The sequence below is a fragment of the Rhodococcoides sp. S146-33 genome, assembly GCF_059489205.1.
Genome location: NZ_JCAJWY010000002.1, coordinates 514,034 through 571,424 on the forward strand (window position 1 = coordinate 514,034; position 57,391 = coordinate 571,424).

Sequence of the window (57,391 nt, forward strand, 5' to 3'; positions counted from 1 at the left end):
TGCACGATGGGGTTGCTCCCGACCCACAAGCCGCCGCGCTACCGACGAAGTAGCGCAACTCGTCTCGGCCGGCCGCGTCGTCGTAAGGGTATCGACAGCGCAAGACCGAGCGCCAGAATCACCGCGGCCACTACCGAACCTGTCACCGCTGCGTTGCGCGGGCGATGATCCGGTGCAGGCGGTGGCAGCGGAGCGCTCATCGCGACGCTGTCGGCGGGCACCACGCGAGGGACCGGCACCACGAGATCGGTCACTGCGGCGAGCGGGTCGACGACGCCGTGACCGACCGATGGGTTCCATCCCTCGGCCGGTTCGTGTGCTGTTCTCTGGATTCGGTCCACCACTTCCAGCGCCGTCAGCTCGGGCCGGTGGGCGCGTACCAGCGCCGCAACAGCAGCCACCAGCGGTGCCGCGAAACTCGTTCCGGTCATAGGATTCACGCCCTCGGTGCCCCACGTGCCGTTCGCCAATCCGTTGCCCGAAGGCGACAGTGAGGTCATATTCGAGCCCGGCGCAGCGACGTCGACCCATGGACCCGCGAGACTGAACGCGGACGGCGTGCCATCCGACTCGACCGAACCGACGGTCAACACGTCGTCGAACCAGGCCGGCGTCGCGATGGTCGCGAAGCCGTCCCACGGATCCGCGTCGGGTCGAAGCGGGTCAGCGTCCGGATTCTGCGCCTGGCAGGCCGAGCTGCCCAGATTTCCCGCAGCGGCAACGACGACGACATTTCTCTCGCGGACGGCGTACTGGACCGCGGCACCGAGGGGACCGTCCGGGACTCCGCCTCCCGCGGGTAGGCAGGCCACCTCGGAGATGTTGACGACCGACGCTCCCGAGTCGACCGCGGTCCTGATGGCCATGGCCATGGTGCGCACGTTTCCGTACCCCGCGGCGTTCTCCGGCTCGGCGGCCTTCTCCTCCTCGGAGCGATTGTCGACAACCTGAAAAGCATTGCTGGACTGACGAATCGAGAGTATTCGTGCGTCCGGCGCGCCGCCGGCGAATCCGCTGCCCGGCGAGGTCTGCGCGGCGATCAGACCGGCGACCATGGTGCCGTGCGCATCGCAGTCGAACAACCCGTCTCCCGTACCGACGTAGTCGCCCCCCGGGATCAGGCCAGGCAACCGCGGATGAGCAGTGACACCGGTGTCGATCACGGCAACCACCTGACCGGCCCCTCGAGTGATGGGCCAGACCGACGCGAAGTCCAGCGCCTTCAGTGCGGTCGGAACCTCCTGCGGGTCGGTCGTTTCGGACGGCAGGGCGCAGGCGTTCTTCTGCTCGGTGGGCTCGAGGGGAGCGGGAGGGCTCGGTGCGGGTAGCTGAGTGGGATCGATCAGCGGACGTTCGGCACGAGCGGGAGAAACCCCGAGAACGGCACTGGACAACACGCCGAGAGCAGTGAGTACCGCAACGACGATCGTGTGTCGCCTGCGCGGCATCACAGCCCGCGGACGACGCCGTACAACCCGCACACCCACACGGCGACCGGGATGACCAGGGCGATCACGGCGTACTCCAGGAGCTCGGCGGATCGTCGCATCACCGGCGAGTACGTGCGTGTCGGCACGAACGCGCCGAATGTCGAGGCCGTCACGGCCCCGGCCAGTGCCACGCCGAACAAAGCGAGGGCGTATTCGGGCAACGCGATCACGGCACCGACGAGGAGAGACAAGAAAATTGTCGTGCCGCCTGCGACAAGCGGAACAGCATGCACCACAACGGCATAGGTACGACCTCGCAGCAACAGAACGAGAGCGCACAGCGTGGCGAGTGCGACCGCAGGCCACTCGACGCCGCCTCCGGTAGCGTCGGCTGCTGCAACGAGAACGCCGGTCACCACGGCGACCGTGAACGCCAACAGCAGGCCGGTCAGGTAGCTCCGTGCTCGTGCTGCCGCTTCCTGCAGATCCGTGAAGGAGATCGCATCCAGTTCGGCTTCCTCGACCGTATCCAGCGGTGCGCCTGCGGTCGGAACCGGCGGAAGCGGCAACTTGGCCTGCATCATCGATACGCGCGCGGAGAGCGCAATACCCGTGAGACCGGCCAGGGCCGCAGCGGTGCCGATTGCCGGTTGCGACATCGTGGTGAACAGCAGGCACACGGCCGCGAGGAACGTCAGCAACGTCAGCACTATCGCGGCGGTGAACAAGGCGAAGCCGGTTCCCCCGATCCGCAAGGACAGCAGGGCTACGGCACCAGCCATGGCCGAGCCCAACATCAGCTGCGCCGCTCCGAATTGTCCTGGCACCAGCAGAGTTCCGCCGGTGAACATGAGCGCGACGGCACACCCGCCGAAAAGCACCGCGACTGCGTCCTGTCGATACAGCCGGCCCAGAATCATCCCAGCGATCGCGAAGAGGACCGAGGCGGTCACCGCAGCGAATCCCTCCGCAGGTTCGCCGACATTCTCGGCTCCGGCACGAATCGGTCCACGTAACACCACTGCGCACGCCAGCAACACCATCGATGCGGTCACGACCGAGCCCACGGTTCGCGCAGTGCGCGCGGTCCAGTGTGGGACGTCGTCGCTGCCCGCTCTCGCGACGGAATACATGAGGTCGTCGAAGAGTGGAACCGGTGCAGGCCGCTCGGCGACGCCCAGGACGAGCAATTCGCCGTCGCGAACCGACAGTTCGGCGAAAGTCGCCGTCGGCGAGAGCGGAGGCAAACCGATTCGAGCAAGCGTCCACGCCACTGGCACGCCCTCGGCATCAGGATCTATGTCGTACCCCGCCACCCCGCGTCGTTCCGGAGGCTCCACGGCAGCTCGCGTGGGTCGCTCAGCAATCATGTCGATGATCCCCGGAACGAGAAGCGAGACCGGAACATCCACCGGCAGCGCCATGTCCACCTGAGTGGACCCGGCCAACACCGTCACTCGGCAGACGTCTTGCGCGAACACGGAAGGAGTCCCCGACGGCCGACGGTTCGATTCTGTTGCAGTCGGCGGCGTTACTGGGCCCACCGTTGGACGGCTGTCGGCGCGTGTCATGAAGATCCCCCCGGATGCGTGCTGTCGACGTGCAGATGCCCGCCCCACTGGGCATCTGCGTGCACACCTTACGACACCGCTACGACACGCAATCGTCGTTCGTACCGACCGCGGTCAGGCTGCGACGAGGTCACTCACCTGTGCAAGCAACTCGAAGGAGCGAAGCCACGACGCTCGATCCGATACCCCGGAGGCGACGATCAGCTCGTCGGCACCCGTACGCTCGGCGAATCGATCGAGGTAATCCCTGACCATGTCCGGCGTACCGACGGCCGAATATTTGGTCATCTTCGTGATCTGTTGTCCTGCCGGTGCTTCGAGAACCATGTCGGCTTCTTCGTCGGTGAAGGTCCGACCGCGGCCGAGCAGCAAGCTGACGCGGCTGCGTTTGGTGCGGAGGAACTGCGCCTGTGCATCGGCGAGCGAGTCCGCTGCGATCACGTTGACGCCCACGATCAGGTGCGGTTCGGCCAACTGTGCCGACGGCCGGAACTCACGGCGATAGATCGCGACGGCCTGTTCGAGCGCGTCGGGCGCGAAGTGCGAGGCGAAGGCGTAGGGCAAGCCGAGTGCGGCGGCGAGTTGAGCACCGAACAGCGACGAGCCCAGGATGTACAGCGGCACCTCGGTACCGGCACCCGGTGTTGCGTTCACCCCGGGGATCAACGACTCCGTCGACAGGTACCCCTGCAATTCCTGGACGTCCTGGGGAAAACGATCCGAGGACTGGTGATCGCGGCGCATTGCGCGCATCGTCACCTGGTCACTACCGGGTGCGCGACCCAATCCCAGGTCGATACGACCTGGATACAGCGTTGCCAACGTGCCGAACTGCTCGGCGATGGTCAGTGGTGCGTGATTGGGGAGCATGATTCCACCGGACCCGAGCCTGATCCGCTCGGTGTGGGCAGCGACGTGGCCGATGAGGACCGACGTCGCGGACGACGCGATCGTCTTCATGTTGTGGTGCTCCGCGTACCAGATGCGTCGGTATCCCCAGTTCTCGGCGTGCTGAGCGAGCGTGACGCTGGCGTCGAAGCTGTCGCGGATCGATTCGCCCTCGCCCACATGTGCAAGATCGAGGATTGACAGGGGTACGGACACGGTGGAATCCAGCCTTTCGTTCGTCGAGCGCACGGCAAGGGAAGCCGCATTGATGTGTAACGGCGTCGGGCAGCGTTCTATTTCTTGCAGCTCCCCGGCCAGTGCCACCTCGGTGGTGAGCTGAATCGGACACGCGCTCGAAGTGTGCGTGGACCGCCCGGTCTGCGATGCGTTAGCCTGTCGTCCACGTGGCCTCGGGGGGAGGTCGCGGAGAAGTTGTGGGGGCGCGGCCGTGGGGGCTGATCGATGAGTACCGTGCGCTTCGTTCGCGGCGCACGTAGGGCTGTACCTCGGTCGCCGGGGGGTGAGGTCGATCTGCAGCCACCACCCGAGATTCCGCGGGCAGTTCCCGGCAATCTGCTGATGAAGTTGATGCCGTTGGTGATGGTCGCGGCGATGGTCGGGATGGTGGCACTGATGTTCACCTCCGGTGCGGCGGCCAACCCGATGATGTTGATGTTCCCGGCCATGATGTTGATGTCCATGGTGGGAATGCTCGCGGGCGGCGGCAAGTCCGGCGGAGCGCGGACGGCCGAGGCGAACGAGGACCGCAAGGACTACCTTCGCTATCTCGATCAGCTGCGACGCGACGTCGCCGAGACGGAGCGCGCGCAGCGCAAGGCCCTCGAATGGAGCCACCCGGCACCCGAGACTCTGTGGTCGGTTGCCGGAACTGAGCGGATGTGGGAGCGGCGACAGTCGGATCCCGATTTCGCTCATGTACGCGTCGGCCGCGGTGATCAACGGCTGGCCACCCGTCTGGTACCGCCCGAAACGGGACCGGTGGAGGAGCTCGAGCCAGTGTCTGCGGTGTCGCTGCGCCGTTTCGTGCGAGCGCATTCGGTGGTGTCCGCGCTGCCGACGGCAGTGTCGCTGAGGGGGTTTGCAGCGCTGTCGATAGCGGGCGATCGCGACGGCGCACGAGCGATGGTGCGCGCAATGTTGGCTTCGCTGTGCAGCTTTCACGGACCGGACCACGTTGCGGTCGCAGTCGTCTGTGGTCCGGACACCGTGGAGCAGTGGGAGTGGACCAAATGGCTTCCCCACACACAGCACGACGCTGTGCGTGACGTTGCAGGTTCGGCGCGGATGATCTTCGGGAGCTTTCTCGAACTCGAAAGTGCTCTGGGAGATGTGCTCGCCTCACGAAATCGGTTCGCACGCGGGGCAGTTCCGGTCGCCGGGGTCGTTCAGCTGGTGATCGTGGTGGACGGCGGACTTCTCGACAACAGGTCGACCGACCTCACCGACACCGGCCTCGATTCCGTCACCATTGTCGACCTGTCCGGTCTCTGCCCCAGACTGGCTGCATCGCGCGGACTTCAGTTGGTTGCCGAGAACGGATCGATCGGTGCCGTGAGCGGGACAGCGGTCGAGGTTTTCGCCGTCGCGGATTCGATGAGTACCACTCAGGCGCATGCCGTTGCCCGACGTCTGTCGCCGTTTCGAGTTCCATCGGCGTCTTCGGTGGTCGATGCCACCGGCGACGACGGGGTGCGAGTCTCGGGATGGAACAGTCTGGTCGGGATCGCCGATGTCGGTGCCCTCGATACCGACCGGGCCTGGACGATGCGTCGGGGTCGCGACCGACTGCGGGTGCCGATAGGCGTCGCCCCCGACGGTAGCGCGGTGGAGATCGACCTGAAGGAATCGGCCGAGAACGGTATGGGTCCGCACGGTTTGTGTATCGGGGCAACGGGATCCGGAAAGTCGGAGTTCCTTCGCACGCTGGTGCTCGGATTGGTCGCGACGCACTCGCCCGAGCAACTGAACTTGGTCCTCGTCGACTTCAAGGGCGGCGCGACCTTCGCAGGCCTCGAGTCCGCACCGCACGTCGCAGCGGTGATCACCAACCTCTCGGAGGATTTGGCGTTGGTGGATCGAATGCGCGACGCGTTGGCCGGCGAGATGAACCGTCGCCAAGAGTTGTTGCGCTCGGCCGGAAACTTCGCGAACGTGTCGGACTACGAGAAGGCGCGTGCCACGGGAGCGGATCTGGTGCCGATGCCTGCACTGTTCGTGGTGGTCGACGAATTCTCGGAGCTGCTCAGCCAGCAGCCGGAATTCGCCGAGTTGTTCGTGGCGATCGGCAGGCTCGGGCGTTCACTGCATATGCATTTGCTCCTGGCCAGTCAGCGCCTCGAAGAGGGAAAACTGCGCGGGTTGGACAGTCACCTGTCGTACCGAATCGGCTTGAAGACGTTCTCCGCGAACGAGTCTCGATCGGTGCTCGGCGTTCCCGACGCTTACCACCTTCCCGCGCAGCCCGGCGCGGGCTACCTCAAGTGCGATTCTGCCGAGATCGTGAGGTTTGCGGCAGCGTACGTGTCCGGACCCTACGAGCCGCCACGCTCGAGCGCCGGCGCACGAGCTGTATTGGGAGCCGACGTCCGACCGAGGCCCTTCACCGCCTATGCGGTACCACTCGACGCCATCGATGTCGGCCGTCTCGCGGCCGTGCAGGCTCCTGTGCACGAACCGGAGCCGGTCGAGTCCGAGAACACCGATGCAACCGTTCTCGATGTGGTCGTCGGTCGAATACGCGGGCGTGGGGTGCCGGCTCACGAAGTGTGGTTGCCACCGCTGGATACTTCTCCCACGTTGAAACAGTTGCTGCCGGAGTCGGTCCTGAGCGGCCGCATCGATCCACGTTCCGGCCTGCGTGCTCCGATCGGCATCATCGACCGGCCGTTCGATCAGCGCCGCGATCTGCTGACTGTCGATCTCTCCGGTGCAGCAGGTCACGTCGCTATTGTGGGAGCCCCACAATCGGGCAAGTCGACGGCTCTCAGATCGTTGATTCTGGCGTTGGCCATGACGCATTCACCCGCGCAGATCCAGTTCTACTGCTTGGATTTCGGCGGCGGAACATTGGCCGGCCTGGCCGATCTGCCGCACGTGGGATCGGTCGCCAACAGGCTGGACGTCGACCGAGTTCGGCGGACCGTGGCCGAGGTTGCGGGCGTCGTGCGGCAGCGGGAGAAGACCTTCCGTGATCGCGGAATCGACTCGATGGCGGAGTTCCGGCGTCGACGTGCGACGCAGCCGGTCGATCCCGATGATCGATTCGGGGACGTCTTTCTCGTCATCGACGGGTGGCCGTCCATACGTTCCGACTTCGAGAGCCTGGAACAGTCGATTGCCACCTTGGCCACCCAGGGCCTTGCCTTCGGTCTGCATCTGATCCTCACAGCCTCGCGATGGGCCGAAGTCCGTCCTGCGACAAAGGATCTGATCGGTACCCGATTGGAATTGCGCCTCGGCGATCCGTCGGATTCGGACATGGGCCGCGCGAAGGCGGCGAGTGTTCCGGAAGGTCGCCCGGGCCGGGGCATGACCAGAGAAGGATTGCACATGTCGATCGCGCTTCCTCGAGTGGACCAGAGAAGTTCCGTCGACGATCTGTCGCGCGCTGTCGGTGAGTCCGTCGCTGCGATCTGTGCGGCATCGACGGGAAGTTCCGCGCCACAGGTTCGGATGCTGCCGGAGTTGCTCGAGCGGTCCGCAGTCCTCGCCCAGCTGGGCGATGCCTGGCCGCGCACTCGCGGCGGCACTCCCGAACTCGGAGTTCCCATCGGCATCGACGAGGCCGAGTTGGCACCGGTGGTACTCGATTTCGCGGAGAATCCGCACTTCGTGGTGTTCGGCGACAGCGAGTGTGGAAAGACGTCCCTGCTGCGCGGGATCTGTCGATCGCTCACCCTGGCCAATTCTTCCGATCGGGTCAAGATCATCGTCGCGGACTACCGCCGAACTTTGCTCGGCACAGTCGATTCCGATCATCTCGCGGGCTACGCCGCTTCGCAGGCGGCTCTGACGAGCATGATCGTCGACCTCGCCGGTCGAATGAGCGACCGAATGCCGGGCTCCGACGTGACCCAACAACAGCTGCGCGACCGGTCGTGGTGGGATGGTCCCGAGGTGTTCGTCATCGTCGACGACTACGACCTGGTGGCCACCTCGTCGGGAAACCCCTTGGCACCGTTGGTGGAACACCTTCCGCATGCCCGAGACATCGGGTTGCACGTCATCGTCGCGCGCCGCTCGGGCGGCGCAGGTCGGGCATTGTTCGACCCGGTCATCGGACGTCTACGCGATCTGGTGACACCGGGTCTGGTGATGAGCGGAAGCCGCGACGAGGGGAACCTGCTCGGGACGGTACGGCCCAGTGCCATGCCGCCCGGACGCGGCGTTTTCGTCAATCGCGCTGGTCAGGCCCTCGTTCAGCTCGGATATTCCAGTTGACCGACTCGTGGCGCTATGCGGCAGTGCATCTGGGGTACGCCGAGATCTCGGTCGTCGCAACGAGTGGTCCGCTGGAGGGGCCGCGAGAGAGTGTCTGCTCGGCATTCGCCACGGTCGCGGATGGTCGTCTCGTCTACGGGCGTACCGACGCGACAGGGGAGATACCGCCCTTGTTGTGTATCGACGACCCGTACATCGCAGTGGGAGCCTCGGTGTGGGACCGAGGCGAAGTGCTGCACGGGATCGTGTGGTCTGCTCTGCAGAGCGCCGGGGTGCACAACCGACTCGATGTGCTCGAAATCGCGTATCCATCTATCTGGGGCGACGAACGGACAGGTGTGCTTCGCGCCACGTTCGCGGCGTCGGCAAACGAGGTGGTGCTCGTGGAGACGGCCGCGGCTGCGATCGAGTCGTCGGGTGAACGTGCGCCGTCCGCCGCGGTCGTCGTCGAAGTGGGGGCTCTCGATGCGTCCGTGCTCGTCCTGGACTCGACGGGGGCAAACGGTGGTGACACCGGTGCCGTCGTCCCCTTCGGCGTAGGCGATGACGATGCCTGGCGGCGAGCGGTCGGTGACTACGTTCGTTCGTCGGTCTCCCGCTGCCCGGACGATGTGTTCGTGGTGGCCTCGCCGAACGGTGGAGCCGACCCGGTCGTCGATCGCAACAACAAGTGGCTGACCGGACTCGATATCGCCAGGTCGCTGTATCGGCGGGCCGGTGCGGATCTCGATTCGGCACCGTCCGTCCGTGCCGCGACGACTCGGTCGGCGGCGTGGCTCGACGATGTCACCGTGCCGTCTCCTCGGCGGAATCCGGCCTTCTCTCGCATTGCAGTTGCGGTCGGCGCCGCGGTTGCCGTCGTATCGGTATGTGCGGCGGTATTTTTCGTCTCCAATTCACCCGACCGGGTCGAAACCGCAGCAGCGCAGCCGTTTTCGCCGATCGTGGCCCCGACCGACACCGTGTCGGTGTCTGCCGTCGATGCGCCACCGACGCCCACATCGACAGAAATGCTTCTCCCGGTCCGAACGGCGACATTCGTATCGGGACGGGCCTCGATACGACTGCCGGCCACCTGGACGCGGCTGGACGACCCGAACCGCATGGTGTTGATTCCGTCGACACCCCCCGAGCGGCGCATCGTCGTCACCGTGGCGGACCTGACACCGGGTTCGACGCAGGAGCAGGTGGCTACCGAGCTACGGACGGCCGTCGATGCCCGCGGCCCGGATTCCACTGTCGGCTCGCTCGAACCCGTCCGCAATTTCGGCAGTCGGGTCGGGATCGCTTACACGGAGACGCCCATCGACGATTCCACGGTGCTCTGGCGGGTGTTCGTGGAGTCCGACCTGCAGGTCAGTATCGGTTGCCAGTTCGAGGGCGACGACTCGGCGGCGATCGACGTCGAATGCGATCTGGCCACCCAGAGCCTGGAGATCGTCCCGGCGTCGTGAGAACCGACCACAGTTTTTCGGGTGCAGCCGGAACCGAACCGAGGGGTTGCTGCGTCCAAAGAGATGTAGGGGAGTGAGCAGGCCGGACAAGGCCTCTCGGTCGAAGGGCACGTGTGCCGCGGGTGCACGTGATTCGAGTAACGAGTACAAGGAGTCGAAGTGGGATATCCAGGGGGACCGGAATCTACGGGTTCGTCGAACGGCGTCACGGTCACACCGCAGGAGCTCGTCGCTGCCGGAGCCACGATCGAGGGGCTGAGCGTCTCGATCAACGCGTCCAATTCAGCGGTTCGGTCCATCGTCGAGCAGACCGCCGAGGCCTGGGTCGGCAAGGCGGGCAAGTCTTTTCAGGACGTCATGGCGCAGTGGGACACCAGCGCACAGAAGATGCGCAGCGCGCTGGAGCAGATCTCCGCGGACATCAAGACCAACGGCCACGGCTACGCCGACGCCGACGACGACAACGTGTCGGCCGTCAACCAGGTGGCCGGGTCCCTCAGCTCGGGCCTGTCCTCCTTCAAGTAACCCCTCGCATCCGGTGACCACGAGACAAACCACACGACCGAGCTCGACCAAGGAGACTGATTCGACATGAAATACGACTTCGCGCAGATTGCGGCGTTGACCGAGGCGATGAACAAGCAGGCGAACGTGACCAAGGACCTCCTCGGGGACGTGGACAGCACTGCGAAGCGACTGTACGAATCGTGGGAGGGCGACGCGATGACGTCCTACTACGAGCTTCAGCGCCAGTGGAACTCTGCATCCGACGAGCTCAATCTCATTCTGTCGAGCCTCGTCGCGGCTGCCCGCACCGGTGGCGAGACCATGCACGGCGTCGAGATGGCCAACAAGGCGCGAATGGCTCGCTGACTTTCTCGACGTGCAGGTGCGACGCACAGCACGAGGTGTCTGCCCCGACCTGGACATCAGGTCGGGGCAGACGCGTTCCTCGGCATCCGAGCCCACCCCGGGGTCTACTGGTGTGGTGACGGATTTCGGAGCAGCACTCGAGGCCGAGCGGTCTCGTTCCGGGCATCGACTCGAGTCCCTGCGCGAGGAACTGGCGTCCGTGATCGAAGGATCGCGGTGGACCACCGACGATGACGAACACGATCCGGAAGGGTCGACGATCGCGTTCGAGCGAGCGAAGATCGCGGCGTTGATAGGCGACGCCGAGTCCGAGATGCGCGAGATCGACGCGGCGTGTTCGCGGCTCGCCGCCGGGACGTACGGTATCTGCGACAGGTGTGGGACCGAGATCCCGCCGATCAGGCTAGAGGCACTTCCGGCGGCCCGCCGGTGCGTGCAGTGCGTGCGTCTGCGTTGAGACGTTTTTGACCTGGGGGACCACTGCCGGTATCGTCTCCCGTTGGCGTGTATGGGCTCGCCGCGCATTCTTGTGTGTATCGAGCTCTTGTCCTCGGGTCTCAACTGGCCGCCGAGGGCATCCACTCGTCTTGGCCAGCAGCGACATCATGAAGACAGGAATTTTCTGTGTCTACTTACGCCCCGAAGGCCGGGGACACCACCCGGACGTGGCATGTGATCGACGCCACGGACGTCGTGCTCGGACGGCTCGCCGTCCAGGCCGCGACTCTGCTCCGCGGTAAGCACAAGCCCACCTACGCACCCAACGTCGACGGTGGCGACTTCGTCGTCATCATCAACGCCGAGAAGGTTGCCATCAGCGGCAACAAGCTCGACGGCAAGTTCCACCACCACCACTCCGGCCACCCGGGCGGTCTGAAGTCGCGCTCCACCCGCCAGGTGCTCGAGAACAACCCCGATCGTCTCGTGGAGAAGGCCGTCGTCGGCATGATCCCCAAGAACAAGCTCGGTAATGCCATCGCGAGCAAGCTGAAGGTCTACGCGGGACCCAACCACCCGCATGCCGCACAGCAGCCCGTTCCGTTCGAGATCAAGCAGGTGTCCCAGTGACGGCGCCGGAGGGAAATGACGTGACGTCGCAGGAGAACATCGAAGAGATCGCCGCTGACGAGTTCGTGGCCGTCGAAGAGCCGGAGGTGACCGCGGACATCGAGGCCGCTGCTGCCGCTCCGGCCCCGATCGTGTTCGATCGTCCGATCCAGACCGTCGGTCGCCGTAAGGAAGCCGTCGCTCGTGTGCGGATGTCGTCCGGCACCGGTGGATTCAAGCTCAACGGCCGCACCCTGGAGGATTACTTCCCCAACAAGGTGCACCAGCAGCTGATCAAGGCTCCTCTCGTGCTCGTCGATCGCGCAGAGTCCTTCGACATCGTTGCCCTGCTGCACGGCGGCGGACCGTCGGGACAGGCAGGCGCCTTGCGTCTGGCCATTTCGCGTGCGCTGATCGAGCTCACCCCCGATGATCGCCCGCCGCTCAAGGCAGCCGGCTTCCTCACCCGTGACGCCCGTGCAGTCGAGCGTAAGAAGTACGGCCTGAAGAAGGCCCGTAAGGCGTCGCAGTACTCCAAGCGCTGACGCGTCTTACCCGTTCCATCCTCGAGGGCAGGCTCCATCAGTATCGGATGCCTGCCCTCGAGGCATTTCGCACGACACACCCTCCGCTCGAAGGAGTTCTTGGTTCATGGCGCGATTGTTCGGTACCGACGGGGTCCGCGGACTGGCAGGTGGGCTGCTGACCGCAGAGTTGGCGTTGCAGATCGCGAGAGCTGCAGCCACCGTGTTGGCACCGGACATCGACGGCAGCAGACGCGTGGCAATCGTGGGTCGTGATCCGCGCATCAGCGGAGCGATGCTGAGTGCCGCAGTGTCGGCCGGACTCACCGCCTCGGGGGTCGACGTGATCGACGTCGGTGTGCTTCCTACACCCGCGCTCGCCTACCTGACCGCCGAATACGGTGCGGCGCTCGGTGTGATGATCTCGGCATCCCACAATGCGATGCCCGACAACGGAATCAAGATCTTTGCGGCGGGCGGACACAAGCTCGACGACGACGTGGAAGACCGCATCGAAGCTGAGCTCGATCCCGAGGCGCGCGCCGAGAACGACGGACGTCCGTTCCACGCGACCGGTGCCGCGATCGGTCGAATCGATGTCGCTCAGGATGCGGCCACCCGGTACATCGAGCACCTGGCCTCATCGGTCACACATCGACTCGACGGGGTCCGTGTCGTTGTGGATTGCTCGCACGGTGCCGCCTCGGTCGTCGGGCCCGAGATCTACCGACGGGCCGGCGCAAGGGTGGTGGCGATCAACGCCGAACCCGACGGCATCAACATCAACGACGGATGCGGATCGACGCACCTCGAGGGGTTGCAGAAGGCCGTCGTGGAGCACGGTGCCGACCTCGGTATCGCCCACGACGGGGACGCCGATCGCTGCTTGGCCGTGGACGCATCGGGCTCTGTCGTGGACGGCGACGCCATCATGGCCGTTCTCGCCATCGCCATGCGTGACGCCGATCAGTTGACCGACAACACGCTGGTCGCCACGGTCATGAGTAATCTCGGACTGCACATTGCGATGCGCGAAGCCGGAATCACGTTGCGCACCACGGCAGTCGGCGATCGCTACGTACTCGAGGAATTGCGCCGTGGCGGATTCTCGCTGGGCGGCGAACAGAGCGGTCACGTGGTGCTTCCCGCGGTCGGCACAACGGGCGACGGCATTGCGACGGCGCTGCGATTGATGGAACGGATGGCCGAGACCGGCAGCAGTCTCGCGGACCTGGCGTCGGCGATGCGGACTCTGCCGCAGGTGCTGATCAACGTACGAGTAACGGACAAAGCGGCCGTGGCGTCGGCACCGTCGGTGTCCGACGCGGTGGCCGTGGCCGAGCGCGAACTCGGCGAATCGGGCCGAGTTCTGTTGCGCCCCAGCGGTACCGAGCAGCTGGTGCGAGTCATGGTCGAGGCATCGGAGCTCGACGTGGCGACCCGGCTCGCCGAGGGGTTGGCGGGCCGGGTCGCGTCGGTCTGACGTCTCAGGCGGTGAGTTCGCGCAGCGCTGTCAACTGCGCGACGCGTCCCGCAGTGTTCTCGGCCAGCGGTGCGACGTTGAGAGTGGTGACTCCCGCTTCGGCGAAGGCAGCGACCCGCTCCTTCACGTAGCTTTCCGGGCCGATGAGGTTCACTGCGCGAGCCAGCTCGTCGGGGACCGCAGCGGCCGCTTCTTCTTTCTTACCGGCGAGGTACAGGTCCTGGATCTTCTCGGCCTCGGCCTCGTAGCCGTAACGCTGGGCCAGTGAGTTGTAGAAGTTCTTGCCCTTGGCACCCATGCCGCCGATGTAGAGCGCGAGGTGCGGCTTTACCCAGGGGAGGTACTTCTCTGCGTCCTCACCGATGGCCAGGGTGGGACTTGCGAACACCTGAAGTTCGCCCAGCGACGGGTCACGCTTGGCCCTGCCCGCTGCAAGCGATTCTCCCCAGACGTCGGCTGCCTTCTCGGGGAAGTAGAAGATGGGTTGCCAGCCCTCGGCGATCTCGGCGGTGAGCTCGACGTTCTTGGGGCCGAGAGCGGCGATGACAACTGGAATGCGATCGCGCACAGGGTGATTGATGAGCTTGAGAGGTTTGCCCAGGCCGGTGCCCTGGTCGGCAGGCAGTGGAATCTGGTAGTGCTTGCCCTGATACTGCATTTTCTCACGACGCCAGACCTGGCGGCAGATCTCGATGACCTCGCGGGTTCGTGCGATCGGTGCGTCGTACTTGACGCCGTGGAAGCCTTCGACGACCTGTGGCCCGGAGGCGCCGAGTCCGAGAACGAAGCGGCCGTCCGAGACGTAGTCGAGACCGGCGGCGGTCATGGCAGTCAGTGACGGTGTCCTGGTATAGATCTGGAAGATGCCGGACGCGATCTTGATCGTGCTTGTTTTGGCAGCGAGGAACCCGAGTTGACTGACGGCGTCGAACGAGTAGGCCTCGGGCACGAAGATGATGTCGAGACCTGCCTTTTCGAGCTCGGCGACCTCGGCAACCGTCTCGTTGAAACCACCGCTGTAGTTCAGCATCGTTCCGATGTGCATGGGACTCCTCGTTCGGTGAGCAGCTCGGGCAGCCACTTCAAGTACCTGTTACTGACATTTCACATCGGGACGTTACCGCTCGCTGGGGAACCGATGTGCGTCGGCGCACGTCATAGTGAGAAAGGGGCACATCGAAGGCGAGACGGGGACGTATGAGTGACGGATTCTGGGTGGACGCGGTCCGCGTTCGCGGAGTCGCAGAAGCCTTGGCGGTATCGGCAGACGCACTCGGCAGTGCGGCGGATTCGGTGGCGGACGCAGGCTTCGGTACGGCCGGTGCGGGACGGAACTACGGCGACCTCGGTGCCGCGTACACCCAGGCTCATCTCGGCCTCGGCCGGGCAATCGAATCGTGGAAATCCTCCGTCGAGGACGTCTCCGACGCGATCGTCGCTGCCATGAACGATTACGAACGCCAGGACGACGCGACTGCGGACTCGATCGAGTCGCCTCGATGACGTCTCCTCCCGTGTCCTCTGGCCAGAACTCGTCGATAGACGAGATTCTCGATGCGAACTCGATCGGGCTGCTGCATTTCGAGCGCTTCCTGCCGCTCGCTGCCCGAGTGTCGAGCATCGGAGCATTCCCGAAGTACGAGCAGATATGTGCCAGGTACGACGAACAACGTGGCTTGAATCTCCGCGCGCTCGGTAGCGATGCCGACGCGGTCGAAGCTGCGTCTGCGGCACTGGGCGACCAACTCGAGGAGCACGTTCAATTACGCAGAGTCCTGGAGATGCGGTGGCGCGGCGACGCAGGCGACGCCGTGCAGATCCATCTTTCGGCCCAGCATCAGGCAGCAGGCGAGTTCCTGAGATCGATCGAGAACTCTCATCAGACGATGTCCGCCGCCGTCGATGTTCTTCGCGATGCGGTCACCGACAAGGCCGAACTGTTCGGAGGACTCGACATCGATGCGGTGGACGGTCGAACCGTCGACGAGATCGACGCGATCCTGCTTGCGTCGGGAATCGAATGCGTTCCGTTCGATCGAGAGTCGGTGTTTCCTCGGTTGGCGTCGGCGTTCGAGGAACTGGGCGAGCGGGCTCGAAGTGCGGACGTATCGGACGAGTTCGCAGCCGAGGTGGGCGAACGCTGTCGGGCGTGGATCCACGAGGAGTTCGTCCCGAGGATGAAGACCACCTGTGATGCTGTGTTCGACGCATGCACGGCGACGGACACCGCCGTTCGAGACAGTCTGGCGTTGCTGGTCAAAAACTTGAGCGATGTGCACGACCCGTCTTTCGGCGATCTCGACGAGCCGAGTTGGGAAATTGCGCCCGGCTCGACGTCTGCCGAACCGTGGCCGGCACCAGTCGGCTCGTCGACGATGCCCCCGGCCATTGCCACTGCTCCTGCGACACCGGCAGTCGGTGGAGCGCCCTCGGCAGCGAGTTCGCCGGCCGCGACACCCCCGGTCACGGCTTCGAGCGCGGGTGCATCCGTGGACGCGGGGGGTACTGACTCGTCCGGCCCACGTACCCCCGACGGCGGGTCCGCTGCCCGAGCCGGTGAGCTTGTGGACGGACTCGTGGATCGGGTGGTCGCCGAGATCGTGGATCGCGTCGACGAGGTGTTGAGCACCTCCGTCCCGGATGACCGCAGCGCCGATGATCGTGGTTCCGATGACCGCAGCGCCGATGGTCGTGGTTCCGCCGACGTCACGGCTCCGACCACTGCAGAATCGGCCGGCGGATCAGCGGTGCGGGACGATCCGGCCGGCCCGCGAACGGAGTCGCTGCCATCGGCATTGCCGGAGCAGCCGTTGCCCCCGGAGCAGTCGTTGCCTGTCGATCCGCCATCGCCCGAGCTGAACGGCGAGCGCGGCCATCTCGAGGCCGAGATCGATGGGCATCGCGCCCGCATCGCACTCGCACACGACGGTGCCGTGACGGTCCGACTCGAAACCCCGGGGCTGGGGGTTCGCTCGTTCGAGTTGAGAATCGGCCCGTTCGGCCTGCCCGAGATCGTCGAGAAACCCGGTGCTGCAGACACCGTGGACGCGAACCAGCCGTCGGTACCGGCAGCTGCGCCGCCGTCCGAACCTGCGCCGCCGTCCGAACCTGCGCCGCCGTCCGAACCTGCCACGCCCTCCGAATCTGCCCTGCCATACGCACCTACGCCGCCCTCTGAACCTGCCCTGCCGTCCGAATCTGCACCGACGACCGAGTCGGTGCCGAGTCAGGCGTCCGATCCGGTGTCGACGGATTCGCAGGCGCAGTGTCTGCCGGACCCCCGAACAGACGAGCCGATCGTCCGGGAGGGTGCAGACGAGGGCGAGGCCGAGCATCATCCGTCCAGCGGGCAGCAGCCGGTGTCGGCAGATCTCCCGCGTCCTCCGGCCGCATCACAGGATGCGAGCTCAGGTGCCGGCCTGAGTGAGGCGGGAACACTGTGAGCGCAGCCGACGGGTGGCGGCGTGAGCTGCATCGAATTCGCGAAGAACACCGCCATGCGATGGCGCGTGCGACCGACGCGCTCGAGCGGGCTCAGACCCCCACAGCAGTGTCGGGCCGATCGAACTCGCTCACCGTGTCGGCCGCGGATCCGGACGTCGAGCCGATGCGAGGCTCGGTCCTTCGACCGGCTCACCTGGACCGGAGAGAGCCGTTACCGCACGTCGAGACCGAGCCCGAAGAACAGCCGCGGTCCTGGCTGATCTGACGTGGCGAGCAGATTCAGCCTCGGCCGAGCAGAGCCTTGATCGACGCGGACGCCTTGGGCTTGGGTTGGGCATCGAGCGGCGCGTGGGGATCGACCGCTCTGGTTCCGTCGATCTCACCGGCCGATCCGGCCAGCTCCTCGTAGTCGGAGTCGCCCGTGAGGTGGAACAGCAGAAATGCGGTGAGCACGGCCCGGGTGCGCTGCTGGGTCTTGCGGTCGGAGCTGTTGATTCCCAGTGAGCGGAGCATTCGTCGGCCTTCGACGAATCCGTCTGCTGTGGAACCGTCGATTCGGCGGAGGATGGATGGTCCGTGCCAGGCCTGGGCCAGAGCGAGTGAATTGTCGTTGAGCGAATCGGCGTTCGAGTTGTCGCCGACGACGAGACCGGGTACGGCGAGGCCTGCGGCGGCGTCCTCGGACGACGGTGCCGTCGGTGCCGGGAACAGTGCAGCGACGGCCTTGATGTCCGATCGCTTGGAGGCTGCGAGAACAGCGGTTCCGGCACCCATGGCGTGGCCGGCTGTGGCGAGTTTCTCCGGATGCACGCTGATGTTGCCTGGACCCAGACGCACGCCGGTCATGATGTCGAGCACAGTGCCCAGATCGGTGGCGAGTCCGCGGTGCGAGGGCACGAGCCCGCGCTCGGTGTCCGGGGCCGCTGCGACGATGCCCCAGGACGCCAGGTGCTTCAGTGTGTCGGTGTAGTGGTCGGGTCGGAGCATCCAGCCGTGTGCGAAGGCCACGCCGGGCAGGCCGAAGCCCTCGGCCGGGGTGTAGACGACGCCGGGTTGTCCGGCGAGGGCAAGGTTGCCTCGCAGCACTGTGTGCGGGCCACGCTTGGAGAGAGCAGATGCCAGCTTCTTCGGTTTCGCCACGAGAGATGACGCTACCGAATGCGGACCGGCGAGGGGGACGGGGACACGTCGACCCGAGCGAATGGGTCGTGCGCGCCGTGCCGAGTACCCTGAACCACCATGTGCGGAATCGTGGGTTATGTCGGCCACCGCCCAGCTCTGGGTGTGGTGGTCGAAGCGCTTCGGCGTATGGAATATCGGGGCTACGACTCTGCGGGTATCGCAATTCTCGACGGAGCAGGGGCGACGGCAGTCGAACGAAAAGCAGGTCGGCTCGCGAATCTCGAAGCCGAGTTGGACGACATCGGCACCGACACGTTCGTCGGCACCACCGGCATGGGTCACACCCGGTGGGCGACACACGGCCGTCCGACCGACCGCAACGCTCACCCCCACCGGGATGCGTCGGGCACGGTTGCCGTGGTGCACAACGGCATCATCGAGAACTTCGGTCCGCTTCGGGCCGAATTGGAAGCTGCCGGGGTCGAGTTCCTGTCCGATACCGACACCGAGGTCGCAGTGCACCTCGTCTCGCGTGCCTACGCGGACGGTCCGACCGCGGGGAACTTCGTGGCCAGCGCCAAAGCTGTTCTGCGTCGGCTCGAGGGTGCGTTCACCCTGGTGTTCACTCATTCCGATCACGCCGACACGATCGTTGCGGCCCGCCGGTCCACGCCGCTGGTGTTGGGCGTCGGTGACGGTGAGATGTTCCTCGGTTCCGATGTCGCGGCGTTCATCGAGCACACTCGTGACGCCGTCGAACTCGGCCAGGATCAGGTTGTCGTCATCACTGCGGACGGATACGACATCAGTGATTTCGAGGGCAACGAGGCGCAGGGGCGCCCGTTCCGGATCGACTGGGATCTCGCAGCCGCCGAGAAGGGCGGCCACGACTACTTCATGCTCAAGGAGATCCAGGAGCAGCCGGCCGCCGTGGCGGATACGTTGCTCGGCCACTTCGACAACGGTCGGATCGTGCTGGACGAGCAGCGGTTGTCCGATCAGGAACTGCGCGACGTCGACAAGGTTTTCGTCGTGGCCTGCGGTAGCGCGTACCACTCGGGCCTGCTGGCCAAGTACGCGATCGAGCACTGGACCAGGCTGCCGGTCGAGGTGGAACTGGCCAGCGAGTTCCGCTACCGCGACCCGGTCCTGGATCGATCGACCCTGGTTGTGGCCATCTCGCAGTCGGGCGAGACCGCAGACACTCTCGAGGCCGTCCGACACGCCAAAGATCAGAAGGCGCGTGTCCTCGCGGTATGTAATACCAATGGGTCCCAGATTCCTCGCGAGGCCGACGCCGTCCTCTACACCCGGGCGGGCCCGGAGATCGGCGTCGCGTCGACCAAGGCGTTCCTCGCTCAGGTGACCGCGAACTACTTGGTGGGTCTGGCTCTGGCGCAGGCGCGCGGTACCAAGTATCCGGACGAGGTCGCCCGCGAATTCGCCGAACTCGAAGCCATGCCGGAGTTGGTGCAGCGAGTTCTCGAAACTGTCGAGCCGGTCCGGGCACTCGCCCGAGAGCTGTCGACGGCGACGACCATTCTCTTCCTCGGTCGACACGTCGGGTATCCGGTTGCTCTCGAAGGCGCGCTCAAACTCAAGGAGCTCGCGTACATGCACGCGGAAGGTTTCGCGGCGGGCGAGCTCAAGCATGGGCCGATCGCTCTGATCGAGGACGGTGTTCCGGTGATCATCGTGATGCCCTCGCCGAAGGGCCGCGCGGTGCTGCACTCGAAGATGTTGAGCAACATTCGAGAGATCCAGGCGCGTGGTGCCCGGACCGTCGTCATCGCCGAGGAAGGCGACGAGGCAGTGCGGCCGTTCGCCGACAACTTGATCGAGATACCGGCCGCCTCCACACTGTTGCAGCCGTTGCTGTCGACGATCCCGTTGCAGGTGTTTGCTGCCGAGGTCGCCCAGGCGCGGGGTTACGACGTGGACAAGCCGCGCAATCTGGCGAAGTCCGTCACCGTCGAGTAGCGCGTGATCATCTGACTACTACTGCACCCTTCATCTGCGGATGGAGGGTGCAGTAGTAGAGGTAGGTGCCGGGCTCGTCGAAAGTCTGCACGTAGTCGCCGTATCCGAGCATGGGGCTGTGCAGGAGGGTCGAGGCCGCTCCGAGACCGACCACGTTGTGTCCGACGCCGCGATCGGCGAAATGCCAGGCCACACTCTGGCCGACGTCGATCGTGACCGACGCAGGAGAGTAGGCCGTTCCGGCTACCTGCACGGTGGCGTCGGCGATCTGTTCGTTCACCGTCAGCGTCGACGGGTCCTCGGTGCAGCCGGTCGTGGCGAGAACGATCGGGAGCAGGACCGTGAGCGTGAACGCTGCCGGTCCACCGCCGCGAGGTGTCATTCTTCGAGGCTAACCGCCTACGTCGCGGGGCTCCGATCGGACGCACGTAGGCTCGAGGTTCACGCCAGCGGGTAACGAGAGGACCTCGGCATGCGCGCCTACTACACACCCGAGCAGATACGGAATGCGGAAGCGCCGCTATTGAATTCCCTGCCGAACGGCGTTCTCATGCGTCGCGCTGCCTACGGCTTGGCAACGGTGGTGGCAGCTGAGCTCACGGCGCGCACGGGCGGCGTCGCGGGACGGCGCGTGACGATTCTGGTGGGCACGGGCGACAACGGCGGCGACGGTCTGTGGGCGGGGGCGTATCTGCGTCGACGGGGCGTCTCGGTGTCTGCGCTGCTGCTCGACCCGGCGCGAGCGCATGCCGAAGGGCTGGAGGCCCTGCGCTCGTCGGGCGGCCGGGTCGTGACGCAGTGCGGACCGGCCGACATCGTGATCGACGCCATCGTGGGGATTTCCGGACGAGGTCCGCTGCGTCCCGACGCGGCTGCGGTCGTCGAGCAGATCACCGCCCCGATCGTGTCGGTGGACGTACCCAGCGGTGTGGACGCCGAGACCGGTGCCGCGCCGGGTCCGGCGGTGACGGCCGATGTGACGGTGACCTTCGGCGCGCGCAAGCCCGTCCATGTTCTCGCCGTACCTCGTTGTGGCCGAGTCGAACTGGTCGATATCGGGCTGACGCTTCCGGCTCCGGTGATGGCATCGTTCGAGCCGGCCGACGTCGGGCAGATCTGGCCGATCCCTACCGCCTCGGACGACAAATATTCGCAGGGCGTGGTGGGAATCCTGGCCGGCAGTGCGACATTCCCGGGTGCCGCACTGCTCTGTGTCGGTGCGGCCGTCGCGGCCACCTCCGGAATGGTCCGCTACGTGGGAAGCGCGGGTGCAGAGGTCGTTTCGCATTATCCGGAGGTGGTCGCCGCTTCAAATCTCGACGCAGCGGGGAGGGTGCAGGCATGGGTGGTGGGTCCAGGCTTCGGCACCGACGAGCCCTCGGCGGAGACAGTGCGCCGGGTGCTGGAATCGGATCTGCCGGTCGTCGTCGATGCCGATGCTCTGACCATTGTCGCGGGCAACGAACACTGGGTCGCCGGGCGCACCGCACCGACTCTGCTCACCCCGCACGCCGGAGAATTCGCACGCCTTACCGGGACGGACCCGAGCCCCGACCGCGTGGGGGCGGTGCGCGATCTTGCCGCGCGCTGGGGTGTGACCGTGCTGCTCAAAGGACGCGCAACGATCATCGCCGATGCCGACGGCACCACCTTGGTCAGCGACGCCGGGGGATCGGCCGCATCGACCGCCGGATCCGGCGACGTTCTCTCCGGAATCCTCGGGGCCCTGCTCGCGTCCGGGATGTCGCCCTCCACCGCGGCCGCCTGCGGGGCAAAGGTTCACGCGCTCGCCGCAGCCCGCGCGGCACATGGATCAGGCGGGGAGTTCGCGGCACCGGTGTCGGCGAGCCCGCTGTGCGCATCCATCTCGGACGCCATCCGCACCGTGCGCTCGCTCACAGACGGATCGAGATAGTTCCAGGTCCCACTCGGGGCACCGGGTGTGTCACGAGTTGTGCCACCCTGATCCGTCGTATTACCGGCTCGGATGGCACTATCGAATGTTGTGAGTATCGGCTGCGGTGACGAGAGGACCGGTTCGGGCGCGGTGGCGTCCGTCGACCTCGACGCAGTGGCCCACAACGTGCGCGTCTTGCAACAGTTCGCCGGCGACGCCGGCGTGATGGCCGTGCTCAAGGCCGACGGGTACAACCACGGTGCCGTCGAGGTCGCCCACGCGGCAGTCTCAGCAGGCGCGCAGGAGATCGGCGTCACGACGATCGGCGAGGCCCTCGAACTCCGTGCAGCGGGAATCGGCGTTCCGGTGCTGGCCTGGTTGCATCGAACGGATTCCGACTTCGACGCCGCTGTCGCTGCACAGGTGGGGATCGGGGTGTCCACGGCAGCCCAGCTCGACGCCGTGGTGGCAGCGGCGCGCAGAGTCGGTCGGGCTGCAGACCTCTCGCTCAAAATCGATACCGGACTCAATCGCAACGGGGTCGCGGAAGCAGATCTCAATGTCGTTCTCGACGCGACGGCGTCCGCCGTTGCGGAGGAAGCCGCGCACTTGGTCGGCATGTTCTCGCACTTGGCGTGCGCCGACGAACCGGAGCACCCGGCCAACGACGCCCAAGCTGAGCGGCTTCGTGACGCGGTGAGTCGCGCCACCCGGCGCGGAACGCCTCCTGCCGTCGTGCATCTGTCCAATTCGGCGGCCACGTTGACCAGACCCGATCTCTGTTTCGACATGGTCCGTCCGGGTATTGCTCTGTACGGTTTGTCGCCTGTGCCGCAGTTGGGAAAGTTCGGTTTGCAGCCGGTGATGACGTTGTCGGCGCGGGTAGCGAACATCAAGAAGGTGAGCAAGGGTGAATCGGTGTCGTACGGATACACCTGGACCGCTCAGGCCGACACCGTGGTCGCGCTCATCGCTCTCGGGTATGCCGACGGCGTCGTCCGCAGTCTCGGTGGGCGGTTCGAAGTGACGATCGCTGGGCGACGTTTCCCGTCGGTGGGGCGAGTGTGCATGGACCAGTTCGTCGTCGACCTCGGCGGCAGCGGCTCGGGTGTCGCTGTCGGCGACGAGGCGTTACTCTTCGGGCCAGGGGACAAGGGGGAGGCGCACGCCCAGGATTGGGCAGATGCGCTCGACACGATCAGCTACGAGGTCGTCACCGGCATTCGTGGACGTGTTCGACGCCAGTTCGTCGGCGCGCGCTCAGGGGAGGCGACTGAATAAACATGCTCGGATTGCTGGAGAGTATTGCAATTGTGGTGCGCGAGACGGCGTTCCGATCCAACAAGGACCCGCTCGCCACGGAGAACCTCGACCTCATGGACGCGGACCGCGGCAGCATCGTCACCGCGGACGACGGTGTGCCGTTGGCGGTGCGTGAGGTCGGTCCGACCGACGCAGAGCTGACCGTGGTTTTCGTGCACGGTTATTGTCTCCGCACATCGTCCTGGCATTTCCAGCGCCGTGCTCTCGAACAGCAGTGGGGTTCCACGGTTCGGATGGTCTTCTACGATCAGCGCGGGCACGGTCGCTCGGGGGTGCCGACCCCGGAGAGCTGCACGATCGGTCAGCTCGGCCTCGATCTCGATGCGGTCATCCGTTCGGTGGTGCCGAAGGGACGCATCGTCCTGGTCGGTCACTCGATGGGCGGAATGTCGATTCTGTCCATGGCACGGCAGCGGTCGGATGTGCTCCGTCAGCGAGTCATCGGCGCGGTGCTGATCTCGACGACCGCTGCCGGTCTCGCACAATCCGGAGTCGGTCGTAGTCTGCAGAATCCGGCCGTCGATGCGTTCCGCCTCGCGGTCCGAACTTCGCCGGGCGTCGTACAGTTCGGCCGTGGTGCGGTGCGCGCCCTGATTTCACCGGTACTGCGTGCGGCGTCCTACGGCACCCGAGTTTCCCCGCGCCTGGTGGCATTCTCTCAATCGATGATCGACGACACCTCGGTTGTCACGATCGTCAACTTTCTCGAGACACTCGAGCTGCACGACGAGTCCGAGGCGCTCGTGGAATTCGAGAACATTCCGGTGTCGGTGGTGTGTGGCGACGAGGACTGGATCATCCCGTTCGCCAGTTCCGAGGCGCTAGCGCAGGCCTTGCCGCGTTCGGAGACAGTGCGCGTCCGCCAAGGCGGACATCTCGTTCAGCTGGAGTTTCCCGAGCAGGTCAACGGCGCAATACTGCGGCTCGTGGCCCGAGCGTCGGAAGCCGCAGGCAAGAAGCGGCGGTGGGGTGTTGTCTGACGTGCAGTTCACGCTGCCGGTGGACGCCGAGTTGTTCACTGCCGCAGACACTGCCGAGTTCGGCGCACGGTTGGCAGATGTTCTGGTCGCGGGTGATCTGGTGATTCTCGATGGTCCGTTGGGCGCAGGGAAGACAGCGATGACCAAAGGTATTGCCGCGGGTCTCGGTGTGCAGGGGCGCGTGACGTCACCCACCTTCGTCATTGCCCGGGAGCATCGGCCCGGGCCGCGGCCGCATGGCCTACCGCCGGTTGCGCTCGTGCACGTCGATGCCTATCGGCTCGGGATGACCGGACAATCGGCGCTCGACGAACTCGATGCACTGGATTTGGACACCGACCTCACCGATGCGGTGGTCGTGGTCGAGTGGGGCGAGGGCTTGGTCGAAAAACTGACCGACGGACACGTCTCGGTTCGGTTGGCGCGCGATCCGGAATCGGATGTTCGACGCGTAACGGTGAGTCGCGTGACCACCACGCCGGCTCCGGGTGACGTGCGCTGATCGGGTACCGGGTGCGTAAGCGAATCTCCGTCGACGCGTAACCTGAGTCCTCGTGCTTGTACTTGCCGTCGACACCTCGACTCCCGCCGTCACCGCAGGTGTGGTGCGTCTGACGGAGGCCGCCGGTGCTCCGGTCGAAACCCTCGCCACGCGGGTTCGGGTGGATGCACGGTCGCACGCCGAGATCCTGACGCCCAATATTCTCGAGTGCCTCACGGACGCCCACATCACCGCGGCCGACCTCGGTGCGGTTGTCGTCGGCGTCGGACCCGGCCCCTACACCGGGTTGCGGGTGGGAATGGCGACGGCGGCGGCGTTCGGTGATGCACTCGGGGTACCGGTGTACGGGGTCTGCAGCCTCGACGCCATTGCTGCCGATGTCACAGAGCCCGGAACCCTGTTGGTGGTGACCGATGCGCGCCGTCGCGAAATTTATTGGGCACGTTATGAATCCGGAGTTCGCACTGCGGGCCCCGATGTGATCGCGCCGGCCGAGCTGGACCGTCTCGGAATCGATGCGGTTGCCGGCTCCGCTCCGCATGCTGCGCAGTTCGATCTCCCGATCCGCGACGTGCAGGCACCGTCGCCGGCCGGTTTGATTCGGGTCGCCATGACCGATATCGCGAGCGGAGTCGCCCCCGGTCCGCTCGTTCCGCTGTATCTGCGCCGCCCCGATGCCAAGACACTCGACGAGCGCGCCGCGGCGAAGGCTCGGCAATGACGGTGTCGATCGAGCCCATGACCGTGCAGGACGCTCCTCGATGTGCCTACCTCGAGACCGTGCTCTTCGAGGGCGACGACCCATGGTCCGAGGATGCATTCGTCGCGGAACTGGCTGCGCCCCAGAACCATTACGTCACGGCGCGCGACGGTAGCGAGGTGGTCGGCTACGCAGGCATCGCCCTGCTGGGGCAACCGAGCCGCGGTGCATTCGTGGTCGGTGAGTCCGAGGTGCACACCATCGGCGTCGATCCGGCTCATCATCGACGAGGGATCGGCGGACGCCTGCTCGGCGAGCTGCTTCGAGTGGCCGACGAGCACGGTGGACCGGTCTTTCTCGAGGTCCGCACCGACAACGAGCCGGCCATCGAGTTGTACCGACGCGAGGGGTTCGACATCGTGGGGACCAGAGCGAAATACTACCAGCCGAGCGGAGCCGACGCCTTCACCATGCGTCGGCCGGAACGAACCGAAGGATCAGCCCGATGATCGTCATGGGTATCGAAAGCTCTTGCGACGAAACAGGAGTCGGGATCGTCCGGTGGAACGGTGGACAGTGCGAGCTGCTTGCGGACGAGGTGGCATCGAGCGTCGACGAGCACGCCCGTTACGGCGGAGTGGTGCCGGAGGTCGCGTCACGGGCGCACCTCGAAGCCATCGTGCCGACCATGCGGCGAGCTCTGGCGACGGCTGACATCGATCGCCCCGACGCCGTCGCGGTGACGATCGGGCCGGGATTGGCCGGGGCGCTGCTGGTCGGGGTCGCGGCTGCCAAGGCCTACGCCGCAGCCTGGGGCGTGCCCTTCTATGCGGTGAACCATCTCGGTGGACACGTCGCGGTCGACACGCTAGAACACGGTCCGATGCCGTCGTGTGTTGCCCTGTTGGTCTCCGGTGGGCACACTCATCTGCTGCACGTCGACGATCTGTCTCGGCCGATCGCCGAGCTCGGAACGACGGTCGACGACGCCGCCGGCGAGGCCTTCGACAAGGTCGCGCGACTACTCGGATTGGGCTACCCGGGCGGCCCTGCTCTCGATGCTGCTGCGCGCGAAGGAGATCCGTCCGCGATAGCGTTTCCTCGGGGAATGACCGGCCCTCGTGATGCTCGGTACGACTTCTCGTTCTCCGGAGTCAAGACCGCGGTCGCTCGATTCGTCGAGGCCAGGCAACGCGCAGGCGATCCCGTTCCGGTAGCCGACATCGCCGCATCGTTTCAGGAGTCCGTTGCCGATGTGTTGACGATGAAGGCGGTTCGGGCGGCGACCGACGTCGCTGTCGACACGATCGTGCTCGGCGGGGGTGCCACGGCCAACTCTCGGATCCGATCGTTGGTCGAAAGTCGTTGTGCCGAACAGGGTTTGACCCTGCGAATACCGAAGCCGCGGCTGTGCACGGACAACGGTGTCATGATTGCAGCCCTGGGTGCACATCTCGTCGCCGGCGGCGCTACGCCGTCCGCGCTCACCGCAGTGACCGATCCCGGTCTGTCGGTTGCGACCAGTCAGGTCCCTGGCTGAACGTCCGGAACGGGCTCGGAGGTTCGCGGCGCGGCCGTGTCCTGCGATGTGCTGGGTTCGACGCTCTCATTGGACACCGCAGGCGGTGGTGACCAGACGGTCGGCGGAGGGGTCAGTTCCGGAGTGGGACCGGAGCCGCTGGCGACCGTCGTCGGAACCGTGATCGATTCGGTCGGTTCCACGCCGCTGGATTCCGCACCGCTCTGTGGCACCGCCTCGGCGGAGGGTTGCGGTGTCGGTCCGGGGCTCAGTTCGGTGGGGCCGGACGGTGTTGTCGGATCGGGGGTCTCGCCCGCATCCGGGTCGGTGGGCTCGATCGGCGGAGTGGTGGTCGGTGCGGGCGTCGTCGGCTCGGGAGTGAGCGGTGTCGGCGGCACGACGGTGACATCGGTGCCCGGTTCGGGTGACGACGACTCCGGCGGCGGACCGACCGGCCATTCGATGCGCGGGAGGTCGGGAGCAGGTCGCAGCGTCGGCGTGGTGGTCGGTGCGGTGGACGTGGTGAGTCCGGACGGCGAATCCGTCGATTCCACCGTGGTTGCCGCGGGGCCGACGGGATCTCCTGAGCTGCGGGTGGAGGTCGGCGTGTCATCGGGCGAGTAACCCTCGGCTACAGGTCGTCCCGAGTCGGCGGAGCCCGCGACGGGGTTCGTCGCGCTGCCGGCAGGGGACACGCTCGGGTCGTCTGCCGGCGTTATCGTCTGAAGTCCGTAGGCGAGCACCAGTCCGCCCGCGACCACGGCTGCAGCTATCGCACCCGAGTAGCGACTCATCCGGCCTGCGGTTCGGCGTGCACCCGAGATCAGTGGGTAGTCACTGTCGGTCGCCGATGCGGCGACCGCGGCCGCTCCCACGGCGAGCACGGCGTCGGGCTCGGGGAGGCGAATGACGCGGGCATGGAACATGTCGGTGATGGAAGAGGCCAGCAGCGGGATGTGGGCTCCGCCGCCGATGAGCACGATGGCCTCGGGTTCGTGGGTGCTCTCGTCGAACACTCTGCGGACGAACAGGGCAGCCTCCCGCATGAGTGGCGATGCGGCGGTCTCGAATGCACTGCGGTCGACGGTCAGCGGTACCCCGCTGTAACGCTCGATTCGGACTTCGTCTTCGTGGGAGAGCTGTTCCTTGATCGATCGATACCGTGCCGATCCGATTCCGCGGTCGTCGCGAAGATCGTCTCGGAGGTTGTCGCGGGTCATGTCCTGGACGAGATTCTTGACGAGAGCGTCGAGTGCATTGCCGCTGACGATGTCCGACCGATCGTGCGCCGATACCGTTCCCGCAGTTCGGTCGGTGACGGTGACCGACAGCCCCGACGCTCCGAGGTCAACCAGAGCGATCGTGTCGTAGCCGTCGATCAGGCCGGTGGTCGTCAGGTGCGCAACTGCCGCCGCGGATTCGGGCACCAGTCGAACGTCGCGAGTGGTGTGCGTCAAGGCACCGCGAATTCTCGCGGCGTGCTCTTCGGTGCGGTAGGTGACGGCGATGGCGTCGGGTGACCGACGTCCGGGAATCAGCGATGCCATCAGCTCGATGGCGGAGGTGACGAGCTCACCCATATCGGTATTCGCCTGGCGATCCGCCGACACGGTCCGGTATTCGACCGTGCGACTTCCGTCGACGTCGACAGTGACGAGGGCTGCGCAGACGACCTCGGATCCGGTGGACACTCCCACTCCTACCCGCATGCTGCACCTCCCGCCCCTGTTTGCCTGTCCGGTTCGACTGCCTCGAGCCTCATGTCGCGACCCAGCTGTCGATCGTTATCGTTCCGACAGCCCCGTTATCGTAACGTTACTTGCGGCCTTTATGCGAGCGTTATATTCCATGCGGTCGGTTATCGGGAGGACGTTCGTGGTGGTTCACCTGGCCTTTGGGTGGAGGTGTAATAGGTCGGAAAAACGTGGAAATCGTGAGCGGCATCGGCGTTTCGAGGCCTGATTTTCCGAGTTTTCCGATCGTGGGCGTCCGAGAAACTTCGCATCGTGGACGGCGGAAGACCGTCCGGGTACGCGTCGGCTCGAATCTGGCGAACCCAGCCCTTGAGTGCTGGCACTCTCGTGTATAGAGTGCTAGTTGGCATCGAGCGAAGTCCCGGCACCCGCGACGACGGGAACGAGTTCGAGCCGTTTGTCAGGACCGCACGAGAAGTACTTACACACAGCTGTCCGGGGATCCGACCCCGGACGCGTACCCCATAACTTTGGAGGGCTCAACGTGGCGAGCGTGAAAATCAAGCCGCTCGAGGACAAGATCCTCGTCCAGGCCAACGAGGCCGAGACGACGACCGCCTCCGGTCTGGTCATCCCCGACACAGCCAAGGAGAAGCCTCAGGAAGGCACCGTCGTCGCCGTTGGCGAAGGCCGTGTCACCGAAAAGGGCAACCGCATCCCGGTCGACGTCAAAGAAGGTGACACCGTCATCTACAGCAAGTACGGCGGCACCGAGATCAAGTACGCCGGCGAGGAGTACCTGATCCTGTCGGCACGCGACGTGCTGGCAGTCATCGCCAAGTAGGCCACAACGCACCCCGCCCCGGAAGCCGATCTCGTGTCGGTGCCGGGGCGGTGTGCGTTCGATCGAGTTTCTTTACTCGAAGGAGTAACACCGAAACATGGCAAAGCAAATCCAATTCAACGAGGAAGCGCGCCGATCACTCGAGCGCGGCGTCGACAAACTTGCCGACGCAGTCAAGGTCACTCTCGGACCACGTGGACGCCACGTAGTCCTGTCCAAGGCATTCGGCGGACCGACCGTCACCAACGACGGCGTGTCGATCGCTCGTGAGATCGACCTGGAAGACCCGTTCGAGAACTTGGGCGCACAGCTGGTCAAGAGCGTCGCGACCAAGACCAACGACGTCGCCGGCGACGGAACCACCACCGCGACGGTTCTCGCGCAGGCTCTCGTGCGCGGCGGACTGAAGAACATCGCCGCCGGTGCGAACCCGATCGCCCTCGGCGTCGGGATCTCCAAGGCTGCCGACAAGGTCGCCGAGGCACTGCTCGCCGCCGCTACTCCGGTCGAGGGCAAGCAAGCCATTGCTCAGGTGGCCACAGTGTCCTCACGTGACCCCGAGATCGGCGAACTGGTCGGTGAGGCGCTCACTCGCGTCGGTGCCGATGGCGTGGTCACCGTCGAAGAATCTTCGACCCTGCTCACGGAACTCTCGGTCACCGAGGGCGTTCAGTTCGACAAGGGCTACCTCTCGCCGTACTTCGTCACCGACGTCGACACGCAGGAAGCCGTACTCGAAGACGCGTACGTCCTGCTCTACCGCGAGAAGATCACCTCGCTTCCGGACTTCCTTCCGCTGCTGGAGAAGGTTGCCGAGAGCGGCAAGCCGTTGCTCATCCTGGCCGAGGACACCGAGGGCGAAGTTCTCTCGACGCTCGTCGTGAACTCGATTCGCAAGACGATCAAGGCCGTCGCCGTGAAGGCACCGTTCTTCGGAGATCGTCGCAAGGCGTTCCTGGACGACCTCGCCGTCGTGACTGCGGGACAGGTCATCACTGCCGACGTCGGTCTGAGCCTGAAGGAAGCCGGCCTCGAGCTTCTCGGGCGCGCTCGTCGCGTTGTGGTCACCAAGGACGACACGACCATCGTCGACGGTGCGGGTTCCCAGGAAGACATCGATGCTCGCGTCGGCCAGTTGCGCCGCGAAATCGAGAACACCGAGTCCGAGTGGGACCGCGAGAAGCTCGAAGAGCGTCTGGCGAAGCTCTCGGGCGGCATCGCCGTCATCAAGGTCGGCGCAGCTACCGAGACCGAGCTCAAGGAACGCAAGTTCCGCGTCGACGACGCAGTGGCAGCAGCCAAGGCGGCCGTCGAAGAGGGCATCGTTCCCGGCGGCGGCTCTGCTCTGACGCAGGCAGCGTTGTCGCTGGCCGACGATCTCGGCCTGACCGGCGACGAAGCGACCGGTGTGGCCGTGGTGCGTAACGCACTCAACGCGCCGCTGTTCTGGATCGCCACCAACGCCGGCATCGACGGTTCCGTCGTGGTCAGCAAAGTTGCCGAGCTGCCGAAGGGACACGGATTCAACGCCGCGACCCTGACGTACGGTGACCTGCTGGCCGACGGCGTCGTGGATCCGGTGAAGGTGACTCGATCGGCTGTGGTCAACGCTGCATCGGTTGCTCGGATGATCCTGACGACCGAGAGCTCGATCGTGGAGAAGCCGGAAGAGGCCGCCGAGCCTGCTGCCGGCCACGGTCACGCTCACTGACATTCGGTAGAACAACGACGAAGCCCCCAACCCGCACGGGTTGGGGGCTTCGTCGTGCTTGCGCTCGCGAGTGCTGCGTCGACTAGACCGCGATACGGCGACGGTTGTGCCGCGCGTGTAGTTCTCGTTCGGTCTCGGACATTCCGCCCCAGATGCCGTACGGCTCGCTGACGTTGAGAGCGTGTGTGCGGCACTGCGCGAGAACGGGGCAGCTGCGGCACATTTCCTTGGCGCGCATCTCGCGCTGCGCTCGTGCGCGGCCTCGCTCGCCGTCCGGGTGGAAGAACATGGACGAGTCGACCCCACGGCACAGGCCGTGCATCTGCCAATCCCAAATATCGGCGTTCGGCCCAGGGAGGTGATTCGGCTGCGGCATGGAAACTCCTAGGGTGGTGTGGCTTCTCGGATTCGTGATCCGAATGCCGACAACGTTATGTGGGTCGACGAAATCGAGTCAATAGTTCTCGGTCGTGGGCAAATGCATAGTTATGGGGCCAAGAATTAACACGGGCGATATTTACTTGAACCGCACCGCGTGCGTGCTGCTCCTGTTGAAGAATCCGCGAACACGGGAGACGATAGGGAGGAGCGCGGCTCGGCGTCCGTCCCGCGGACGCACTGATTCGGCGTCGGAAACTGTGACCGCGAGTGGTCGGTTGGCCGGACATTTTTCGCAGTTCTCCCTGTTCGGGGCCCCGTGGCGGCTCCAGAAGTTCATATGCTGCCGGCCGGTCGGTTCGGTGTTCTCGGCGGCAACGGGACTGCAAGCGGTTATCGATGCCGGAGTCTGGAATGGCATGTCTCGGGCCGAGGCGTCGGACAACGACCGCTGAGATTTGTCGGCACAGTTCACCGTTTCGGTGGAGCGTTTAACCTATTCGCCACACAGCGTTCAGATTGTTGTTTCCTGAACAGCCTTTTTTGCATTGTTAATTCCTTGAAAACTGCGTTTCGTTCACGAAATGCAGCCCTCGCGGAGCGTGCCGGGAGCGATCACGAATTCTCGCCACACGGATGGCGAGGCCTACCCTTGCGTCGTGCCACCAGAGCAGATCTCGCGGTTCACTGCGACGCCCTCCGACCTCTTCGACGTCGCATTCGGTGCCGAACCCGGCCGATTTCCGGTGCCCGCGGCGTCCGGACCACGCGAGAGCTGGTACCGCAGTGTGGCGCTGGCCGGCCAAGGTCGATACGGCGCGGCGGATGTCGAACTACGGCGGCACCGACCTCACAGCCTCGAACTCCAGTCGTTGCACGCGTCGACCAGAGCCTCATGGCTGCGTCAACTGGGTCGGCACGAGCGGGCGCGTCGCTTCGACGGAAAGGCGGTGTTTCTCGTCGGTCTCGTAGGACCTCCGCGATCGACAGCCGCGGTCGAAGCCCGCAGTGATGCGTTGATCGGCCTCGCTGCCGACGCGCTCGGCACGGGGCGGTTCGGCGTGGCGCAGACCCTGCTCGAGCGCAGCGAGGAGTATCGACTCGGGCCGAACGGCGATGACCTGTGGCGTCCGGCCCTGCGAGCTGCGTGGGTATCTGCCGAACTGGCGATGGTGCGCGGCGACGCCTCGACTGCCCTCCGACACGCCGAATCGGCGCGGGCTCTCGCCAACGATGCCGATTCGTTACGCCACAGCATCAAGACGGACCTGATAGTGGCGGCTGCGCTGAGTTGCGCAGGACAGGCCGCCCGTGCACACGATTCGGCGTTCCAGGTGGCCAGCGCTGCGGCGATGCACGGTCTGCTGCCCTTGCGCTGGGCCGCGACGATGCTCTGCGAAGGAACCGGAATTGCCGACGCAGGCATGGTGACCTCTGTCGCTCTCGCCGCGGCGATCGATCGCCGCGGTGGTTCGTCGATCGGCTGACCAGGACTGCGATCGGACACGGACCGAGCGGTTCGGTTGCGACGGGGTGGTGTCGCTATCCTTGGTCACGTTCCACCACCACGTGGAAGCGCTCCCAGGCGGGTGCGTACCTGTAACGCGGGGAAAATTGTCGACGATGAACACAGCGGGTGAGGAGTTGGACTCTTTCGTCGTTGCCGCAGCGCAAGGCGATCGACTGGCTCTGTCCCGGGTCTTGGAGTTCATTCGACCACTTGTCGTTCGGTATTGCCGGGCACGAGTCGGATCGGCGGAGCGCGGTCAGTTATCGGCCGACGATGTGGCGCAGGAGGTCTGTTTGGCAGTCATGACCGCCTTGCCGCGTTACCAGGACCAAGGTCGTCCGTTCATGGCATTCGTGTACGGCATCGCGGCTCACAAGGTCGCCGATGCCCATCGCAGCGCCTCGCGTAACAAATCGGACCCGGCCGCCGAAGTACCAGATGTCGTGTCGATGGAACACGGACCGGAGCAACGCGCTCTCGAATCCGAGTCGAGTCGTCAGATGACTGCACTGCTGGACACCTTGCCCGCCAAGCACCGAGAAATTCTGGTGCTCCGACTCATCGTCGGATTGTCGGCCGAGGAAACAGCAGCGGCAGTCGGCAGCACTGCAGGCGCTATCCGCGTGGCTCAGCACCGAGCTATCGCAAAACTGAAGAACGAAGTTGTGAGAGCAGGTGAAATGTATGGCTAGGGACATTGGTCACGGTGGCTCCGGCGAGACCCCGCGTCGCGGAATCTCGCGAATCGGTGAGCACGTGAACCCCACTGGACCGAAGCAGAACGATCCCTATGCCGACATCGGTGCAGACGGTGGTCCCGTGGACCTCGTTGCCGTACGTCGTGACGATGCGTTCATCGACGCGATCAGTGGTGACGGACCGATCGCTACCGATGACGCGGACGAGTATCAACTGGCCCTTCTTCTCGCCAACTGGCGAGCAGATGTGATTGCTCCGGCAATGCCCGCCGGCCCGTCCCTGGACGTGGTCGTGGCATCGGTGGAACGCGAGAAGCTCGCCGCCGACATGGCGCGAAGGAGCTCGGCGAACCGTGGCGGCCGCATGCGTTTGCTGCGTCCCATTGCCGGTGCCGCTGCGGCGATCGCTGTGGTGATGGGTGGCTTGGTTGTCATCTCCTACAACTCGACACCCGACGATCCGCTGTGGAGCGTCAAGTCCGTCGTGTTCTCCGAGCAGGCCGATTCGACTGTGGCGCAGATCGATACGACGTCCAAGCTGCAGGAGGCCGAAAACCTTCTGTCGTCGGGTGATGCCGACGCGGCTCGGGCTCTGCTCGATGGTGCATCGAACCGCACTTCGGCTGTACTCGACGATTCGCAGCGCGCCGAGCTCGACCAGTGGCTGGCGCGTCTGCTGCAGGAGTTGCAGGCGTTGACGGTTCCCGTGCCCGTACCGCCCCCTGCGGCGGTTCCGAGTGCGCCCGCAGCGGCACCCAGCTCCGAGGTTGTCGCCCCGCAGGCCCCGGTGGACGCGTTGGTGCCCGACACCAGCGCAGTTCCGGTCACTCCGATTCCGGAAACGACCACACCGGACAGCCCTCCGGTCACGACGAGTCCGAGTCCGACGACGACCGCTGTCACACCGACAGTCCCTGTCGACCCGAACGAGCCGACGGCTACGGCCGACGGAAGTTCGTCCGAGAATCGCGATCGGATGTCGGTCCCGTCCGGCGGTAGCTGAGCGGGTTCTCGATTCCTCCTGAACAACGAAGAAGCCCGACACGATCATCGTGTCGGGCTTCTTCGTATTGCGGAATTCGCGCCGAAGCTCAGCTGTCGAAACCGTCGCCGTGCAGGGCGTCGTTCATCGATGCATCCGCGAAGCCGCGGCAGTAATCCCAGGTCACGTACGCGTCGGGTACGGGGTCGTAGGCCGGCTCGTGCGGCCGTACGGTGCCGTCGACCAAGAGCTGCAACAAGTTCGCGCGGAGCATGTCCCAGTCGTGGTAGTGGTCCTGCTGGCAGTCCTCGCAACACACGACCAAGCCGCGGATGCCGCGGTGGCCGAGCAATGCTTCGTAGACAGCTAGGTCGGCCAGATCTTCCTCGACGGCCAGACGTTCCTGAGGATCCAGGGGCTGGCCGGGCTCGATTGCGTCGAGGGCGGCCGACGGGTCGGCTGGGTCTCCGGCGAAGGGGTCCGGGGGTAAACCGGGAGGCAGTTGATCGCGCACGCCTCCACGGTACGCAGGATTGGTGGGTCTGCGCCAGCTGTTCGAATGCGACATGCCGGACGTCGATGCCGTGTATCGCTGCCGATGGACGAGATTTCAGGGCCCCGGGCAGGCCGTAGTGGGAGGCATTCGCACTGGTTGTGCCCTAGCCGATACCATGGTTCACGGCGCTGAACAGATGAGTGCAAGTGCCGAAACTCCATCCGTTCTCCAATCCCGCATTCCGGTGCGCCTGCGAGCTCTCACCGGCCGCACGCCGCGCCGAAGTGCGACCAGGCTCTAGGGAGGGCCAGATTCGCATGAGTAGTCCCGGAGCCCACGTCCGCACAGGCGGCGACGATCCCACCAAGGTCGCGATGCTCGGCCTCACGTTCGACGACGTCCTGCTGCTGCCGGCCGCTTCGGATCTGATTCCCAGCTCGGTCGACACGTCCAGTCAGATCACCCGCGAGATCCGGTTGCGGGTGCCTCTGGTCAGCTCCGCCATGGACACCGTGACCGAGGCGCGGATGGCGATCGCCATGGCCCGCGCCGGCGGTATGGGCGTGCTGCACCGCAACCTGTCGCTGCAGGATCAGGCGTCGCAGGTGGAAACCGTCAAGCGCTCCGAGGCCGGCATGGTCACCGATCCGGTCACCTGCAAGCCCACCGATTCGTTGGCCGAGGTCGACGCCATGTGCGCGCGCTTCCGCATCTCGGGTTTGCCCGTCACCGACGAGACCGGCGCACTCGTCGGCATCATCACCAACCGCGACATGCGCTTCGAGGTGGATCAGAACCGCCGCGTCGCCGATGTCATGACCAAGGCTCCCCTCATCACCGCGCAGGAGGGCGTCACCGCGGAGGCCGCTCTCGGCCTGCTGCGTCGCCACAAGATCGAGAAGCTCCCGATCGTCGACGGCAAAGGCGCGCTGACCGGCCTCATCACGGTCAAGGACTTCGTCAAGACCGAACAGCATCCCAACGCCACCAAGGACCGTGACGGCCGACTGCTCGTCGGTGCTGCGGTGGGTGTCGGACAGGACGCGTGGGCTCGTTCGATGGCCCTGACCGATGCCGGTGTCGACGTCGTCATCGTGGACACGGCGCACGGCCACAATTCGCAGGTCCTGGAGATGGTCAGCAAGCTCAAGGCAGAGGTGGGCGATCGGGTTCAGGTCGTCGGCGGAAACGTTGCCACCCGTGCAGGCGCACTCGCTCTCGTCGAGGCCGGTGCGGACGCGGTCAAGGTCGGCGTCGGGCCGGGATCCATCTGCACCACCCGCGTGGTCGCAGGCGTCGGCGCTCCGCAGATCACCGCCATCCTCGAAGCCGTCGCCGCGTGCAAGCCGCACGGTGTGCCGGTCATCGCCGACGGCGGCATGCAGTTCTCCGGCGATATTGCGAAGGCCCTCGCTGCAGGTGCGTCGACCGCCATGCTCGGATCGTTGCTGGCGGGAACGGCCGAGTCCCCCGGAGAGCTGATTCTGGTGGGCGGCAAGCAGTTCAAGAGCTACCGCGGCATGGGTTCTCTCGGTGCGATGCAGGGACGCGGGGGAGCGAAGTCGTTCTCCAAGGACCGATACTTCCAGGACGACGTGTTGGCCGAGGACAAGTTGGTGCCCGAGGGCATCGAAGGCCGTGTCCCGTATCGCGGACCGCTCAATCAGGTCATTCACCAGCTCACCGGTGGCCTGCGCGCTGCGATGGGGTACACCGGGTCCAACTCGATCGAAGACCTGCAGAAGGCTCAGTTCGTGCAGATCACCGCGGCCGGGCTCAAGGAGAGCCATCCGCACGACATCACGATGACCGCAGAGGCTCCGAACTACACCACCCGATAGTCGCTTCGGCCTCAGTCGGCCGACTCGATTCGTTCCCGAAGTAGAAAGGTGCGCGCGTGCGCGACCTCGTTGAAATCGGCATGGGCAGAGAAGCCCGTCGCACCTACCAGTTGGACGACGTGGACATCGTGCCGTCCCGTCGTACTCGGTCGTCGAAGGAGGTGTCGACGGCGTGGCAACTCGATGCATACCGCTTCGACATCCCGGTGCTCGCCCATCCGACCGATGCCCTGGTCTCGCCCGCGTTCGCGATCGAGCTGGGTCGTCAGGGTGGGCTCGGAGTCGTCAACGGTGAGGGCCTCTGGGCCCGCCACGCGGACGTACAGGCCAAGTTGGATCAGCTGATCCACATCGCCGAGACCGATCTCGATCCCGATGCGCCCATCGCATTTCTGCAGGAGTTGCATGCCGCGCCGCTGCAGCCCGATCTGCTGTCGGCCGCAGTCGGCCAGGTACGCGATTCCGGCGTCACCGTGGCCGTGCGGGTCAGTCCGCAGAACGCACGTGCGCTGACACCCGCTCTGGTTGCCGCAGGCCTCGATCTGCTGGTCATTCAGGGCACCATCATCTCCGCCGAGCACGTGGCACACGGCGATGAGGAGCCGCTCAACCTCAAGACGTTCATCGCCGAACTCGACGTTCCCGTCATCGCGGGCGGCGTCAGCGATCACCGCACCGCGTTGCACCTGATGCGCACGGGTGCGGCGGGCGTCATCGTCGGCTACGGCTCTGTCGAAGGTGGCACGACCACCGGTGAGGTGCTCGGCATCGGTGTTCCGATGGCCACCGCGATCGCCGACGCGGCAGCGGCGCGTCGGGACTACCTGGACGAGACCGGTGGGCGGTACGTGCACGTCATCGCCGACGGCGACATCACCACGTCCGGTGCGCTGGCCAAGGCCATCGCCTGCGGTGCCGACGCTGCGGTTCTCGGAGCTCCGTTGGCCGTCGCCGCGGAGGCTCCCGGCGGCGGCTGGTACTGGCCGTCCGCGGCGGCGCATCCGTCGATGCCGCGTGGCGCGTTGCTGCCGATGTCGGCAGGGGATCGTCCGAGCCTCGATCAGGTGCTGCACGGACCGTCGCGGGAGTCGTACGGGTCGATCAACCTCGTCGGCGGACTGCGTCGATCCATGGCGAAGTCGGGCTACTCCGATCTCAAGGAATTCCAGAAGGTGGGCCTGAACGTCAGGGCTTGATCGACTGCAGTTCAACAGGGGCGCGCACTCCCGAAATCGGGGGTGCGCGCCCTTCGTCGTGTGCGGAACTTCGTAGCGGGCTACGAATTCCCGCACACGTAAACCCACCCTGGGTTGGTGATACCTCTCGTAACAGCTAGAATCGCTTGTGGCGGTAGTCACATGGGGGTGTGCATACTGTTCGACAGCATCGGATGTAGCGGAGGTCACCATGGGTTCAGCTGTTCGCGCCACGGATTACGACGTTTTGATCGTCGGCTCCGGCTTCGGCGGAAGTGTCACCGCGCTGAGGCTGGTGGAAAAGGGATACCGCGTCGGGATCCTGGAAGCCGGGCAACGCTTCGAGGACAAGGACTTCGCGAAGAACAGCTGGGATCTCAAGCGCTTCCTGTGGGCACCGAAGCTGGGCCTCTACGGAATCCAGCGCGTGCATCTGTTGCGCGATTGCCTCATCCTCGCCGGTGCCGGAGTGGGCGGCGGATCGCTCAACTACGCGAACACCCTCTACAAGCCCCAGGCCCCGTTCTTCGAGGACAAGCAGTGGGCGCACATCACCGACTGGAGCAGTGAGCTCTCGCCGTTCTACGACCAGGCCACCCGCATGCTCGGCGTCGTGCGCAATCCGCACATGACTCCCGCCGACGAGGTGATGAAGTCGGTCGCCGAGGACATGGGCGTTGCCGACACCTTCATTCAGACGCCGGTGGGCGTGTTCTTCGGAGACGAGCCCGGTAAGACCGTCCCGGACCCGTACTTCGGCGGTGCAGGCCCCGAGCGCACCGGATGTATCGAATGCGGCGAGTGCATGACCGGTTGCCGCCACGGAGCCAAGAACACCCTGCTGAAGAACTACCTCGGTCTGGCCGAGCGCGCAGGAGCCGAGATCGTGCCGATGACGACCGTCACCGGTCTCGTTCCGCGATCCGACGGCACCTGGGACGTCGACACCGAGCGCACCGGTGCTCGGCTCCGCAAGGGCAAGAAGACGTACAGCGCAGCCAATGTCGTGTTGGCCGCGGGCACCTGGGGCACCCAGAATCTGCTGCACAAGATGAAAGACACGGGCGCTCTGCCCAAGCTGTCGGACACACTCGGCGAACTGACTCGCACCAACTCCGAGTCGATCGTCGGAGCGGCCAAGCTTGCGGTCGATCCGAATATGGACCTCACGCGCGGCGTCGCCATCACGTCCTCGTTCCACCCCAGCCCCAACACGCACATCGAACCGTGCCGCTACGGCAAGGGCTCGAACGCGATGGGAATGCTGCAGACCCTGATGACCGACGGCGGCGGAAAGATCCCGCGTTGGCTCAAGTTCGTGTTCGCGTTGATCGCACACCCGGTTCAGTTCGTTCGAGTCGTCAATGTCCGGCACTGGAGCGAGCGCACCATCATCGCGCTGGTGATGCAGAACCTCGACAACTCGATCACCACGTTCACCAAGCGTGGGCCGTTCGGCCGCAAGATCTCCAGCAGGCAGGGCCACGGTGAGCCGAACCCGACGTGGATCCCCGAGGGCAACGACGCCACCCGGCGCATCGCCAAGAAGATCGGCGGCGTCGCAGGCGGCACCTGGGGTGAGTTGTTCAACATTCCGCTCACCGCGCACTTCCTCGGCGGCTGCGCCATTGCCTCGGATTCGGCGCACGGCGTCATCGATCCGTACCACCGCGTCCACGGATACCCGACGCTGAGCGTGGTGGACGGGGCGGCTGTGTCGGCGAACCTCGGGGTCAATCCGTCGCTGACCATCAGCGCGCAGGCCGAGCGGTCCGCCGCGCTGTGGCCCAACAAGGGCGAGCTCGATCTTCGTCCGGCACAGGGGCTTCCGTACCAACGTCTCGACCCCATCGCCCCCAACTCTCCCGTCGTCCCGGTGGACGCTCCGGGTGGGCTGAGGTTGCCGATCGTCGAGATCAGGTCCGGCTCTGCGGCGTTGCACGTCGAGCATTCGGGTGTTGCGTAACCTCTGCAGCAGTCCCACTAGACTGACCCGGTGACCGACTCCACTGCACACGATCCCGCACATGCACGCCCGGTTCTCGTCGTCGACTTCGGTGCTCAGTACGCGCAGTTGATCGCCCGCCGTGTGCGTGAGGCCAACGTGTACTCCGAGGTGATCTCGCATACGGCAACCGCCGAGGAGATCGCAGCAAAGGATCCGGTCGCGCTGGTGCTGTCCGGTGGACCCTCCAGCGTCTACGCCGAGGGCGCGCCCGAATTGGATTCCGCGCTGCTCGACCTCGGCATCCCCGTGTTCGGCATCTGCTACGGATTCCAGGCCATGGCTCAGGCCCTCGGCGGAACCGTCGAACACACCGGAACGCGGGAGTACGGCCGCACCCAACTCAGCGTGGACGGCGGTCGACTGCACGACGGCCTGCCTGCGACCCAACCGGTGTGGATGAGTCACGGTGACGCGGTCACTGCAGCTCCCGAGGGCTTCACCGTCACTGCCACCAGCGCCGGCGCACCGGTTGCCGCCTTCGAGAACGAGGCCAAGCAGATGGCTGGAGTGCAGTATCACCCCGAGGTTCTGCATTCGCCGCACGGGCAGCAGGTACTCAGTCGGTTCTTGCACGAGACGGCGGGCATCGCTCCGGACTGGACAGCGGCCAACATCGCCGACGCTCTGATCGAGGCAGTCCAGGAGCAGGTCGGTCCGACGGGCAAGGCCATCTGCGGTCTGTCCGGTGGCGTCGACTCCGCGGTGGCGGCAGCTCTCGTGCAGCGGGCAATCGGCGACCGGTTGACCTGTGTTTTCGTCGACCATGGATTGCTGCGTGCAGGCGAGCGCGAGCAGGTGCAGCAGGATTTTGTGGCTGCCACCGGCGCGAAGCTCGTCACCGTCGATGCGGTCGACACCTTCCTCGGTGCGCTCGAGGGCGTGTCCGATCCGGAGGAGAAGCGCAAGATCATCGGCCGCGAGTTCATCCGTAGCTTCGAGGGTGCCGTCACCGAGGTGCTGGGTGAGAACGCCGAGCACGGCGACTCCGTCGAGTTCCTGGTGCAGGGCACTCTGTATCCGGATGTCGTGGAGTCGGGCGGTGGTTCGGGAACCGCCAACATCAAGAGCCATCACAATGTGGGCGGCTTGCCGGACGATCTGCAGTTCGCCCTGGTCGAGCCGTTGCGGGCGTTGTTCAAGGACGAGGTTCGCGCTGTCGGGCGTGAATTGGGACTGCCGGAGGACATCGTCGGCAGGCAACCCTTCCCGGGACCGGGACTGGCAATTCGCATCGTCGGAGAGATCACTGCGGATCGGTTGGCCACGTTGCGTCATGCGGATTCGATCGTCCGAGAAGAACTTACGGTCGCCGGCCTCGATCAGCAGATCTGGCAGTGCCCGGTAGTGCTGTTGGCCGACGTGCGCAGTGTCGGAGTGCAGGGCGACGGTCGTACCTACGGTCATCCCATCGTGCTGCGCCCGGTGTCGAGCGAGGACGCCATGACTGCGGACTGGACCCGACTGCCGTACGACGTGCTGGAAACGATTTCGACTCGGGTGACCAACGAGGTTCCGGAGGTCAACCGAGTCGTTCTCGACGTGACGAGCAAGCCGCCGGGCACCATCGAGTGGGAGTGAGCGCGTCAGCTCTTTCGGCTGGGGCCCAGTAGAAGAGCGACTCCGACAGCGACCGCAGCGACTACGAACACCCAGCGAAACTGCACGTCGCCGAGGGCAGTGATCGCATCCTGGCCGATGATGGCTGCAACCGCGACGACCATGGCGGCCAGTCCGGCAAGCAAGAGCAGCGCTGACGGTCCCCGTCGGTTCGAGTTCTGCGCCTCGGTGTCGGAGTCGCTGTCGCCGTAGTCGTGGCCGATACGATCGGCGTTGTTCTTCTTCATCGCTGATCCACCTTCAGTTCACCGAGCGCCACATCTCCCACGATCGTCAAGACCGGAGCGTCGGCGCTCGTGGCCGGGCCGAACCGTGTTTCGAAGGGGCAAGTACCCATCAACGCCTCGCACTCCACGATCACGTTCATCGAATCGGGCACGGCGACCGTCGCACTGCCCAGTGCCACATCGATGTTCACGGTGCGGTTCTCGGTGAGTGTCGTGCCGGTGAGGTCGAGGTTCAGCTCGCCTGCGCCGACGTCGTAGGACGGTGCGAGCTCGGCAGCGGTCGACGGGACGATGCTCTGGGTGCCTGACGACTCGTTGCCCAGGTCCACCGGTCCGATCGCCGTTGCCAGTGCGACGAATCCGGCGAGGGGTGCCGCAACCACCAGCAGTCCGTAGCCCTTGCGGAGGAACGCGCCGAGGATCAGCCCGACCGCGATGATCGACAGCGCGACGGCTCCGATGCGGCCCGCTGTGGCCCAGTCTCCGCCGGATGCGGCTCCGACCGCGGCGGTGACAGCAGCACCGAGCAGTGCAAGGCCGAGAAAGCTTGCTGTCCAACGTGATCGACGCTTGCGCTCGATCGCTGCCGGTGGGAATGCCGGTGCCGGTTCGGGGAGATCCCAGGCGAACGGAGCAACTCCGAGGGGGTCCCACGCCGGGGGAGTCACCGCCGGCGCGTCGGCCGGCTTGTGCTTGCTCAGATCCACGGTGCGGTCGGCACCGGGGTCTGCAGAATCGGAGCCGCCGGCCGGTTTCGGCGTCGGAACGTAACTCTTCGGCAGCGTCGTGTACGGGCTGTAGTGCTCCTGCTGAAACTGCGGCGGCCGATACTGCGCGGCCGTCCACTGCTCCGCTGACGTACTGTTCGAGCCGAAAGGCTTGGGTGCGTAGTAGTTTCGGGAAAACTGTTCCGTCCGCAGATGCGGTGGCGGCTCCGGGCAACGCTGATGCAGCAACCACAGGCCACCGAGCATGGCCAACAGTGAGATGAGCCCCGAACCTCCGAGCCCGACACCGACCGGGCCGATCGTCGACACCGCGATCACCAACGCCACCGCGACGACCACCATCTTGGTCGTCGAATCGGGGCCGGCACCGCGGCCGACCAGTGACTCCGCGCCCGACGCCGTATCGCCGGCTCGGTTGAGTACCAACCATGCCGCCAGATACAGCACGATGCCGGTACCACCGAACAGGGTGGATACGACGAATGCGACCCGAATCAGAACAGGATCGACGTCGTAGCGATAGCCGATACCGGCTGCGACACCCGCCACATGTCCTCGTTGCGGCAGTCGGTGCGGACGGGTGCGCCACATCTGCTGAATTTGATCCGAGACGGTCACGTTGCTCATGACAACCATCGTGGCGCTCCCGATCGTGAAACACATCAGGGATACCCCTGATATCGACCCCGAGCGCGATCGGACGTCTCGAACGCGCGAAACATCAGGGCGAACCCTGATGCGACACTCGCCCCGTACGTGCCAGGATCGAGGCGTGCACCCTGTCGACAATCCCTCCGTTGACGCCGCCCGCAACACACCACCCGACGCCGGCGACGCGCCGGTCACCCCTGCTCTTCCTGTCACTCCTGCACGCTCTGCTCCTGCCCAGTATCGACGACGGGGCGGCGGGCGCATCGTCGGCGGCGTCGCCGGGGGTCTGGCCGACCATCTCGGCGTCGATGTCTTCAAGATTCGGGTGGCCTTCGCGCTGCTCGCGGCCTCGGCCGGTGCCGGAATCGCCGCCTACGGCCTGATCTGGATGTTCACCCCCGTCGGCGACGACACGGCACACCCGAGTGCGGCCGAACGTCAGCGTGCGCTGGGATTGGCTGCCATCGGTCTCGGACTTGCGGTGGGGCTCGCCTGGCTCCTCAGCGGCACTGCCGCATCGGTCATCGTGCCGGTCATAGTCGTGGTGGTCGGTGCCGCGCTGGTGTGGCGCGAGTTCGACGTGGAGGGTCCGCGGACGGCGTTGGGGCTGCCCAAGCATCCGACCGTGCTGAGCTGGGCGCGGGTGGTCGGCGGAGCAACGCTGATCGTCCTCGGGCTGGGGGTGGTGGTCCTTGCCCGCGTCGATCTGGCCGCACTACGTTCCTCGCTGCTGGCGGTGGTGGTCACCCTCGTCGGCGTCGGCCTGTTGACGGTTCCCATCTGGTTACGCACCTGGCGTGCGCTCGGTGCCGAGCGAGCTGCGCGGATACGAAACGACGAGCGTGAGGAGATCGCCTCGCACCTGCACGATTCGGTGTTGCAGACACTCGCCTTGATCCAGAAGCAGTCCGATCGGCCGCAGGAGGTGATGCGGTTGGCGCGCGGGCAGGAGCGGGAACTACGCAGATGGCTGTTCGACGGCGGCGACACCGACAACTCCAGCTTGGCCGACGCACTCAAGACCATCTCCGGTGAGGTCGAGGATCAACACGGTGTGACCGTCAGACCGATCACGGTCGGGGACGTGCATCTTCTGCCCGACGACGTCGAATCGGGGCTGTCGCGCGAGAGCTTCACCGCGCTGCTGGGGGCCACACGTGAGGCCCTGGTCAACGCGGCCAAGCATTCCGGTGAAACCAACATCGACCTGTTCGCCGAAACCGAAGCCGAGCAGGTCAGCATCTTCGTCCGTGACCGCGGAACCGGGTTCGACGAAACCGAGGTACCCGAGGACCGACAGGGCCTGGCGAAGTCCATCAGGGGTCGGGTCGAACGCCGCGGCGGCACCGTGCAGGTACGGTCGTCCGTCGGTAAGGGCACCGAGGTACGTATCTTCATGCCCCGCAACGGCAGTACTGTGACCACTGAATCGCCCGAATCCAACCAGCAGGAGCAGCCGACGTGACCGACCCGTTCCGAGTTTTCCTGGTCGACGATCACGCGGTTTTCCGCTCGGGCGTCCGGGCCGAACTCGGCCGAGAGGCGGACATCGAGGTGGTCGGTGAAGCGGGCGGCGTCGCCGAGGCGGTATCGGGTATCGACTCGACGAAACCCGATGTGGTGTTGCTCGACGTGCACATGCCCGACGGTGGTGGCGTCGCCGTGCTCGAGCGCATCGCCGAGGGTCCGGTGTGCCTGGCGCTGAGCGTGTCCGACGCGGCCGAGGACGTCATTGCCGTCATCCGCGCGGGTGCCAGGGGTTACGTGACCAAGACCATCTCCGGTGCGGAGCTCGCCGACGGTGTTCGACGCGTCGCCGGGGGAGATGCGGTGTTCAGCCCCCGCCTGGCCGGATTCGTCCTCGATTCGTTCACCGGCCGTAGCGCCGCCCCGGAACCGCCGCTCGATCCGGAACTGGATTCACTGACGCCCCGTGAACTCGAGGTGTTGCGGTTGTTGGCCCGCGGATACACCTATCGCGAGATCGCCGAGGATCTGTTCATCTCGGTCAAGACCGTCGAGACACATGCCTCCAATGTTCTCCGAAAGACACAGCAGTCCAACAGGAACGCACTCACGCGATGGGCGCACAAGCGCCGAATCGACTAGCCGTCCGCATCAGGCTTGACCTTCGACCAACCCGAAGCCTCAGGATTTCACCATGACTGATTCGGACGAAGAGTTCCTGACCATCGGTGTGTTCGCTCGATCGAGTGGGCTGACTCCGAGTGCCCTGCGCTTCTACGACGACTGCGGTTTGCTCGTGCCGGCGTCCACCGACGCGAAGTCCGGCTACCGTTACTACACTCGTGCACAGTCGAAGCGGGCCAACATCATTCGGCAACTGCGTGAGATCGGGATGCCGCTCGACAAGGTGGCCGCCGCCCTCGACGGCGACGGAGCCGCGGCGGTCGAGATCGTGGATCGACACGTCGAAGAGCTTGCCGCTCGGGCGCGTGCGGCGGCCGAGGCTGCGGCATCCATCCGGCAATTGTTCGACGAAATATGTTGCACAGCAACGGTACCTGCTGCCGCTTTCGCCTCGGCCGTAGCACAGGTCTCGTCGGCGGCCGGGACGAGTGACGACTTTCCGGTGTTGCGAGGCGTCCTGATCGAGGTGGACGGTGGCGCCGTCACGCTCACTGCGACGGATCGGTATCGACTGTCCACCCGAAGTCTCGTTGCGCAGTGCTCGACCGGCACCTCTTGGTCGAGAATCGCAGCCGTCGGCTCACTCGAGGCGGTGCCCGTAGCCGGCACCCTCGTGCTGACGGCAACCGCCGACTCGATGGTGATCGACTCCGACGGTGGCCGGGCCGAGGTCGATGCGATCGACGGTGAGTTTCCCGACTGGCAGGCGGTCATGGATGGTTTGGCCCCGACCGTGACGAGGGCTGTGCTGCAACGAGGTTTCGTGCCGCTCGACGGCGGCACTGTGCGCGTAGTTGCCGGGCCGAACGGCGTCTCGGTCGATGATGTTGCAGTTCCCGCGCAGGTGACCGGTCCGGAGACTGTGGTGTTCTTCGACGCGGCCGTTCTGCAGGCGGCCGTCGCGTCGGCTGTCGGACCCGACCTGATGCTCGATATCGCTGCACCGGATCAGCCGATGCTGGTGCGCTCCGCGCTCGACGGCGCTCTGACGACCCTGGTGATGCCGGTTCTCGGCTGATGGAGTGCTTCTTGTCGTCGAAAGTCGCAGAAGTGTCGACTTTCGATGACTGGGTACCAGCTCCGACACTCGATACCGTGAGGGTATGGACGACAAGATGCTCGGGGAGACGCCACCGGCGGTGCTGTGGTTCTCCCGCGGTGATCGGTTCTTCCTGATCGCCGGTGCCGTGATGGTCGGTGGGTTGCTGGGATTCGCGGTGCCGTACGTGGCGGAGTGGGGAGCGTCGCTCACCTGGATACCGTTCCAGGGCCCGTTGGAGTTGATCGCGTCGTGGTCGCAGTGGTGGGTGCGGTACGTGTGCATCGGGGTCGGGGTCATGCTCGGCTTGGCGCTGGTGGCCGCCGCGTTCTACGACACTGCGCGGGTGGCGGTATCGGAAGCGAACGTACGCATCACCGAGAAGGGCGAGACCGTCACGGTATCCAGGTCGCAAGTCGGTACCGTGTTCGTCGACGGCAAGGAACTGGTGTTGCTCGACGCAGCCTCGCGTCAGTTGGTGCGAGTGCCGAGCGAGGAGAAGCGCGATGCGATCGAGGCGGCATTCGAGCAGCGCGGTTACTCGGTTGCGCCGGGTGATCCCTACGACGATCTCTATCACCTGTGGGTACCCGACACCCCGGGTCTGGCACCGGAGGTGCATGCGGTGCTCAAAGCTCGGGACATGGCACTGAAGAAGAAGGCGGGTTCCGATGCACGCGAATTGCGTTCGGAGCTGGACAGACTCGGCGTAGTGGTGCGCGACAAGAAGACCAGTCAATACTGGCGCCCCCTGGTCAGATCATGACTGTGCTGCGACGGCATCGAGAACGCGCATGGGATGTCGCCGCCATCGCGTTCGCGCTGTTGCTTGTGTTGTCGGTAGCCGCAGGCACCGAAGGGATGACCACTACCCGAACGGTCGTCTCGATCGTCGTGGGCGTTCTCGGTGCCGTGTCGTTGTGGTGGCGTCGACGGTGGCCGATCGAAATCGCGGTAGCGCTGGCGGCCTGCGCTGTTCTCACCGATGCAGTGGGCGGTGCCGAATTGGTGGCCGTCTTCACCGTGGCATCTCGAAAGTCGTGGCGCGGCGCGACTTGACGGCGATGCCCCATGCCGCCGGGATGGTCAGAAAGGCGACACTGACAATCCCGATGTAGAAGATGGACTGTTCGGCCCACACGGTCGTCCAGATCATCGACGCCAGCACGTGCAGAACCACCACCGCGGTGGTGACCCCAGCGGAGTGGTCTACCGTTTGGAAGCGTGGCTACCATGTCCGAAGTGACCGATGGTTCCCGAGCTGGCAAGACACTCGAGGTGTTGCTGGTCGACGACGACGCATTGGTTCGTGCCGGTTTGTCGCTCATTTTGAGTTCGGATCCGGGAATCGTCGTGGTCGGTGAGGCACCGGACGGGCGCAGTGGTATCGAGGCTGTGCACGCGCTGTCTCCCGATGTGGTTCTGATGGATGTGCGGATGCCTGTCATGGACGGTCTGACTGCCACCGAAATGCTTCGTGCGGAGGGTTTTTCAGCGGCAATCGTGGTGTTGACCACCTTCGACACCGACGAATATCTGCTGCGCGCTCTGCGTGCGGGAGCCAATGGGTTCTTGCTCAAGGACACGCCACCGCGCGACATCATCGACGCGGTGCATCGCGTCGGAACCGGGGAGTCGATGCTGTCGCCGACGGCCGTCGGACGCTTGGTGACCCACTGGCGCGAGCAGGACGCTCGATCGCACGACTCCGCCACGGCTCGAGCCCGGGACATGCTCGATTCTCTGACCGATCGAGAGCGTGAGGTGGTGGCAGTCGCTGTCGGATCGGGGAGGTCCAACGCGGAGATCAGCGCAGAGCTGTACATGAGTGTGGCGACGGTGAAGACCTACGTGTCACGGGTCCTGTCGAAGCTCCAGTGCAGCAACAGAGTTCAGATCGCGATCGTCGTGCACGAGGCTCGCTGACGCTGCGGCTCGATTCGTCTACAGCACAACGGTGATCACGAGGATCAGAACGATCACGACGGCGAGGATCAGTGCAGCGAGGATGGCGGGCGCTGGAATCGACGTCCGATCGCCGACGGCGTCGTCGATCTGCATCAGCACGTTCTCGATGGGGTTCTTCTTCTTTCTGGGTAGATCGAACGGTGGGGGAGAATAGGTGGAGGGAACCGGATTCGCTGTGCTTTCACCGGGTTGCACGGCGGGTAGTCCCGCGACGGTGCTACCGAATTCGCGGGACGGTCGGCGAGATTCGGACACCGGTGTCGAGCGCCTCGCCCATGCCGGGACCACGCCGTCCGCAGAAGTCAGGGGTACACCGCGTAGCTGAGCTATGGTGCCGCGCTTGCTGATCGCAGCGAGGATGATCTCGTCGCGAGCCTGCGCCATGGTGGGACGCCGAGAAGGATCGGGCTCGAGCATGTGCAGCAGCGGACCGGTGAGATCTCCGCTGCGGGTGGGAGAAATGATCTGCCCCTTGGCAACTCGGTGCAGCAATGCGATCGAATCGTGATCGATGTCGAACGGGGGTTTACCTTCGATGGCGGTGTACAGCGTGGCACCGAGGGAGAACACGTCGCTGGCGGCTGTGGGATCCTGTCCGCGGGCGACCTCCGGGGCGAAATATGCAGGCGTGCCGGTGATCACGCTGTCGTCGGATTCCTCGACGTCCCCTTTGGCGCGGGAGATGCCGAAATCACTGATCTTGACGATGCCCAGATCCTTGCCGCGATCGGCGATCAAAATATTGCCCGGCTTGATGTCGCGGTGCACGATTCCTGCCTCGTGCGCCTCGGTCAGTGCGTCGGCGATCTGTGCCCCGATCTGAGCAACCTCGAACGGCGGTAGCGAATCGGTGGTGCCGAGCGCCTGCGCGAGACTGCGTGAGGACAGGTATTCCATGACCAGCCACGGCTCGCCGTCGACCAGAGCGACATCGTGCATCGCGATGGCGTGAGGGCTGGACAGGCGGGCGGCGATGCGCCCCTCACGCATGGCCCGATTGCGCACCTCGACGGCTTGCTCAGGGCTCAGTGCGGTGGTGGACGTGACCTGTTTGACGGCAACCTGACGGTGCAGGAGTGTGTCGGTGGCGAGCCATACTGCGCCCATTCCGCCGCCCCCGAGTTTGCCCGCAAGGCGGTATCTTCCGGCCAGGAGGTAGTCGGGTCCGACTCCTCGTCGAACACGCTGCTGATCGGTCACGCCCACAGGTTAGTTCACGATGGCCGGGTGTGCCCGCGGCCACAGAACGGAAGCCCTCACCAGCGGCTTCGGTACCGCCTTGACGAGTTGGCGTCCGAGCGGCTTTACTGAGTGCAGATCGAAATTGTGTTCGAATACGCCACTTCCCGCGTTCGACGAACACCGATGTTTCGGCTCGATTTTCTACATCGTGAAGGGGAGTGACATGACTGTATCGGGAGCTTCTGTCACGCCGGATGTGCTCGACGGGTTGTCGCTGCCGGAGCGTGTCGCGTTGCTGCGTAGCAGGATGGCTGCCGTGCCCTTGCGGGGCGAAACGGCGTCGGTGCGCATCGAGAATTCGGTCCCCGATCCAGATCCCGTTCGCTCGGATCGGGGCGAGGCCGAGCCGATACGTCCGGTCCGTCAGCGGGCCGTTCTTCCGGTGCCCTCTGCGCTGATCGACGTGCTGCCGCACGGTGGACTGGTGCGTGGAACGGTGGCCTCGGTGTCCGGTGCCGGCTCGCTGCTGATCGGTTTGGTGGCCGCAGTGACAGGTGCCGGTGGGCATGTCGCCGTCATCGGGCAGCCTCGTTTCGGAATTCTCGCTGCGGTGGAGATGGGCGCACAGCTGAGCAAACTGGCTCTGATTCCCGATCCCGGACCCGATCCGGTGGAAGTGGCGGCAATCCTGCTCGACGGCGTGGACCTCGTGGTGCTCGGTCTCGGTGGTCTGTCGGTACCGCCCACACGGGCCAGGGCCGTGGTGGCCAGGGCGCGGAGCAAGGGTTCTACGCTGCTGGTGACCGATGGACACTGGGACGGGGCAGAGCTACGACTGGACGCATCGGTGCACGGTTACGACGGTCTCGGTACCGGTCGGGAGCTGGGACGCGGCCGGCTCCGCGGCGTCCGATTGTCGGTGTGCGCGCGCGGCAAGGCGATGCGCCCCCGCACCGTTCGACTCGACCTGCGTTCGGAGAACGGCCGCATCGAGTGGCATGCCGAACAGCCCGAGCAGAATCCATTGTCGATCGCGGTCTCGACATGAGCATCGATCGCTCCAGCCGTGTTCTTGCCAGTCGTGTACTAGCACTGTGGTGTCCTGATTGGCCCGCTGTTGCGGCAGCTGCTCAGGCCGATCTGCCTGCCACGCATCCGGTGGTCGTCACGTCCGCCAACAGGGTCGTCGCGTGCTCGGCGACGGCACGTGCGTCGGGTATCAAACGCGGACTACGGCGTCGGGAAGCCCAGGCGCGGTGCCCGGATGTGCATGTCGCTCTGGCCGATACCGATCGTGACGCGCGACTGTTCGAGCCCGTGGTCTCTGCCGTCGCCGCTATCGCACCGGGAGTCGAAGTGCTGCGGCCGGGCCTGTTGGTTCTCGCTGCCCGCGGTGTCGGACGGTATTTCGGTACCGAGCATCGGGCCGCGGAACGGCTGATCGACCAAGCGTCGGCTGCCGGTGTGGAATGCCAGATCGGTATCGCCGACGAGTTGTCCACTGCAGTCGTTGCCGCTCGGTACGCGCAGGTGGTACCGCGTGGAGGTGGTGCCGGCTTTCTAGCTCCGTTACCGGTGGCGGAACTCTCGGCCGAACCGAGTATGTCCGCTGCCGATCGTGGTGAGTTGGTGGACCTGTTGCGACGCTTGGGTCTACGAACCATCGGCGATTTCGCTGCTCTGTCTCCGGGTGATGTCGCGTCGCGGTTCGGTACCGATGCGGTGTTGGCGCATCGTAGTGCCAGGGGCGAGCCCGAACGCCCGCCCTCGGCCCGGGCACTGCCGCCGGATCTCGATGTGGAGTACCGGTGCGATCCGCCGATCGATCGGGTCGACGCTGCTGCATTCGCCGGGCGCGGTCTTGCCGAACAGCTGCACACCAAGCTTGCCGCCGCTGCCGTTGCGTGTACCCGTCTGCTGGTACATGCCAGTACCGGCAACGGTGAGAACCTGTCGCGGATCTGGCGCTGCGCGGAGCCGTTGACGCCGGAGGGAACAGCCGATCGCGTGCGGTGGCAGCTGGACGGCTGGCTCACCGGGCGCAGCGAGAACAAGCCGACGTCCGCGATCACCGTTCTGAGGCTCGAGCCGATCGAGGTGGTGGCAGCCGGCGAGCTGCAACTGGGGTTGTGGGGCAGTGTCGGCGACGAGGACGAGAGAGCGCGTCGGGCATTAGTCCGCGTTCAGGGTCTGCTCGGTGGCGAATCGGTGCTGGGCGGTGTGCTCAGCGGTGGGCGCGGGCCGGCCGAACGGATAACGCTGCGCCCACTCGGCGACGAGCTGGTGCCGATGTCCGATCCCTCCCATCCATGGCCCGGACGGTTACCCGAGCCTGCGCCCGCGGCGGTGATCGAGACGCGTCCCACGGTGACGCTGATGAATCGGACGGGTATGGGAATCGGCGTCACCGACCGCGGTGTGTTCGACGCGCCACCGGCACGATTGCGCTGGGGAACCAAGGAATGGGAACTGACGGGATTGGCCGGGCCGTGGCCGGTGGACGAGCGGTGGTGGGACAGCGGCAACGCATCGACGGGTCCGACAGCGCGGGCCCAGGTGGTGCTCGACGACGAAAGGGCTCTGCTGCTCGTGTTCGACGAAGGTCGGTGGCGGGTGGAGGGAATCTACGAATAGCGAGACCGCTACATTCGAGTGAATGCAGATGACGTCGCAGACGGTCGACCTCGGTGGCGTCGATATCGCCTATCGCTCGTTCGTCCCGCCGGAACACGTGAGCGCGACGCCGGTGATGTTGGTGCACGGCATGGGCGGGGACAGTGGAACCTGGGATCGCTTCGCCCGAGCACTGACCGCTCTAGGTCGCCGGGTGATCACCGTCGATCTGCGCGGTCACGGCAAGAGCGCTCACACCTCCACGTACGAGTTCGACTCGTTCGGTGGGGATCTCCTCGCTCTGATCGACCACCTCGGGATCACCGAAGTCGATCTCGTCGGGCACTCCCTCGGCGGATATGCGGTCTCGCTCGTCGCGCAACGTCGCCCGTCGCTCGTTCGACGTCTGGTACTCGAAGAACTTCCGATACCGATCAGGCCGGGGGACTCCCCGCCGACTCTGACGGGCAAGATGCCATCGGTCACCGAGCTCTGGCATGCGGCGACCAGCATTGTTCTGCATCCTCGTGCGGTACTCGCGTTCGATCGGTCGATGACTGCCACTGCTCTCGAACAGTTCCGTCGGCCGAATCCGCAGTCGTGGGAGTCGTTGGCCGACATCACCGCTCCGACATTGGTGCTTCGCGGAGGTCCCGGCGGCATGGTCGATCCGGTTCGGCTCGACGCGATGGTCGCCGAGATCTCGACCTGCCGCGTCGAGGCGTTCCGAACCGGGCACAGCATCCATCGCGACGGTTACTCTGCGTTCGAGGCCACAGTTCTTCCGTTCCTCACGCACTAGGGTCTACTGACATGACTCTCGATGCGCTGGATCGTCGGATGCTGGGTTGGTCGGCACTGTTCGTCATGTCGCAGGCCAACATTGCTCGGCTGCTCGGATCCACTGCCCCGAATGTGCTTGCCGTGCAGACGGCGTGGTCCGCCCAGCGCTACCGGCAGATCCTGACGAGCATGGACGAGACCGAGATCGCCAGATTCCGTAGCCACTATTTCCCGGACTTCGTGCATCCGGCGATCTACGCCATCGCGCTCAGGGCCGGCGCACGCAGCCTGGCAGCGAAGACGCCACTGAGCTCTGCGGCGACAACGGCACTGGCCGTCGCACCCGTGGCCTCCGCTGCCGGTGACTACATCGAGAACATCGTCGGTCTGATCCTGGTGGACAACCGAGAACAGATCACCGACACCGTCGTTCGCGCCACCACCGTGGTCAGCACCGTCAAGTGGCTACTGGCGATCGGCTCGTTGGCGTACCTGAGTCAGGGATTTCTGCGAGTGTGGGCACAGGCTCTGTTGCGCTGAACCTCGTGTGTCGGCTCTACCCCTGCCGTCCGACCAACTCGTCCCCGAGGGCTGTGCGTACGTACAGCACCGATCGTCCCTGTCGGACGCGTCGTACCACCGCCGCTTCGCGCAGAACACGAAGATGTTGGCTCGCTGCGCTGGGTGAGACGTCCAGTGCGGCAGCGATTTCCCCGGTGGTGGTCGGCGTGTCGAGAAGCGTGAGAATCGTTGCACGTTGGGTACCGAGAAGATTGGTCAGTGCTCGGTTCGGAGCTGTCCGTGCCAGGTTCCACAGTGCGCCGTCCCACACTGCGCCACGCCCGCGGGCCGGATACACCAGGGAGGGAGCCCGCGTGGGGCTCGTCTGAGTGATCGCGCCGTGCACGAACACCGACGGAATCAGTGGAAGTCCACGTCCGTCGACGTCGACCCATACCTGGTCCTCGAGCCGGTCGACCCACAGCACGCCGTCGTCCCATCTGACACGAGAATCGAGATGCTCGAACATCTTTCGTGCGCCGAAGTGCGAGAGTTGTTGTGCTCGGTAGTCCACATCACCGTTCAGTACCGATCGGATCCGGGACCAGTCGGGTTCGAGGCACGCTGCCCAGTAGTGCGCGAGAGCCTGGACTGTACGGGTGCGCACCGCTCGGGCCGGACCTTCGAGAACCGCAGGAACGTCTCCGGAGAAGGTGGCGGCAATATCGCGTCGCAACTCCAGTGCCGGTGTTGCGCCGACAACGGCAATCTCGTCGTCGAAGGCCGGGGCCTGGTTGGGCGGACGAGGAGCGAGAAAGTCGGGGATTCTGCCGTCGGGAGAGACCAACGCCGTCAGCATCTCGGTGTCACACTGCTGCCATGCCGTGGCGACGCGTCGACGCCACGGCTCGTGCAGACGGTGGCGATTCGGCGAGGTCCAGGCACGCAGGCTCAGGACCGTCTCGAAGAGCGGCGAGACGGTCAGCGAGGTATCCGCCAGGTCGGCGGCTCGGAGATGAAGTGCGAGCATGTAGTCCCACACTAAATGGTGGCGATCGCCAGCCGTGCTCGGTGTACTGATCCACATGCCCATCGACTTCGAAGATCCAGCCAATGCCGACACCTATTCCGGTCGCGAGGCCGACCCTTCCTGGGTTGCCGCGATCACCGATATCGCCGATCCGGTCGGTGCGTACGTCGTCGATCTCGGATGTGGCGGGGGCACTTATGCGCGGGCATGGCACGCACTGGGAGCGCACGTCACAGCTATCGATTCGAGTGAACCGATCCTGGAGTCCGCTCGCCGATCGTCGCCCTCGGACATTGCGTTCGAGTGTGCACCGGCTGAGCGCACCGGCCTACCCGACGGCCTGGCAGACATCGTGTTCGCTCGTGCTCTCGTCCATCACCTGCCCGACGCATCCGCCCTGGCAACAGAGATGTTCCGGCTGCTGAGGCCGGGTGGTGTCGCGATCGTCCAGGACAGGACGGGCAAGGACGCGACACTGGCAGGATCGCGCACGAATCCGCGTGGTTACTTCTTCGATGCGTTTCCGCGGTTGTCGCGGGTCGAGGATCGCCGCCGACACGACGTCGACGATGTATCGGCCGCGCTCTCTCGGCCAGGATTCACCGACGTTGCCACGCAACCACTCTGGGAAACTCGTCGACGCTACACCGATCGTGAGCAGTATCTGACGGAGATAGCCGGCAGAACCGGGCGCTCCATCCTGCACGAACTCTCCGACGTCGAACTCGCGCAGTTGGTCGAGTATCTGCGTGGTCGCCTGGCCCCCGGTGAGGTGATCGAACGCGATCGCTGGACTCTGTGGACCGCCGTGGCCCCATGACGCCACTCCTCACCAACTGGTGCCAGGGACCAATCTGCCGACGCGCCGGATGACCTTGCCGATGCGTGCTGTCGGTGTCTTCGGATCGTAGGGGCGGACTCGGTAAGGTACCTTCCCGTCCTCGACGGGTATCGGTACTTCGCCTTTGGCAGCAGCGGATTCGGCAAATTTTCGGTAGTGCTGATGCATCGTGCGATCTTTGCCCTTGGGGCTGAAGATGGCTCCGTACTGTCCCAGTGTTCCCAACGGTGTATCGATGCGTTTGGGCTTGTCGCTCAGTGCGCGGATCACCATCGCAGCGGCCTTCTCGGGTGAGAACACGGGGCCGACGTTCTTGTCGCCTGTCGGGGTGATCATCGGGGTGTCCACCAGGGGCATGTGGATGGTGGTGTAAGTGATTCCGTCCGAGAGTGTTTCTGCGGCAGCGACATCGGTGAAGCCATCGAGTGCGGCCTTGCTCGCCACATACGCCGAGAAGCGCGGAGGGTGTCCCAGTACTGCGGCACTGGAGATGTTGACTACATGTCCGAACTGGCGTTCGCGCAGGTGCGGTAGCAGCGCCAGCACCAATCGAATCGCTCCGAAGTAGTTGACGGCCATGGTGCGCTCGTAATCGTGCAACCGGTCTGTGGACCTATAGAGCGAGCGGCGGATGGATCGGCCGGCGCTGTTCACCAGCATGTCGACGTGACCGTGTTCGCTCAGAACGGTTTTCACGGTGTGGTCCACCGATTCGGTGTCGGTCACGTCGCACGGGTAACCGTAGGCGGTGCCGCCCGATTCGCGAATATGCTCGACCACTTCGTCGAGCTGATCTTGTCCGCGGGCCAGAAGAATGACCACAGCACCCTTGCGGGCCGCAGCCTCGGCACTGGCTCGGCCGATGCCGGACGACCCGCCGGTGATGATGATGTGACGACCGAACAGTGGTCCCCGCGGGTCGTCCCGGCGGTTGCGCTGAGGATCGAAGTTCTTCTGCCAGTACGTCCATACTCGATCCGCGTAGGTCCGCAGTGGGGGCGAAGTGATCGAGCTGCCGTGCAACGCTTTCTGGGTCGCTGCCGACTCGAACACGGTGGGCAGTGTCAGGTGATCGAGCATGACCGGTGGGACGCCGAGATCGCGGAGGGCGGCGTTGCGTTGCTTTCGTACCGCTCGGGACTTGGGGGAGACGACCGGGGCAACCAATGCTCCGGGGACGTCGAGAACTTTCGCTCGGGATCCGGCCGCCGTCGAGAATGCGGAGTACACCTCGGCCATGGACTGCGGACTCGGGTTCACCAAATGAAAAACACTGTGGGAAGCCGTGTCTCGGTGCACGAGCTCGACGATGGCGTCGGCGACGTAGTCGACCGGTACCAGGTTGGTATTGCCCATCTTCGGCACTGTGATCGGTAGCACGGAGGGCAGCTTGGCCAGTTGTGCAAAGAATGGAAAGAAGTAATACGGCCCGTCGATCTTGTCGATGGCTCCGGTCTCCGAGTGTCCGATGATCGCGGCAGGCCGGTAGACCCGCCAGTCCACG

General features: G+C 65.2%; 54 protein-coding genes (2 of these 54 cut by a window edge). 40 read left to right on the forward strand and 14 right to left on the reverse strand.

Translation table 11 applies throughout. The annotated features are described in order from the left end of the window. Positions 1-53 carry the 3' end of a type VII secretion protein EccB gene (eccB, locus tag AC5WEY_RS10905; RefSeq protein WP_495645912.1) on the forward strand. The gene continues 1,402 nt to the left of window position 1, outside the view, so 53 of the gene's 1,455 nt are visible here — the last part of the coding sequence; the start codon falls outside the window, past its left edge; its stop codon occupies positions 51-53. Here eccB and mycP read toward each other — a convergent pair. From mycP to AC5WEY_RS10920, 3 genes are all read right to left on the reverse strand, one after another. Beyond that, entirely contained in the window at positions 39-1,448 is a 1,410-nt protein-coding gene (gene mycP, locus AC5WEY_RS10910; protein ID WP_495645913.1) for a type VII secretion-associated serine protease mycosin, read from the reverse strand. The two genes, eccB and mycP, sit on opposite strands and share 15 nt — an antisense overlap. Then, positions 1,448-2,911, reverse strand: a complete 1,464-nt coding sequence (gene eccD, locus AC5WEY_RS10915) for a type VII secretion integral membrane protein EccD (protein WP_495645914.1) — start codon at positions 2,909-2,911, stop codon at positions 1,448-1,450. The genes mycP and eccD overlap by 1 nt, the downstream gene beginning before the upstream one ends. A gap of 204 nt (positions 2,912-3,115) precedes the next feature. Continuing rightward, positions 3,116-4,105, reverse strand: a complete 990-nt coding sequence (locus AC5WEY_RS10920) for an LLM class flavin-dependent oxidoreductase (RefSeq protein ID WP_057475796.1) — start codon at positions 4,103-4,105, stop codon at positions 3,116-3,118. 246 nt (positions 4,106-4,351) lie between these two features. Here AC5WEY_RS10920 and eccCa point away from each other — a divergent pair, with 246 nt between their 5' ends. From eccCa to glmM, 8 genes are all read left to right on the forward strand, one after another. Continuing rightward, the gene (eccCa, locus tag AC5WEY_RS10925; protein WP_495645915.1) at positions 4,352-8,350 is read left to right on the forward strand and encodes a type VII secretion protein EccCa; all 3,999 of its coding nucleotides are present in this window, start codon (positions 4,352-4,354) and stop codon (positions 8,348-8,350) included. Further along, a complete protein-coding gene (locus AC5WEY_RS10930; RefSeq protein WP_495645916.1) occupies positions 8,347-9,804 on the forward strand; it encodes a type VII secretion-associated protein in 1,458 nt (485 codons plus the stop codon). Before eccCa ends, AC5WEY_RS10930 begins: the two co-directional genes overlap by 4 nt. Positions 9,805-9,963: 159 nt before the next feature. Then, positions 9,964-10,329: a WXG100 family type VII secretion target gene (locus AC5WEY_RS10935; protein WP_495645917.1), complete on the forward strand. Its 366-nt coding sequence runs from the start codon at positions 9,964-9,966 to the stop codon at positions 10,327-10,329. Positions 10,330-10,395: 66 nt separating this feature from the next. Continuing rightward, entirely contained in the window at positions 10,396-10,677 is a 282-nt protein-coding gene (locus tag AC5WEY_RS10940; RefSeq protein ID WP_032376663.1) for a WXG100 family type VII secretion target, read from the forward strand. 115 nt (positions 10,678-10,792) lie between these two features. Then, complete coding sequence (locus AC5WEY_RS10945) at positions 10,793-11,134, forward strand: TraR/DksA family transcriptional regulator (protein ID WP_495645918.1); 342 nt, start codon at positions 10,793-10,795, stop codon at positions 11,132-11,134. Between the two features lie 167 nt (positions 11,135-11,301). Then, positions 11,302-11,745 carry a 50S ribosomal protein L13 gene (gene rplM, locus AC5WEY_RS10950; protein ID WP_027496344.1) on the forward strand — a complete coding sequence of 148 codons (444 nt, stop codon included), beginning with the start codon at positions 11,302-11,304 and terminating at the stop codon, positions 11,743-11,745. Further along, positions 11,742-12,269, forward strand: coding sequence for a 30S ribosomal protein S9 (gene rpsI / locus AC5WEY_RS10955; RefSeq protein ID WP_032376665.1), 528 nt, complete (start codon positions 11,742-11,744; stop codon positions 12,267-12,269). The genes rplM and rpsI overlap by 4 nt, the downstream gene beginning before the upstream one ends. A 106-nt stretch (positions 12,270-12,375) precedes the next feature. Beyond that, complete coding sequence (gene glmM, locus AC5WEY_RS10960) at positions 12,376-13,731, forward strand: phosphoglucosamine mutase (protein WP_495645919.1); 1,356 nt, start codon at positions 12,376-12,378, stop codon at positions 13,729-13,731. Positions 13,732-13,735: 4 nt separating this feature from the next. Here glmM and AC5WEY_RS10965 read toward each other — a convergent pair whose 3' ends face one another. Then, complete coding sequence (locus AC5WEY_RS10965) at positions 13,736-14,776, reverse strand: LLM class F420-dependent oxidoreductase (RefSeq protein ID WP_495645920.1); 1,041 nt, start codon at positions 14,774-14,776, stop codon at positions 13,736-13,738. 152 nt (positions 14,777-14,928) lie between these two features. On the opposite strand from AC5WEY_RS10965, the gene AC5WEY_RS10970 reads away from it, so the two are divergent. Genes AC5WEY_RS10970 through AC5WEY_RS10980 form a run of 3 tightly spaced genes read left to right on the forward strand, consistent with a single transcriptional unit; the run spans position 14,929 to position 17,440 of the window. After that, the gene (locus AC5WEY_RS10970) at positions 14,929-15,234 is read left to right on the forward strand and encodes a type VII secretion target (protein ID WP_495645921.1); all 306 of its coding nucleotides are present in this window, start codon (positions 14,929-14,931) and stop codon (positions 15,232-15,234) included. Beyond that, on the forward strand, positions 15,231-17,174 hold the full coding sequence (locus AC5WEY_RS10975) for a hypothetical protein (protein ID WP_495645922.1): 1,944 nt from the start codon (positions 15,231-15,233) through the stop codon (positions 17,172-17,174). The genes AC5WEY_RS10970 and AC5WEY_RS10975 overlap by 4 nt, the downstream gene beginning before the upstream one ends. Beyond that, positions 17,171-17,440: a hypothetical protein gene (locus AC5WEY_RS10980; protein ID WP_495645923.1), complete on the forward strand. Its 270-nt coding sequence runs from the start codon at positions 17,171-17,173 to the stop codon at positions 17,438-17,440. Before AC5WEY_RS10975 ends, AC5WEY_RS10980 begins: the two co-directional genes overlap by 4 nt. Before the next feature lie 14 nt (positions 17,441-17,454). Here the strand turns inward: AC5WEY_RS10980 and AC5WEY_RS10985 are convergent, their stop codons facing one another. Then, positions 17,455-18,315, reverse strand: a complete 861-nt coding sequence (locus AC5WEY_RS10985) for a dienelactone hydrolase family protein (protein ID WP_057475645.1) — start codon at positions 18,313-18,315, stop codon at positions 17,455-17,457. A 99-nt stretch (positions 18,316-18,414) separates the two neighbouring features. Here AC5WEY_RS10985 and glmS point away from each other — a divergent pair, with 99 nt between their 5' ends. Further along, entirely contained in the window at positions 18,415-20,277 is a 1,863-nt protein-coding gene (glmS, locus tag AC5WEY_RS10990) for a glutamine--fructose-6-phosphate transaminase (isomerizing) (RefSeq protein ID WP_032404684.1), read from the forward strand. A 7-nt stretch (positions 20,278-20,284) separates the two neighbouring features. Here glmS and AC5WEY_RS10995 read toward each other — a convergent pair whose 3' ends face one another. Then, a complete protein-coding gene (locus AC5WEY_RS10995) occupies positions 20,285-20,659 on the reverse strand; it encodes a cupredoxin domain-containing protein (RefSeq protein WP_495645924.1) in 375 nt (124 codons plus the stop codon). Positions 20,660-20,749: 90 nt separating this feature from the next. On the opposite strand from AC5WEY_RS10995, the gene AC5WEY_RS11000 reads away from it, so the two are divergent. From AC5WEY_RS11000 to tsaD, 7 genes are all read left to right on the forward strand, one after another. Further along, a complete protein-coding gene (locus tag AC5WEY_RS11000) occupies positions 20,750-22,192 on the forward strand; it encodes an NAD(P)H-hydrate dehydratase (protein ID WP_495645925.1) in 1,443 nt (480 codons plus the stop codon). A gap of 72 nt (positions 22,193-22,264) precedes the next feature. Further along, on the forward strand, positions 22,265-23,455 hold the full coding sequence (alr, locus tag AC5WEY_RS11005) for an alanine racemase (protein ID WP_495645926.1): 1,191 nt from the start codon (positions 22,265-22,267) through the stop codon (positions 23,453-23,455). Positions 23,456-23,457: 2 nt separating this feature from the next. Beyond that, the gene (locus AC5WEY_RS11010; protein ID WP_495645927.1) at positions 23,458-24,477 is read left to right on the forward strand and encodes an alpha/beta fold hydrolase; all 1,020 of its coding nucleotides are present in this window, start codon (positions 23,458-23,460) and stop codon (positions 24,475-24,477) included. Next, a complete protein-coding gene (gene tsaE / locus AC5WEY_RS11015; protein ID WP_495645928.1) occupies positions 24,470-24,979 on the forward strand; it encodes a tRNA (adenosine(37)-N6)-threonylcarbamoyltransferase complex ATPase subunit type 1 TsaE in 510 nt (169 codons plus the stop codon). The genes AC5WEY_RS11010 and tsaE overlap by 8 nt, the downstream gene beginning before the upstream one ends. Before the next feature lie 52 nt (positions 24,980-25,031). Then, positions 25,032-25,700 (forward strand): tRNA (adenosine(37)-N6)-threonylcarbamoyltransferase complex dimerization subunit type 1 TsaB, encoded by a 669-nt coding sequence (tsaB, locus tag AC5WEY_RS11020; protein ID WP_495645929.1) that lies wholly within the window; start codon positions 25,032-25,034, stop codon positions 25,698-25,700. Then, positions 25,697-26,188 carry a ribosomal protein S18-alanine N-acetyltransferase gene (rimI, locus tag AC5WEY_RS11025; RefSeq protein WP_495645930.1) on the forward strand — a complete coding sequence of 164 codons (492 nt, stop codon included), beginning with the start codon at positions 25,697-25,699 and terminating at the stop codon, positions 26,186-26,188. The genes tsaB and rimI overlap by 4 nt, the downstream gene beginning before the upstream one ends. After that, a complete protein-coding gene (gene tsaD / locus AC5WEY_RS11030) occupies positions 26,185-27,219 on the forward strand; it encodes a tRNA (adenosine(37)-N6)-threonylcarbamoyltransferase complex transferase subunit TsaD (RefSeq protein ID WP_495645931.1) in 1,035 nt (344 codons plus the stop codon). The genes rimI and tsaD overlap by 4 nt, the downstream gene beginning before the upstream one ends. Here tsaD and AC5WEY_RS11035 read toward each other — a convergent pair. Beyond that, positions 27,204-28,907, reverse strand: a complete 1,704-nt coding sequence (locus tag AC5WEY_RS11035; protein WP_495645932.1) for an Hsp70 family protein — start codon at positions 28,905-28,907, stop codon at positions 27,204-27,206. The two genes, tsaD and AC5WEY_RS11035, sit on opposite strands and share 16 nt — an antisense overlap. 529 nt (positions 28,908-29,436) lie before the next feature. Here AC5WEY_RS11035 and groES point away from each other — a divergent pair. Both groES and groL read left to right on the forward strand, forming a co-directional pair. Beyond that, a complete protein-coding gene (gene groES / locus AC5WEY_RS11040; protein WP_008718149.1) occupies positions 29,437-29,736 on the forward strand; it encodes a co-chaperone GroES in 300 nt (99 codons plus the stop codon). A 97-nt stretch (positions 29,737-29,833) separates the two neighbouring features. Continuing rightward, positions 29,834-31,447, forward strand: a complete 1,614-nt coding sequence (gene groL, locus AC5WEY_RS11045) for a chaperonin GroEL (protein ID WP_495645933.1) — start codon at positions 29,834-29,836, stop codon at positions 31,445-31,447. Between the two features lie 82 nt (positions 31,448-31,529). Here groL and AC5WEY_RS11050 read toward each other — a convergent pair whose 3' ends face one another. Further along, positions 31,530-31,823 (reverse strand): WhiB family transcriptional regulator, encoded by a 294-nt coding sequence (locus AC5WEY_RS11050; protein ID WP_027496361.1) that lies wholly within the window; start codon positions 31,821-31,823, stop codon positions 31,530-31,532. A 661-nt stretch (positions 31,824-32,484) separates the two neighbouring features. On the opposite strand from AC5WEY_RS11050, the gene AC5WEY_RS11055 reads away from it, so the two are divergent. The 3 genes from AC5WEY_RS11055 (at position 32,485) to AC5WEY_RS11065 (ending at position 35,036) form a co-directional block, all read left to right on the forward strand. After that, positions 32,485-33,312, forward strand: coding sequence for a hypothetical protein (locus AC5WEY_RS11055; RefSeq protein WP_495645934.1), 828 nt, complete (start codon positions 32,485-32,487; stop codon positions 33,310-33,312). 136 nt (positions 33,313-33,448) lie between these two features. Next, the gene (locus tag AC5WEY_RS11060) at positions 33,449-34,027 is read left to right on the forward strand and encodes a sigma-70 family RNA polymerase sigma factor (protein ID WP_032376740.1); all 579 of its coding nucleotides are present in this window, start codon (positions 33,449-33,451) and stop codon (positions 34,025-34,027) included. Beyond that, a complete protein-coding gene (locus AC5WEY_RS11065) occupies positions 34,020-35,036 on the forward strand; it encodes an anti-sigma-D factor RsdA (protein ID WP_495645935.1) in 1,017 nt (338 codons plus the stop codon). Before AC5WEY_RS11060 ends, AC5WEY_RS11065 begins: the two co-directional genes overlap by 8 nt. A gap of 88 nt (positions 35,037-35,124) precedes the next feature. On the opposite strand, the gene AC5WEY_RS11070 is transcribed toward AC5WEY_RS11065, so the two are convergent. Further along, positions 35,125-35,529 (reverse strand): DUF5319 domain-containing protein, encoded by a 405-nt coding sequence (locus AC5WEY_RS11070; RefSeq protein WP_032378069.1) that lies wholly within the window; start codon positions 35,527-35,529, stop codon positions 35,125-35,127. A 299-nt stretch (positions 35,530-35,828) separates the two neighbouring features. Between AC5WEY_RS11070 and guaB the strand changes: the two genes are divergently transcribed. The 4 genes from guaB to guaA all read left to right on the forward strand — a co-directional run bounded on the left by guaB (position 35,829) and on the right by guaA (position 42,134). Beyond that, complete coding sequence (gene guaB / locus AC5WEY_RS11075; RefSeq protein ID WP_032376741.1) at positions 35,829-37,352, forward strand: IMP dehydrogenase; 1,524 nt, start codon at positions 35,829-35,831, stop codon at positions 37,350-37,352. 56 nt (positions 37,353-37,408) lie between these two features. After that, entirely contained in the window at positions 37,409-38,548 is a 1,140-nt protein-coding gene (locus AC5WEY_RS11080) for a GuaB3 family IMP dehydrogenase-related protein (RefSeq protein WP_057475632.1), read from the forward strand. A gap of 211 nt (positions 38,549-38,759) precedes the next feature. Then, positions 38,760-40,514 carry an FAD-dependent oxidoreductase gene (locus AC5WEY_RS11085; RefSeq protein WP_495645936.1) on the forward strand — a complete coding sequence of 585 codons (1,755 nt, stop codon included), beginning with the start codon at positions 38,760-38,762 and terminating at the stop codon, positions 40,512-40,514. A gap of 30 nt (positions 40,515-40,544) precedes the next feature. Next, positions 40,545-42,134, forward strand: coding sequence for a glutamine-hydrolyzing GMP synthase (gene guaA, locus AC5WEY_RS11090; RefSeq protein WP_057475630.1), 1,590 nt, complete (start codon positions 40,545-40,547; stop codon positions 42,132-42,134). Positions 42,135-42,139: 5 nt separating this feature from the next. On the opposite strand, the gene AC5WEY_RS11095 is transcribed toward guaA, so the two are convergent. Together AC5WEY_RS11095 and AC5WEY_RS11100 are read right to left on the reverse strand one after the other, a co-directional pair. After that, complete coding sequence (locus tag AC5WEY_RS11095; RefSeq protein ID WP_495645937.1) at positions 42,140-42,400, reverse strand: hypothetical protein; 261 nt, start codon at positions 42,398-42,400, stop codon at positions 42,140-42,142. Then, a complete protein-coding gene (locus tag AC5WEY_RS11100; RefSeq protein ID WP_495645938.1) occupies positions 42,397-43,755 on the reverse strand; it encodes a PspC domain-containing protein in 1,359 nt (452 codons plus the stop codon). Before AC5WEY_RS11100 ends, AC5WEY_RS11095 begins: the two co-directional genes overlap by 4 nt. Positions 43,756-43,900: 145 nt before the next feature. Between AC5WEY_RS11100 and AC5WEY_RS11105 the strand changes: the two genes are divergently transcribed. The 6 genes from AC5WEY_RS11105 to AC5WEY_RS11130 all read left to right on the forward strand — a co-directional run bounded on the left by AC5WEY_RS11105 (position 43,901) and on the right by AC5WEY_RS11130 (position 48,895). Beyond that, complete coding sequence (locus tag AC5WEY_RS11105) at positions 43,901-45,244, forward strand: sensor histidine kinase (protein WP_057475627.1); 1,344 nt, start codon at positions 43,901-43,903, stop codon at positions 45,242-45,244. Then, positions 45,241-45,888 carry a response regulator gene (locus AC5WEY_RS11110; RefSeq protein WP_057475626.1) on the forward strand — a complete coding sequence of 216 codons (648 nt, stop codon included), beginning with the start codon at positions 45,241-45,243 and terminating at the stop codon, positions 45,886-45,888. The genes AC5WEY_RS11105 and AC5WEY_RS11110 overlap by 4 nt, the downstream gene beginning before the upstream one ends. Positions 45,889-45,940: 52 nt before the next feature. Continuing rightward, positions 45,941-46,948 (forward strand): DNA polymerase III subunit beta family protein, encoded by a 1,008-nt coding sequence (locus AC5WEY_RS11115; RefSeq protein WP_495645939.1) that lies wholly within the window; start codon positions 45,941-45,943, stop codon positions 46,946-46,948. 85 nt (positions 46,949-47,033) lie between these two features. Further along, entirely contained in the window at positions 47,034-47,735 is a 702-nt protein-coding gene (locus AC5WEY_RS11120) for a YqeB family protein (protein WP_495645940.1), read from the forward strand. Next, on the forward strand, positions 47,732-48,028 hold the full coding sequence (locus AC5WEY_RS11125) for a DUF7134 domain-containing protein (protein ID WP_495645941.1): 297 nt from the start codon (positions 47,732-47,734) through the stop codon (positions 48,026-48,028). Before AC5WEY_RS11120 ends, AC5WEY_RS11125 begins: the two co-directional genes overlap by 4 nt. Before the next feature lie 174 nt (positions 48,029-48,202). Further along, entirely contained in the window at positions 48,203-48,895 is a 693-nt protein-coding gene (locus AC5WEY_RS11130; protein ID WP_495646530.1) for a response regulator transcription factor, read from the forward strand. 18 nt (positions 48,896-48,913) lie between these two features. Here AC5WEY_RS11130 and AC5WEY_RS11135 read toward each other — a convergent pair whose 3' ends face one another. Continuing rightward, positions 48,914-50,137, reverse strand: a complete 1,224-nt coding sequence (locus AC5WEY_RS11135) for a serine/threonine-protein kinase (protein WP_495645942.1) — start codon at positions 50,135-50,137, stop codon at positions 48,914-48,916. Between the two features lie 205 nt (positions 50,138-50,342). On the opposite strand from AC5WEY_RS11135, the gene imuA' reads away from it, so the two are divergent. From imuA' to AC5WEY_RS11155, 4 genes are read left to right on the forward strand one after another with little or no spacing between them, the layout of a single operon-like run. After that, positions 50,343-51,167, forward strand: coding sequence for a DnaE2-dependent mutagenesis accessory factor ImuA' (gene imuA' / locus AC5WEY_RS11140; RefSeq protein WP_495645943.1), 825 nt, complete (start codon positions 50,343-50,345; stop codon positions 51,165-51,167). Next, complete coding sequence (locus AC5WEY_RS11145; RefSeq protein WP_495645944.1) at positions 51,164-52,753, forward strand: DNA polymerase Y family protein; 1,590 nt, start codon at positions 51,164-51,166, stop codon at positions 52,751-52,753. Before imuA' ends, AC5WEY_RS11145 begins: the two co-directional genes overlap by 4 nt. Positions 52,754-52,775: 22 nt before the next feature. Further along, positions 52,776-53,534 (forward strand): alpha/beta fold hydrolase, encoded by a 759-nt coding sequence (locus AC5WEY_RS11150; protein ID WP_495645945.1) that lies wholly within the window; start codon positions 52,776-52,778, stop codon positions 53,532-53,534. A gap of 11 nt (positions 53,535-53,545) precedes the next feature. Further along, positions 53,546-54,055, forward strand: a complete 510-nt coding sequence (locus AC5WEY_RS11155; protein ID WP_495645946.1) for a hypothetical protein — start codon at positions 53,546-53,548, stop codon at positions 54,053-54,055. 16 nt (positions 54,056-54,071) lie between these two features. Here the strand turns inward: AC5WEY_RS11155 and AC5WEY_RS11160 are convergent, their stop codons facing one another. Next, entirely contained in the window at positions 54,072-55,046 is a 975-nt protein-coding gene (locus AC5WEY_RS11160; protein WP_495645947.1) for an ArsR/SmtB family transcription factor, read from the reverse strand. Positions 55,047-55,101: 55 nt separating this feature from the next. Here AC5WEY_RS11160 and AC5WEY_RS11165 point away from each other — a divergent pair, with 55 nt between their 5' ends. Further along, the gene (locus AC5WEY_RS11165; protein ID WP_495645948.1) at positions 55,102-55,866 is read left to right on the forward strand and encodes a class I SAM-dependent methyltransferase; all 765 of its coding nucleotides are present in this window, start codon (positions 55,102-55,104) and stop codon (positions 55,864-55,866) included. A gap of 9 nt (positions 55,867-55,875) precedes the next feature. Here the strand turns inward: AC5WEY_RS11165 and AC5WEY_RS11170 are convergent, their stop codons facing one another. Next, positions 55,876-57,391 carry the 3' portion of an SDR family oxidoreductase gene (locus AC5WEY_RS11170; protein WP_495645949.1) on the reverse strand. 485 nt of this gene lie beyond the right edge of the window, so 1,516 of the gene's 2,001 nt are visible here — the last part of the coding sequence; its start codon lies beyond the right edge, outside the window; it ends in the stop codon at positions 55,876-55,878.

Excerpts from the sequence above, each read along its gene's own strand:
- mycP (WP_495645913.1), bottom strand. The coding sequence starts at position 1,448 with ATGCCGCGCAGGCGACACACGATCGTCGTTGCGGTACTCACTGCTCTC.
- eccCa (WP_495645915.1), top strand. The coding sequence starts at position 4,352 with ATGAGTACCGTGCGCTTCGTTCGCGGCGCACGTAGGGCTGTACCTCGG.
- AC5WEY_RS10940 (WP_032376663.1), top strand. The coding sequence starts at position 10,396 with ATGAAATACGACTTCGCGCAGATTGCGGCGTTGACCGAGGCGATGAAC.
- glmM (WP_495645919.1), top strand. The coding sequence starts at position 12,376 with ATGGCGCGATTGTTCGGTACCGACGGGGTCCGCGGACTGGCAGGTGGG.
- AC5WEY_RS10965 (WP_495645920.1), bottom strand. The coding sequence starts at position 14,776 with ATGCACATCGGAACGATGCTGAACTACAGCGGTGGTTTCAACGAGACG.
- AC5WEY_RS10970 (WP_495645921.1), top strand. The coding sequence starts at position 14,929 with ATGAGTGACGGATTCTGGGTGGACGCGGTCCGCGTTCGCGGAGTCGCA.
- AC5WEY_RS10975 (WP_495645922.1), top strand. The coding sequence starts at position 15,231 with ATGACGTCTCCTCCCGTGTCCTCTGGCCAGAACTCGTCGATAGACGAG.
- glmS (WP_032404684.1), top strand. The coding sequence starts at position 18,415 with ATGTGCGGAATCGTGGGTTATGTCGGCCACCGCCCAGCTCTGGGTGTG.
- AC5WEY_RS10995 (WP_495645924.1), bottom strand. The coding sequence starts at position 20,659 with ATGACACCTCGCGGCGGTGGACCGGCAGCGTTCACGCTCACGGTCCTG.
- AC5WEY_RS11000 (WP_495645925.1), top strand. The coding sequence starts at position 20,750 with ATGCGCGCCTACTACACACCCGAGCAGATACGGAATGCGGAAGCGCCG.
- alr (WP_495645926.1), top strand. The coding sequence starts at position 22,265 with ATGGCACTATCGAATGTTGTGAGTATCGGCTGCGGTGACGAGAGGACC.
- AC5WEY_RS11010 (WP_495645927.1), top strand. The coding sequence starts at position 23,458 with ATGCTCGGATTGCTGGAGAGTATTGCAATTGTGGTGCGCGAGACGGCG.
- rimI (WP_495645930.1), top strand. The coding sequence starts at position 25,697 with ATGACGGTGTCGATCGAGCCCATGACCGTGCAGGACGCTCCTCGATGT.
- tsaD (WP_495645931.1), top strand. The coding sequence starts at position 26,185 with ATGATCGTCATGGGTATCGAAAGCTCTTGCGACGAAACAGGAGTCGGG.
- AC5WEY_RS11035 (WP_495645932.1), bottom strand. The coding sequence starts at position 28,907 with ATGCGGGTAGGAGTGGGAGTGTCCACCGGATCCGAGGTCGTCTGCGCA.
- groL (WP_495645933.1), top strand. The coding sequence starts at position 29,834 with ATGGCAAAGCAAATCCAATTCAACGAGGAAGCGCGCCGATCACTCGAG.
- AC5WEY_RS11050 (WP_027496361.1), bottom strand. The coding sequence starts at position 31,823 with ATGCCGCAGCCGAATCACCTCCCTGGGCCGAACGCCGATATTTGGGAT.
- AC5WEY_RS11060 (WP_032376740.1), top strand. The coding sequence starts at position 33,449 with ATGAACACAGCGGGTGAGGAGTTGGACTCTTTCGTCGTTGCCGCAGCG.
- AC5WEY_RS11065 (WP_495645935.1), top strand. The coding sequence starts at position 34,020 with ATGGCTAGGGACATTGGTCACGGTGGCTCCGGCGAGACCCCGCGTCGC.
- guaB (WP_032376741.1), top strand. The coding sequence starts at position 35,829 with ATGAGTAGTCCCGGAGCCCACGTCCGCACAGGCGGCGACGATCCCACC.
- AC5WEY_RS11085 (WP_495645936.1), top strand. The coding sequence starts at position 38,760 with ATGGGTTCAGCTGTTCGCGCCACGGATTACGACGTTTTGATCGTCGGC.
- AC5WEY_RS11095 (WP_495645937.1), bottom strand. The coding sequence starts at position 42,400 with ATGAAGAAGAACAACGCCGATCGTATCGGCCACGACTACGGCGACAGC.
- AC5WEY_RS11100 (WP_495645938.1), bottom strand. The coding sequence starts at position 43,755 with ATGAGCAACGTGACCGTCTCGGATCAAATTCAGCAGATGTGGCGCACC.
- AC5WEY_RS11115 (WP_495645939.1), top strand. The coding sequence starts at position 45,941 with ATGACTGATTCGGACGAAGAGTTCCTGACCATCGGTGTGTTCGCTCGA.
- AC5WEY_RS11120 (WP_495645940.1), top strand. The coding sequence starts at position 47,034 with ATGGACGACAAGATGCTCGGGGAGACGCCACCGGCGGTGCTGTGGTTC.
- AC5WEY_RS11125 (WP_495645941.1), top strand. The coding sequence starts at position 47,732 with ATGACTGTGCTGCGACGGCATCGAGAACGCGCATGGGATGTCGCCGCC.
- AC5WEY_RS11130 (WP_495646530.1), top strand. The coding sequence starts at position 48,203 with ATGTCCGAAGTGACCGATGGTTCCCGAGCTGGCAAGACACTCGAGGTG.
- imuA' (WP_495645943.1), top strand. The coding sequence starts at position 50,343 with ATGACTGTATCGGGAGCTTCTGTCACGCCGGATGTGCTCGACGGGTTG.
- AC5WEY_RS11145 (WP_495645944.1), top strand. The coding sequence starts at position 51,164 with ATGAGCATCGATCGCTCCAGCCGTGTTCTTGCCAGTCGTGTACTAGCA.
- AC5WEY_RS11150 (WP_495645945.1), top strand. The coding sequence starts at position 52,776 with ATGCAGATGACGTCGCAGACGGTCGACCTCGGTGGCGTCGATATCGCC.
- AC5WEY_RS11155 (WP_495645946.1), top strand. The coding sequence starts at position 53,546 with ATGACTCTCGATGCGCTGGATCGTCGGATGCTGGGTTGGTCGGCACTG.
- AC5WEY_RS11160 (WP_495645947.1), bottom strand. The coding sequence starts at position 55,046 with ATGCTCGCACTTCATCTCCGAGCCGCCGACCTGGCGGATACCTCGCTG.
- AC5WEY_RS11165 (WP_495645948.1), top strand. The coding sequence starts at position 55,102 with ATGCCCATCGACTTCGAAGATCCAGCCAATGCCGACACCTATTCCGGT.